Raw genomic sequence first — 57,231 nt, forward strand, 5'->3', positions numbered from 1 at the left:
GCAGGGTGCTGCCGACGTGCACGGCGAACAGGTTTTCGCCGAGGGTGTGCTTGGCGTCGCGTCCGGTGCGCCGCCGGTAGCGGGCGCGGGCCCGTTCGGCGCCGAGGTAGTGCCAGGGCGCCCACTCGTGACCGCCCCACGGGGACAGCCAGTTGGTGAACGACACGTAGAGCAGCCCGCCCGGACGGGTCACCCGGGCCAGCTCGCTCAGGAAGGTCCCCGGGTCGGCGACGTGCTCCAGCACGTTGGAGGAGAAGGTGACGTCGGCGGCCCCGTCACGCAGGGGCAGCAGATAGCCGTCGGCGACCACGGTCCCCTCGGGCGGCCGCGAGCCCAGCTCGCGCGGGTCCGGTTCGAAGAGGTACGCGTCGGCGCCCCGCCGCCGGAACTCCTCGACGAAGTACCCGCTCCCGCCGCCCACGTCGACCACGGTCCGCCCGTCCAGGGGCCCGCCGTACGCCTCGACCTGGTCGGCGGCGTCCCGCGCGAGCAGCGTGTAGCAGGACGCGGGGTCGTCCTGCTCGTGGCGGAACGCGCGGAACAGGGCGAGGGACCGGCGCAGCGACGGGTCCCGGAGAGGCCGGGGCGCCGGTGAGCCGCGCGGCCGGCCGCCGCCGCCCCGCGCCCCGGCCGGCCCGCTACGGCGTACGGCCGCCACGGCTCACCGCCTCCGCGGCCACCGCGCGGAACTGCCGTACCGTCCGCTCCCAGCGGTAGCGGGCCGCCCGGTCCCGCGCGGCCTTGCCCATCAGCTCCCGCCGGTGCCCGGACAGCGCGAGCGTGCACCAGGCGGCCGCGAAGGAGGACTCGCCGCGCGCCAGCACCCCGGTCTCCCCGTCCACGACGGAGTCCCGCAGCCCGGGCACGTCGAAGGCGACGGCCGGTGTCTCGCGGGCGGCGGCCTCGGTGACGACGAGCCCCCACCCCTCCACGGCCGACGGATGCAGCAGCAGCCAGGCCGCGCACAGCAGCCGGTGCTTCTCCGCCTCGGAGACGTGGCCGGTGAACTCCACACTCCGACCCGCGAGTTCGGTCAGCCGACGCCGTTCGGGCCCGTCGCCGACGATCACGAGCCGTCCGCCGGTCACCGGCCGTACCCGCTCCCACAGCCGCAGCAGCAGGTCGATCCGCTTGTACTCGACGAGCCGTCCGACGGCGACGAACAGCGGCTCGGGCGACCGTTCGCCGAGCGGTCCGGGCTCCTCCACGCCGTTGTGCACGACGCGGATGCGCTCCCGCTCGACGCCGATGGCCCGCAGGGCGTGGGCCGTGGACGGGGAGACGGCGACCAGCAGGCCCTCCTGCCGGGCTCCGGCGAGCGCCCAGTGCTCCAGGCGCCGGCCGAGCCGGGCGGCGGGCGCGAGGGGGCCGCCGAACCGCATCGGCCACAGGTCGGTGTGCACGTGGTTGACCAGCCGCAGCGTCGGCCCGCGGTGCCACAGCGGGGCGAGGTAGGGCATGCCGTTGCAGACCTCGACCAGCAGGTCGCAGTCGCCGACCTGGCGGGCGAAGGCGGATCTCGCCCGCAGATAGTGGTCGAGGGAGCCGCCCGCGGAGACGACCCGGTAGTCGCGGTAGGCCGCCGGGCCCCCGCACAGCAGGGTGACCTGGTGGCCGAGCCGGGTGAGGCCGTCGGCGAGCCGGTCGACCAGCAGCTCGGAGCCGCCCGCGGAGCGGTTGCCGAGGTCGCGATGGGCGAGAAAAACGATTCGGCGCGGTTGTGGGGGGAGCGTCGAAGGGTGCTGCCGCGACGCGCAGGGGAGCGTGGCGCGCGGCGGCGAGGGCACGTGCTGGGGCATCGGTGCTCCAACTCGTCAGGGTGCGGAACTCGGTGTGGGGAGCGAGGTCGGGTTCCTGTGGGGGAGTGGAGGGTCCTGGGCGGCGTGCGGAGGTGGCGCGGGAAATGCGGGAAACGCGACAAGCGGGGACAGGCTGTGTCCGGGTGGGAGGGGACAGTTTTCGCCCAGCCGTCGCCCGCGGCTACTCACCGAGGTGACAATTTCGGCCCTGAACGGAGCTGACGTTATGTCACATCGTGAGAGAAGGGTGGGGCGTCTCCGGCGTACCGGTCGATTCCGGGCGCTTTCGCCCCCGGACCACCAGAACGGCACCGGCCACCGCCAGCACACCGCCCGCCACCGCCGCGCCGATCGGCAGCGTCACGCCCACCGTGCGCAGCATCCCGCTGTCCCGCTCGGCCTGCCGTACGGCCTCCTTCTGCGTGGCCGTGGTGAACGCGATCTTCCGGCTGTCCAGCAGCACCGCCGCGTCCCGGTCGCCGCCCGGCGCCCGCAGCGTGCGGCGCGGACCGGTCTGCGCGTAGATCACCCGGCCCGTGCGCTGGTCCACGACCAGCTCGAACCCGTGGTTGGCGTACCACTCCTCGGCCAGCACCTGCGGCCGCCCGGGCTCGCCGACGAGGCTGCCGGGGACGAGCCGGGTGCCGACCTTGCGGGGCGCGACCTCGGCGGTGAACCGGTACCCGGTGTACCCCTGCACCTTCTCGGTGCCCGCGTACCGCATGGTCACCGTCGTCCCGCCCGTGTTGTCCCACCACTGGTAGGAGCGTTTCCGCACGTCGAACGGGAACTTCAGATAGGCCTCGCCCTCGATGTACGGGCTCTCCTGGCAGCAGTGCACCGGCCGGCTCGTCCTGCGGTCCATCACCCAGCGGTGCGGCGCGAAGTCCAGCGCGTCGTGCGGGTCGGCGGCCGGCAGCGTGTCGTCGGTGTCGACGGTGGTGATCACGTCCCAGACGGCGTTGCCGCTGCGCTCGCTCGCCGCCACGTCGCCCCGGACGCGCTGCGTGACGGTGATCGTCCGGTCCGGCACCGTCTCGATCCGCTCGGTGTCGAAGACGCTCCCGGTGCCCTTGTAGACGGCTGTGGTGTCGATGTCGACGGGGTTCACGGCGGCCCGCGGCGTCACGTACCAGGCCAGCATCGGCGCCAGGACCAGCAGAAACGTGCCGAGGCCCAGCAGGATCAACGAGACAGGTGAGGCTGTACGGCGCATCCGGCACTCCTGGGGGTCGACACGTGGACGATGCCTGGCCGTGCTCTGGGCGGGGAACCGTAGGCGGACCGGACCGGGGTGTCAACGGTCTTGACGGACCGTCACGGGGTGTCGACACTGGCCGGACAGGCAGAGGTCGGGACCGGACGGGCGACACCCGGGTGGGGACAACTCCGGGATCTCGGACAGAGAGGCTGACCCTGCGATGTCCAGACTGCTCGCCGCCGCGCTGACCGTCGTGCTCGCCGCCCTCCTCGCGGTGGGCGCCGCGCTCGGCGTCGTCGCGCTGCTGGAGGCCACCCCCGACCAGCCGAACACCCCCCTGATCACCTACGAGCGGGCCGGGCAGGGGAGTTGACGGTGGCCGTCACCCGCCCCTCCGCCGGACCGGCCGCCCTGCGCCGCTCGGCCTGGCACGACGTCCCCCGCTTCCAGGTCCGCCGCTTCGCCCAGCTCGTCCTCGCCGACGCGCCCGGACTCGCCGAGGAGATCCTGAAGGAGATCCGGCGCGAGTACCCCCACCTCCCGGTCGTGCTGGACGACTCGGGCGAGCCCATGGCCCTCATCGGCATCCGGCGCGCGATCGAGGTCTTCATCGGGCACCTGGAGACCTCGGAGGGCCGCCCGACCGTCCCGCCCGGCGTCTTCCAGGACTTCGGGCGCGGCGAGGGCTACAACGGGCGCTCCCTGGACTCCCTCCAGGCCATCTACCGGCTCGGCGTACGCCTGGCCTGGCGCCGGTTCGCCGAGATCGGCCAGCGCGTCGACATCCCGCCGCCCGCGATGTACGAGCTGGTCGACGCCGGGTACGAGTACCTGGACGGCCTGGTCGACCAGTCGGTGCGCGGCTACGCCGAGGCCGCGGCCCGCCAGGCCGGTGAACGGCTGCGCCTGCAACGGCGCCTGATGGAACTGCTGCTCGCCGAGCGCCACCGCGGCGACCCGGCCGACGCCCTCGCGGAACGCGCCGCCCGGATCGGCTGGTCGCTGCCGGAGAAGGTCGCGGTGGGCGTGCTGCTGCGCCCGGCGCGGGAGGCGCTGGCCCCGGCCGTCGGGGAGGGCGTCCTGCTCGACCTGGAGTACGAGCGGCCGCGGATGGTCGTCCCCGAACCGGACGCCGCCGGCCGCCCCGAACTGCTCGGCCGCGCGCTCAGCGGCTGGTCCGGGGCGATCGGGCCGCCCGTGCCGCTGGCCGAGGCCGCGAAGTCGCTGCGCTGGGCCGAGGCGGCCGTGGGACTGATGGAACGGCGGCTGCTGCCGGCCGGGGAGGTCCTGCACTGCACCGAGCACACCGAGGCGCTGGTGCTGCTCCAGCCCGAGGAGCTGATCGACGACCTGGCGGTGCGCTGCCTGGCGCCGCTGGAGCAGTGCGGGCCCTCGCACGGGCGGCGGCTCGCGGAGACGCTGCTGGCCTGGCTGGAGACCAGGGGCGGCGCCCCGGAGGTGGCCGCCCGGCTCGGGGTGCATCCGCAGACCGTGCGCTACCGGCTGCGGCAGATCCGCGAACTCTGGGGCGCCGAGATCGACGACCCGGACCGGCGCTTCGAACTCGAACTGGTGCTGCGCGCCCAGCGGTTGAGGGGCGTCCTGGGTGAGACCCCTCGGTAGGCCGGGCGTCGTGGGCGAGGCGTCCCGGCAGCGGCCCCGTCAGACGTCCTGGCGGACCCGCCGCCCCCTGCCGGACCGGGCGCGGGCGGCCTCCTCGCGCAGCCTGCGTCCGCGCCGGGTGAGGCCCCAGGGCTTCAGCACCGAGATCACCGTCATGAAGACGTACGCCGACAGGGACACCACCGGGCCCATCAGGACGTCCCCGGTGTCCGGCAGCGGCCCGCCCGCGGCGACCTCCGCGACGGCGGCGTCCACGGCGGGCCGCAGGACGAAGGCGGTGGCCGCCGTGGTGGCCAGGGTCAGCCAGAACTTGGTGTACACCCAGCGGTGCCGGGCCAGCCCCCAGTGCGTGCCCAGCGACAGCACGAGCCCGCTGACCAGGGTGAGCAGGGCGAGCGGCAGCAGCAGCCAGTCGGCGAACAGCTTCATGGCCCGCACGGACGCCTCCACGGCCGCCGCGGACCGGGTGGTCGCCGCGGTGGTCCCGAGCGCCAGCAGTCCGAGCGTGAGTCCGAGCCAGCCGGCGGAGGCGATGACATGGACGACGAGGAGGCCCCGGCGGGCCGGGCGGCTCAGCCTCGTGGCGGTGGGGGAAGCGGTGGACGACATGGGCACCACGGTGCCGTGGACAGGCCCCGGAGGCGTCTGACGGCGGGAGTAACCCGGCGTACTGGCGAGGGAGTAGGCGCGCGGCCATTGCCGGGGTGAGGGGCGCCGACTAGCCTGTGTTCGTCATTCCGATCGGCTGTTGAAATATCGAACGCAGCCTCTTCGACACCAAGGAGGAGGCCGGACGTGGGACGCCTCGTACCTGCCGTGACCCGGGCTCTCGACATCCTCGAGCTCTTCCTCGACGGGGACGGCACGCTCTCCGCCCCCGACATCGTGCGCCGGCTCCAGCTGCCGCGCACCACCGTGCACGAGCTCGTCACCACCCTCGCCGCCCGGTCGTACATCGTGCAGGTGCCGGGCCAGCCGGGACGGTACCGGCTGGGCGTACGGCCGTACCAGCTCGGCAGCCGGTACGCCGAGCAGCTCGACCTCGCCGCCGAGGGGCAGCAGGTCGCCCGGTCCGTCGCCGAGACCTGCGACGAGACCGTGCACGTGGCCATCCTGGAGGGCACCGACGTCATCTACATCGCCAAGGTCGACTCGACGCACGCCGTGCGGATGGTGTCCGCCGCCGGGCGCCGCCTGCCCGCCCACTGCACGTCGGTCGGCAAGATGCTGCTCGCCTCCCTCCCGGAGACGGAGCTCGCCTCCCGCCTCCCCGACGGCGCCGAACTCGCCGCGATGACACCGAACAGCATCACCGACCCGGCCGTGCTGCGCGAGGCCCTCGCCGGCATCCGCGAGCGGCAGCTCGCCGTCGAGAACCGCGAGTCCAACCCGGACGTCTCCTGCGTGGCGGCTCCCGTACGGGACCGCACCGGGCAGGTCGTCGCCGCGCTGTCCATCTCCGTCCCCATGATCCGCTGGAGCGACGAGCGCCGCGCCGAGCTGGAGCAGCTCGCCGTCAAGGGCGCCGCCCAGCTGTCGGAGCGCCTCGGCCACCGGGGTGCGGCATGAGCGCGCCCTACGAGGTGGCGGTGCGGGCCGAGGCCCAGCTGGGCGAGGGCCCGACCTGGGACCCCGCGAGCGGCCGCCTGCTCTGGATCGACATCCTGAACTCCCGCGTCCACACCTACGACCCCGTCTCCGGCCACCGCTCCGTGCGGACCACCCCGCAGCACGTCGGCGCCGTCGAGCCCCGCGCGGGCGGCGGGCTCGTGCTGAACCTGCGGGACGGCGTGGGACTGCTGGACCCGGACGGCGGCTTCCGCTGGCTGCGCCACGAACCGGTGCCCGGCCGCCGGGCCAACGACGCCGCCGTCGCCCCCGACGGCTCGCTGTGGGCCGGCACCATGCGCTACGACGAGGCGCCCGGCGGCGGCACGCTCTCCCGGATCACCGGGGACGGCACGGCGGAGACCGTCCTCGACGACGTGACGGTGAGCAACGGCACCGGCTGGAGCCCCGACGGCCGGCTCCTCTACTACATCGACACGCCGACCCGCCGGGTGGACGTCTTCGACCACGAAGGCGGCCGCGCGACGAACCGGCGCCCCTTCGCCGTGATCGAGGACGGCGCCGGCTTCCCCGACGGGCTGACCGTCGACGCCGAGGGCGCCGTCTGGGTGGCCCTGTGGGACGGCTCCGCCGTACGCCGCTACACCCCCGACGGCGAGCTCGACCGGGTGATCACCTTCCCGGTGCCCCGCGTGACGGCGTGCGCGTTCGGCGGGCCCGACCTGACCGACCTGTACGTCACCACGGCCCGGGTCGGCCTGGACACGCCCCCGCCCCTGGCCGGCTCGCTGTTCGTGGTGCCGGGGGCGGGCAGGGGGCAGGCGCAGCCCGCCTTCGCCGGATAGGTCAGGACAGTCCCGCGTTCTTCATCTCCTCCGCGGTCAGCGGCGGCCCGGTGAGCCGGGGCTTCAACGGGCCCACCGCCGCCGCCAGCAGCACCGACGGGCTCAGCAGCACCTCCGCCCGCCGCTCCAGCGACGTCACGTCGGTGACGCGGCGGGCGATGCGCCCGTTGCCCGTGGCCGTGTGCATCAGCCGGTCCACGTACCCCGCCACCAGCCGGTCCCGCAGGGTCGGCCCGGTCTCGGTGGCGCCCGGGTAGAACACGTCCTGGCCGATCGCCAGGTCCCAGGCCGCCCCGACCGGCCGCGCCACGGCCTTCTGGATCCGCCGGGCCAGCCCCGCCGCGCCCCAGCGGTGCCGCCGGACCGTCTCGCGCAGGATCAGCGCGCTCTGGGCCCCGACCGCCAGCCCGTGCCCGTACACCGGGTTGTACGCGGCCAGCGCGTCACCGAGGACGGTGAAGTTCTCCGGCCAGGACGGCATCCGCTCGTAGTAGTGGCGGCGGTTGGCCGTGGTGCGGGTGAAGGACACGCCGGACAGCGGCTCGGCCCGCGCGAGCAGCTCGCCGATGACCGGGTGGCGCAGCTCCTCGTGGGCGAACCGCTCGAAGTCGTCGTCGGAGGAGCCCGGTTCGCCGCCGCGGGTGCCGCTGAGCGTGACGAGCCAGCGGCCGTTCTCGATCGGCAGCAGCACCCCCGCCCGGCCGGGGCCGTCCGCGCGCGGGTCGGCCTGCACGTTGACGACCGGGAAGCCGTCCCGGGCCGGCTCGGGCGCCAGGTGCAGCCGGCTGGCGTACGCGAGCCCGGAGTCGACCTCGCGGCGCACCGGCGCGGGAAGCCCGAGCGCGGCCAGCCAGCGGGGCGCCGCCGAGCCCCGGCCGGTGGCGTCCACGACCAGCCCGGCCTCCAGGGTGCTCTCGTGCCCGTCGCGCCCGCGCAGCCGTACGCCGGTGACCGCCCCCGCGTCGCCCAGCAGGCCCAGGACCTCCGTGCCGTCGCGGAGTTCGATCCGCTCGTCGGCCAGGACGCTCGAGCGGACCGTCGCGTCGAGCAGGTCCCGCCCGGCCAGGACGATGTGGTGCGACTCGGGCCAGCGCCGGAACCAGCCGCGCGGCGACAGGGCGACCATGTCCGTGGTGACCGGCGCCCGGCGGGCCCCGGCCGCGCGCAGCGCCTCGCCGATGCCCGGCAGCAGCTCCTCCATCGCCAGCACCCCGCCCGACCACAGCAGATGCACATGGCGGGACTGCGGCAGGCCCTTGCGCGGTTCGGGCCCGGCGGGCAGCACGTCGCGCTCCACCACGACCACCCGGTCGGCGAGCCCGGCCAGCGCCCGGGCGGCGAGCATGCCGGTATGCGATCCCCCGAGGACCACGGCGACTTCGGCGGGGGAGGGACGTTCACTCATGCGCGGACATGCTCTCTGCCGGGACGGCCGCGCGGGCGCGGACCGCCTTGATCTCGTCGGGCCTGCGCAGGACGCCGGAGACGGCGTGGATCTCGCGCAGCAGATAGGTGGTGTCGGGCTCGGCGGCGTCGTCGTCGCCGTCGGGGACGCGCCGGCCGCTCTCGACGGCGTCGAGGATCGTCACGGCGACGGCGAGCGCCCGGGCCCGGTCCGGGGCGGCGCCGAGTGCGAGGGCGGCGGCGTGGGCGCGCCGGCGCAGATCGTCGTCGAGGTGGCGGGAGAGCTGGAGCAGCGCGTCGCGGATGTAGGTCTCCCGGCGGATCAGCCGGATCTCCGGCGCGGCCCGCGGCACGAACGGCTCGTGCCGGCCGGCGACCGGCCGCAGCAGCCGGGCCAGCGGCCGCAGACCACGGCGCCGGCGCCGGACCAGCAGCCGCTCCTGGAGGTACTGGCCGGCGTGCGGGACGATCACGCCGACGGCGACCATGGTGGCGCCGATGCAGGCGGCGGACGGGGCGACGTTGGTGTTCAGCCAGTCCAGGTCGTGCCCGGTCCAGCGGGCGACGATGGCGGTGAACTTGGCCGCGCTGAACGCCAGGTTGGTGACATAGCCGACGCTCAGGAACCGCAGCCCCCAGCGCAGCCAGCCGTCCAGGCCCTCGGTGCGGATCCAGGTCCAGATCAGCCGGGCGGTGATGAGACAGGCCACCGTGTGCACGATCAGGTAGAGGAGGATCTCCTCGCGCATGAACGGGGTGGACGCGTAGTAGGTGTCCAGGTCCTCGATCTGCTCCACGGGGACGTCGGCGAGCGCGAACAGCACCCACAGCGCCACCACCACGGTCGCGTAGACGGAGACCACCCAGCGGGTCGCGCGCCGGGTCCGCTCCCGGCGGTCGGTGTGGCCGCCGCCGCGCCAGTGCACCACCAGCAGCAGCCAGGACGCGGACAGCGCGGTGATCAGGGAGTACACCCAGGGCGCGGCGATGTTGGGGACGCCGACGACCCGGTTCGTCCAGGCGATGGTGCCGGGGGCCGCGAAGACGAACACCATGCAGGCGAGCAGCAGCAGACCGCCCACGGCACGCAGCAGCGGGTCGCGCCACAGCTTCACGATGCTGGGCAGCTTGATCGCCAGGGCCGCGCCGAGGACGAGGCCCGGGAGCCAGAAGGAGATGTACAGGCCGGAGAGGAACTCGACCGGTCCTTCCGCCAGTTGCGGGTCGTTCACCGCGTCCTGCCTCCGCGTCCGCGATAGCCGAGCGAGCGGTGCACCGGGTCGGCCGAGGCGCCCCGGCCCTCGCCGGACACCAGGGTCCGCACGGCGGCGGCCAGCCGGTGCCCGAAGTCGTCCGCCTCCGCCTCGTCGGTCTGCCGTGAGCCGTCGCGCGCGGCCACGGTGAGGGCGACGTCGTCCCAGCCGGGCCGGCCGGCGAGCGCGTGCGCGGCGGCGGTGCCGACGCCGTGGTGGTGATGCCGGTGCCCGGCGTGCAGGTGCCACAGCTCGTGGCCCAGTATCACCAGTTGCTGGATCGATTCGGCTCTCTCCTCGACGATGACGAGGTCGAAGTCCTGGAACTCCACCCAGAGTCCGGTCACCTCGATCTCGTCGGGGAACCGCTCGAAGCGCAGTTCGACGGGCCGGCCGCCGCGCCGGGCGCTCATCCGCGCGCACAACGCCTGGCCCACCTCGCGCACGCCGGCCGGGGCGTGGGGCCCGGACCGCACGGCGGTACTCAGGTCGCGGACCAGGTCCCGCATGGCGACGGTGGTGTGGGCACGCCGCAGCCGTAGCGCCGAAGCGACCCGGGCCGCCGTCGTGCGCGCGCCCGCGATGTCCATCGCACCCCCTGTTCCCCCCGCCGCCTCGACGGGCTGTTCGAGCCTACGCGGCCCCCGGTGTCCCCGTCATGCGGTCCGGCGACCGTCGTTCAACGGCGAACGACCGCCGCGCCGGGATCATCCCTCGGGCATTGACGGGCAAACGCTTGCACCCTACGGTCCCGTCCGAAGTCACGCACACAGTCCGGTATTTCGTACAGACGGCAGCCCGTCCGCGCGCGAGAGGTGCCCATGCCGTCCCGCATCCGAAAGGCGCCCATGCCCACCGCCCGCTTCACCCTCGACCCCGCCTTCACCGTCGGCGACGTCGACCCCCGGCTCTTCGGGTCCTTCGTCGAGCACCTCGGCCGCTGTGTGTACACCGGCGTCTTCGAGCCGGACCACCCCGCCGCCGACGAGCGGGGGCTGCGCCGGGACGTCCTCGATCTCGTCCGGGAACTCGGCGTCACCGTGGTCCGCTACCCCGGCGGCAACTTCGTCTCCGGCTACCGCTGGGAGGACTCCGTGGGCCCGGCGCACGAGCGCCCCCGCCGCCTCGACCTGGCCTGGCACTCCACCGAGACGAACCGTTTCGGCCTCTCCGAGTACCTGGACTTCCTGCGCAAGACGGACGCCGCGCCCATGATGGCCGTCAACCTCGGCACGCGCGGCGTCACCGAGGCGCTTCAGCTCCAGGAGTACGCCAACCATCCCGCGGGCACGGCCCTGTCCGACCTGCGGGTCGCGCACGGCGACAAGAACCCCTTCGGCATCCGGCTGTGGTGCCTCGGCAACGAGATGGACGGCCCCTGGCAGACCGGGCACAAGACGGCCCGCGAGTACGGCCGGATCGCGGCGGAGACGGCCCGCGCCATGCGCCAGTTCGACCCCGGCACCGAACTCGTCGTCTGCGGCTCCTCCAGCCGCTCCATGCCGACCTTCGCCGCGTGGGAGGCGACCGTCCTGGAGGAGACGTACGAACTGGTCGACCACATCTCGCTGCACGCCTACTACTGGCCCGAGGACGGCGACGTCGACTCCTTCCTCGCCTCCGCCGTCGACATGGAGTCCTTCATCGAGGACGTCGTCGCCACCGCCGACCACGTGGGCGCGCGGCTGAAGTCGACGAAGCGGATCACGCTGTCCTTCGACGAGTGGAACGTCTGGTACCTGCCCGAGTGGGAGGCCCGCGCGAAGACCCTCCAGCAGGCGGACTGGCCCGAGGCCCCGCGCCTGCTGGAGGACTGCTACAGCGTCACGGACGCGGTGGTCTTCGGCTCGCTGCTCATCGCCCTGCTGCGGCACGCCGACCGGGTCGCCGTCGCCTGCCTCGCGCAGCTCGTGAACGTGATCGCGCCGATCATGACCGAGCCCGGCGGCCCGGCGTGGCGCCAGACGACGTTCTTCCCCTTCGCGCAGGCCGCGCGGTACGGCCGCGGCCGGGTCCTGGACGTCCGTGTGGACGGGCCGACGTACGCGACCCGCAAGTACGGCGAGGCCGATCTGCTGCACGCCACCGCGGTCCGCGCGGAGGACGGCTCGGTCACCGTCTTCGCGGTCAACCGGGGCCGGACCGAGCCGCTTCCGCTGGAGGTGGCCCTGTACGGCCTCGACGTGACCCGGGTGGTGGAGCACAGCGCCCTCGCGGACGCGGACCCGGACGCCCGCAACACCCTGGACGACCCCGAGCGGGTCCTGCCGCATCCCGTCGAGGGAGCGGCGGTGCGGGACGGCCGGCTCACGGCGGTGCTGGAACCGCTCTCCTGGAACGTGATCCGGCTGGCCTGAGCCGGGCCGGTGGCGACGGCTGCACACTACAGTCGATTTACCTTCAACTACCATGTAAATGGCCGGAGTTGGCCCCTGCGGAGGGCGCTTTCCGCCCCCTACGATGCGAACGCCCTCCGCCTTCACAGAAACCCCACCCTTTCTTCAAAGGTTCAACCAGGGTGGGCCGGGCCGGGGGCGCAGCCACCCCCCATCCCGAGGAGAGATCCATGGCACGTGGACTCCTGAGACTGCTGCTGAGCGGAGGCGCGCTGACCGCCCTGCTCACGGCGGCCCTCCCCGCCCACGCGGACCCGGCGTTCGAGGACCCGCCGCCGGACAAGATCGTCATCAAGGTCGCCACCGTGAACGGCTCCGGCTGTCCCCAGGGCACCACGGCGGTCGCCGTGTCCGAGGACAACACGGCCTTCACCGTGACCTACAGCGACTACCTCGCCCAGGTCGGCGGCAACTCCGACCCGACGGCGTTCCGCAAGAACTGCCAGCTCAGCCTGGTCGTGCACGTCCCCGGCGGGTTCACGTACGCCATCGCCAGCGCCGACTACCGGGGCTTCGCCGCCCTCCAGCCCGGCGCCAACGCCATGCAGCGGGCCTCGTACTACTTCCAGGGCTCCCCGAGCACCCAGTTCCGCAACCACCCCTTCAACGGCCCGCTCAACGACAACTGGCAGGCCACCGACGAGACCGACTGGGCCCAACTGGTCTGGGCGCCCTGCGGAGTCCAGCGCAACTTCAACATCAACACCGAGCTGCGCGTCAACCTCGGCTCGTCCTCCCCGAGCAAGGTCAGCTTCATGACCATGGACTCGACCGACGGCGACATCAGCACGGTCTACCACCTGGCCTGGAAGGAGTGCCCGGAGAAATAGCCCTCGCCCCGCGGTGACACGGCCGGCCCCGGGACCTCCCGCCGGGGCCGGCCCTCACGCGGACGGCCGCTTCCCCGCGCCACCGCCGGCGGGCCGCCGGACGTCCAGCTCCCAGTCGATCTCCCACAGCCGCACGACCCGGTCGGCACCCCCGGAGAAGGCGAAACGCCCGTCGGCGCTCAGGACAGCCGCGGCGACCTCTCCCGTGTGTCCTCGGAGGGTGTGCAGGCAGGTGCCGTCGGTCACGTCCCACAACCGCACGGTGCCGTCCCAGCTCCCCGAGAGCGCGAAACGGCCGTCGGTGCTCCAGCACACCGCGTAGACCGCCCCCGTGTGGCCGGCGAAGGAACGTACCCGGTGGCCCGAGGGCAGAGCCCACAGCCGCATGACGTGATCCGCGCTGCCGGTGAGCACGAACCCGCCGTCCGCGCTGAGCGCCGCCGTCCCCAGCGAGGAGGGTGTCTCCAGCATGTGCACGGGGTGACCCGTCTCCACGTCCCAGACCCGCACGGTGTTGCCCCGGCCCAGGGTCAGTGCGAGCCGTCCGTCGGCGCTCAGCCCGCCGGGACCGCCGCTCACCTTCCCCTCGAGGACGTGCAGGACGCGCCCGGTCTCCAGCTCCCACACGGCCGTCGTCGCGGCGTCCCCGCCTCCCCGGCCGACGAGGGCCAGCCGGTCCCCCGCCCCCATCGCCACCGCGCCGACGACGCCCCGGGGTGTCTCCAGACGGCGCACGATCCGGCCGCTCCGCGCCTCGCGCAGGTGCACGGCGCCGTCGTCGGTCCGGATGAGCGCCAGCCGGCCGTCGGCGCTGAGACAACTCGAGTCGAGCCCGTTGGGGCCCTCGAACACCCGCAGACAGCGGCCGGTCGACGCCTCCCAGAGCCGGACGGTGCCGTCCCAGCCGCCCGACAGCACCAGCCGCCCGTCGGCGCTCGGCGACACGGAGTGCACGCGGTCGGTGTGCCCCTCCAGCGCCCTCGACTGCCAGACCGCCCGGACTCCCACCCGCACCGAGGACAGCGCGAGGGCGTGCCAGGCGTCCAGCGCCCGCGGGTGGCGCTCGTGACGCGGGGAGGACCTGGCCTTCTCCACCCGCCGGCGCGCCGCGGCCCAGCGCCCCTCGGCGAGGTGCCGCTCGGCGGAGTCGAGCAGCCGCTCCACGCGCAGGTCCAGCTGGGCCAGTTCGGCGTGCGAGCGGGGCCGGCTCGGCCGGAGCGGGGCGACATGGCGGTCTTCCCCCCGTACCCGCCACACCCACACGTCGCCGTTCTCGCCGGCGGACAGCACCCGGCGGCCGTCCGCGCTGACGGCGACCGCGTGCACGGCACCGGTGTGCCGGCCGAACGTGCGCAGACACCGGCCGGTCGCCAGGTCCCACAGCCGTACGGTGGTGTCCCGCCCCCCGGAGACGACCGTACGGCCGTCGGCGCTCAGCCGGACCGCGTACACCGAGTCCGTGTGCCCGGTCAGGACGCGATGGCAGCGGCCCGTGGAGACGTCCCACACCCGGATGGTGCCGTCGTCGGAACCCGAGACGGCCACAGTGCCGTCGTCGCTCATGCACACCGCACCGACGGACCGGCCGTGGCCTTCGAAGGTGCGCAGGCAGCCGCCGCTCGCCACGTCCCAGAGCCCCAGCACACCGTCCAGTCTCGCGGACAGCACCGCCCGCCCGTCAGCGCTCGGCCAGACGGGATGGACGTCGAGCGTGAACGGCTCGAGGGGCTCGCCGAGAACGCACCAGCGGCCTTCCGAGTCCTCCAGGCGCACCATCGGGCCGCCGGTCCCGAACACGATCATCCGGTCCTCGGCGCTCAGCCGTACGGCGTGCACATACGTGTCGCTCACGTGCTCCCGGACGCATGCGCCCGTCTCGGTGTCCCACAGGCGCACCGTGTGATGCCGGCCGTCGTACACCTGCTCCATCCCCGCCGTGAGGATCAGCGTTCCGTCGTCGCCGAGGCAGAGCGAGAACACGTGGCTGCGGTGCGCGGGGAACATCTGGAGGGGCTCGCCGCTCTCCACGTCCCACAGCCGGACCAGTCCCTCCTCGTCCCCGGTCGCCGCCAGGCGCCCGTCCGCACTCAGATCACCGGTGGCCGTCCCGGAGTGACCGAACCTGTGCAGCGGGCCGGCTGCCGCCAGGCCGTCGGAGCGGGCGTGCTCCAGTGCCGCCCGCACCTCCGCGTTCTCCGGCTCGTCCCGTGCCGCCGCCTCCAGCAGGGGCAGCGCCTCCTCCAGGGAGCCGCGTTCCAGGTGCACCTCGCCGAGCAGGTGCCGCTTCGCCCGGGCGACGGCCTCCGAGGGGGCGGGCACGCTCTCGACGGCGTGCACGAGCGCGTCGTCGGTCAGCCGTCCCGCCCGCCACTGCAGCAGACCGAAGTCGTACAAGGCCTCCAGGTGCCGCGGGTCCGTCGCGAGGGCCTCGGTGAACGCCGCCTCGGCCTCCTCGAACCGGCCGAGGTCGACCAGCGACAGCCCGCGGTTGTTCAGCTCGTCGGCCCGCGGCCGCACGGCTCCGGGAGCCGGACGCGGATGGGAACGGCCCACCTGCGAGGCGTGGACGGCGAGGAGCCGTGCGGTGATCTCGGCCATGTCGCGCGGCCGTTCGGCGGGATCCTCGCGCAGACAGTCCGCCAGCACCTCGGCCAGCGGCTCCGGCATCGCGAGCGGACCACCGGACGCACGGCCCCGGCGGCGGAGATCCGCGAGCGCCGCCGCGGCCGACGGGCCCGCGAACCAGGTGACCTCGCCGAGGAACATCTCCAGCACCGTGACCGCGAAGCTCCACACGTCGCTGCGCCGGTCCAGCTGCCGGCCCGCCAGCTGCTCGGGGGAGGCGTACGCGGGGGTCATGCCGCCCACGGTGACCAGGACGGTGGTGTCGGGCGGCGCTCCCGGCCCGGTCGCGCCGCTGCGCCCCCGCGCCGTCCGCGCCAGGCCGAAGTCGGTGACGCGTGCCGTGCCCCCGGAGTCCAGGACGATGTTCGCCGGTTTGACGTCCTGGTGGACCACGCCGCGTTCGTGCGCGTGCCGCAGGCCCCAGGCCGTCTGGATCGCGATGTCGAGCACCCGTCCCAGCACCCTGCGCGAGCCGCCGCGGTACAGCCTGCCGCCGTCGATCCAGTCGCGCAGGCTGCCGCCGTCCAGGTACTCGGCGAAGACACGGGGGACGCCGCCCAGGGTGCGCACGTAGTGGCAGGTGCAGACGTGCGGGTGCAGCCCCAGGGAGACCCAGGTCTCGGCCTCCCGGACGAAGCTCTCGCGGTCGTCCGGGTGCGCGAGCACGTCCGCGAGGGGCGTCTTGACGGCGAGGTCGGTGTTCCAGGCCAGATGCCGGACCCGGTGGACCACCCCCGTCATCCCCTGCCCGAGGACGTCCCCCACCCGGTACAGACCGGCGACGGTGTCGCCCGGGGACCACACGGCGCCGGTGGTGTCCGCCGATCCGCCGGGTGATCCGCCCGCCCCTTCGGCCGGGAGGGACGCCGGCACCGTCGCACGGGGGTCGGGACGCCCGCCCGGGGCGCGCCCCGCCGCGTCACTCGTCCGTCTGCGCCACATAGAGCGGTGTGCCCACGACGACGTTCAGCTCCTGTCCCTGATCATCGGTGATCACCCCCGACAGCAGCCGGCGTGCGAGGAACTCGGAGGGCTCGCCCGGCCCGCGCAGGGCCCGGTCGAGCCGTGCGACCTCGCGCAGCGTCCCCTCCTTGCTCCGGGCCGACTCGCCACGAGGAGGGCCCGCGGGGGCCGTCACCGGCCGGTCGGCGGCGCCCTCCTGCAGCAGCCGGAACAGGGACGGGAGCATCGAGTGACCCATGAGGCCGGACTCCGGAGGCACGCGCCGCCCGAAGAGGTGGTGCGCCGAGCCGATGAGGGCGACGACCGTCCCGGCCTCCCGGCCCATCATGAGGAGCGGCCCGTCGGGAGCCGGGCCGAACCCGGACATCCGCAGCTCGCACTCCCCGCGGAACCAGGCGGAGGGCTCGGACATCCAGGAGATGTCGTGGTCGCGGTCGAGGTACGCCTCGACGATGTCGAGCCGGCCGTACAGGCCCGTATCGGCGGGGCCCTTCTGGACCGTCAGGCCGACGACCTGCAGATCGACCTTCAGCTCGGTCGCGAGACCGGACAGCAGCCTGGGCGGGATCTGCCCGAACAGCATGTCCACCTTCGCCTCGGACACGTAGTTGTAGTAGCGCACGATCCCCCCGGTCGTCGTCCTGTCCCACTCGGTCTCACGGCATGACCGCCGTGAGCAGGGTAACCAGGGATCGCGGGCGAACGTGCACCATCGTGCGGGGAGTTGAAGCGGGCGGCCGCTACCCCGTCTGCCCCATCCCCGCCGCGTTCGGCCAGCTCTGGGCCTGGGGCCAGCCGGTGGCCGGGGCCGGGGCGAGGCCCGGGACCGGGCCCGTGGTGCCGCGGACCTGGGCCGCGGTGAGGCCGCCGCGGGCCGGGACGCCCGGCGGAGTGGGGCCGGGCGGCACCATCGTCGCGGCCGGTGCCACCGGCGAGGGGAACGGCATGGGTGTCGGGGTGGGCTGGGGAGCCGGGGCGGGGGCGGGCGCGGGGGCCGCGGCCGCCGCGGCCGGTACCGGGGCGGGGGCCGGCATCGGGGTGGGTGCGGGGGCCACCGGGACGGGCGCGGGCGCCGGGGCCACCGGCATCGGGGCCGGCATGGGGGTGCCGCCGCCCACGGGCACCTGTTGCGGTACCGGCTGCGGCTGGGGCACCGCCGTGAAGCCCGCCCCGTTGGTGGAGCCCACCAGGCGGTCCACGGCCGCCGTACCCGAGCTGTAGCTGGTCCCGTTGCTCAGCTCGGGTACGGCGGCTCCCCTCCTGGACCCGTAGAGCACCTGCTCCAGGCCGGACACCAGGCGACGCACGTCCACCTGGGGGCGCACCACGAGTCTCAGGAAGCGGCTGGACGAACCGATCTTGTTGCCGCACTCGCGGACCAGGATCCGGTGCTCGGTGAGCAGCCGGTCGCGGACCACGGTGCCCTCGGCGCCGACGGGGAGGCGCACGAAGAGGAAGTTGCCCTGGGACGGGTAGACCGTCAGACCGGGCAGCGCCGAGAGGGCCCCCGCCATCTCCAGCCGGTCCTGGCGCACCTGCTGAAGGCTCTGCGCGTACTCGGCGCCATGGTCCTTCAGCATGAACACCACGTGCTCGGCGAAGGAGTTGAGGTTCCACTTCGGCAGCATCGAGCGGACCATCCGGGCGAGCGCCGGGTTGGCCACCAGGTAGCCGAAGCGGATGCCGTGCAGGCCGAAGTTCTTGCCGAGGCTGCGCAGCACGATCACGTTGGGCCGCAGCATGGCCTCCTGGACGACCGACGGCTCCTGCTCGGCGTCCGCGAACTCCAGGAAGCTCTCGTCCACGACGATCAGGTCCAGGTCGGCCATGGCGTCCATGAACTGCACGATGGCGTGCTTGTGCAGGAAGCCGCCGTCGGGGTTGTTCGGGTTGCAGATCACCGCGACCCGGGTGCCCCTGGCCCGGATGAACTCGGCGTACTGCGCGAGGTCCAGGGCGAACCCGCTGGACTCCTGGAGCGGGAACATGTCGACCCGCTTGCCGGTCTCCATCGGCTGGTCGGTCCAGCGGCCGAACGTGGGGACGGGGACGGCGAGGGACTCCCGGACCATCAGATGGTCGATCCAGGTGATCAGCTCGGTGGAGCCGTTGCCCATCGCCACGCACTGCGGCGGAAGCTGGAGCAGGCTGCACAGTTCGGCCGTGATGGTGTCGGCGCTGCTCGGGTAGTACGTGATGATGTCCCGCAGCTTCCCCGCCATGTCCTCGAACATCTCGGGCGTCGGGAAGTACGGGTTGCAGGGGATGCAGAAGTCGACCGGGCCGGCCCCGTCGCCGCCCTCGCGTGTCAGCGCCGCCATCGACGGGCTGTGTGCCGCGGTGCTGCGGAACAGCGAGGTGACGTTGTCGGCCATGGAACCTCCGTATGGGGCGGGCCCGGCGGGGAGGACCGGGCCCGTCGTCATTGGGTGGCCCGCGCGGGGGAGCACGGGCCGCCGTTACATACGGAGGCTCGGGTGACGCCGTTCAATCACCGGTGAATCAGCGGGTGAACGAGTGCACCGTCGTGGATCGGTAGGTCTGGCCCGGCCGCAGCACCGTCGACGGGAACGACGGACGGTTCGGCGAGTCGGGGAAGTGCTGGGTCTCCAGGCACAGTGCGTCGCCCTGCCGGTAGACGCGGCCGCCGGTTCCGACGAGCGTGCCGTCGAGGAAGTTCCCCGAGTAGAACTGGAGCCCCGGCTCGGTCGTCGCGATGCGCAGGGTGCGCCCCGACGACGGGTCCTTGAGGGTGGCGACCCATTCCGGGCGTGCCGAGATCCCCTTGTCGAGCACCCAGTTGTGGTCGATGCCCTGGCCGTACAGGAGCTGCTGGTGCGCCTCGCGAAGGTCCTCGCCGATGGCCTTGGAGCGGCGGAAGTCGAAGGGGGTGCCCGCGACACGCGCCAGTTCGCCGGTGGGGATGAGTCCCGCGTCGACGGGGGTGTAGCGGGAGCCGTCGATCTTCAGCTCGTGGTTCTCGATCGTTCCGCTGCCCTCGCCCGCGAGGTTCCAGTAGACGTGGCTGGTCAGGTTGACGACGGTCGCCTTGTCGGTGGTGGCCGCGTAGTCGATGCGCCAGTCGCCGTACTTGGTGAGGGTGTACGTCACCTTCACGCGCAGGGTGCCCGGGTAGCCCATCTCGCCGTCGAGGGACGTGTAGTACAGGTGCAGGCCGACGTCGGTGCCCTTGGTGAACGGCTCGACGTCCCACACCCGCTTGTCGAACCCCTTGGCGCCGCCGTGCAGGCTGTTCTCGCCGTCGTTGACGTCGACCTGGTACGTCTTGCCGTCGAGGGTGAAGCGCCCCTTGCCGATCCGGTTTCCGTACCGGCCGATCAGCGCCCCGAAGTACGGGCTCGACGCGACGTAGTCGTCGAGGGAGCGGAAGCCGAGGGAGACGTTGGCGTACCGGCCCCGGCGGTCGGGGACCTCCAGGGACTGCACCACGCCGCCGTAGGAGAGGACCTTCATCCGTGTGCCGCCGTTGGCCAGCGACCAGCTGTGGACCTTGGTGCCGTCGGCGAGGGTGCCGAAGACGGACCTGACCGGGGCCCCGCCTCCCGTGCCGTGCGCGTGCGCGCTGCCGAGGCTCGCGGCGGTGATGCCCGCCGCCGCGGCACCGGCGATGACCGTGCGTCTGCTCATGTCCATGTGCGGCTCCTGTTCAGGAAGGCGGGCCCCGCCGGAGCGGCGGGGCCCGTTGCGTGGACCTACGAACCGACCTTGCGCTTGTTCCACACGTCGAAGCCGACCGCCGCCAGCAGCACCAGGCCCTTGATGACCTGCTGCCAGTCGGTGCCGATGCCGACGAGGTTCATGCCGTTGTTCAGCACACCCAGGACCAGACCGCCGATGATCGCGCCGAGGACGGTGCCGACACCGCCGCTCATCGACGCGCCGCCGATGAACGAGGCCGCGATCGCCTCCAGCTCGAAGTTGAGGCCGGCCTTGGGCGAGGCCGCGTTGAAGCGGGCGGCGAAGACCAGACCCGCCAGGGCCGCGAGCATGCCCATGTTCAGGAAGACCAGGAAGGTGACCTTCTTGTCCTTCACGCCCGACAGCTTGGCCGCCGGCAGGTTGCCGCCGATCGCGTAGATGTGGCGGCCGATGATCGCGTTGCGCATGACATAGCCGAACCCGACGAGCAGCACCCCGAGGATGAGCAGCACGATGGGGGCGCCCTTGTAGCTCGCCAGCAGCATCGTCAGCGTCAGGACGGCGGCGGCCAGCGCCACCAGCTTCAGCAGGAACAGGTTGAACGGCGGGACGTCCAGCGAGAACTCCTGCTGCCGGCGGCGGTCCCGGAACTCCTGGAAGACCACGACCGCGATCATCGCGAAGCCGAGCAGCAGCGTGAGGTTGTGGTAGTTGGTGTCCGGGCCGACCTCGGGCAGGAAGCCGTTGGCGACCTTCTGCAGCCCCTCCGGGAACGGGCCGAGCGTCTGGCCCTCCAGGAAGATCTCCGTCAGACCGCGGAAGATCAGCATGCCCGCCAGGGTCACGATGAACGACGGTATGCCGCCGTAGGCGATGAAGAAGCCCTGCGCCGCGCCCGCGAGCGCGCCGATCGCCAGGCACAGCAGCACCGCGAGCGGCCACGGCATGTCGTGCTTGACCATGAACACGGCGGCCATGGAGCCGACGAACGCCGTCAGCGAACCCACCGACAGGTCGATGTGGCCCGCGATGATGACCAGCATCATGCCGATCGCGAGGATCAGGATGTAGCTGTTCTGCAGCACCAGGTTGGAGACGTTGCGCGGCAGCAGCAGGTCGCCGTCGGTCCACACGGCGAACAGCACGACGATCAGGCCGAGCGCGATCAGCATGCCGTACTGGCGCATGTTGCGGCGCAGGCCCTCCAGCACCAGCTGGAGCAGTCCGTCACCCCCGCCCCGCGCGCTCTTCCCCGGCGGCGCGGGGGCCGGGCTCTTGGCGGTCACATCCGTGCTCATCGGGTTACCTCTTTGTCCTTCGTCATCTGACGCATCAGCGATTCCTGCGAGGCCTCTTCGCGGGAGAACTCGCCGGTCAGCCGGCCCGCGGCCATCGTGTAGATGCGGTCGCACATGCCGAGCAGCTCGGGCAGCTCGGAGGAGATGAAGACGACCGCCTTGCCCTGGGCGGCCAGCTGGTCGATGACCGTGTAGATCTCGTACTTGGCGCCGACGTCGATCCCGCGCGTCGGCTCGTCCAGGATCAGCACATCGGGACCCGCGAAGATCCACTTGCTGAGGACGACCTTCTGCTGGTTGCCGCCGGACAGCTTGCCCACCGGCTCGAAGACGGTCGGCGCCTTGATGTTCATGGACTTGCGGAAGCCCTCGGCGACCTGCCGCTCGCCGTGCTCGTCGACCACGCCCCGCTTGGCGACCTTGCCCAGCGCGCTGAGCGAGATGTTGCGGTTGATGGTGTCGATGAGGTTCAGGCCGTAGTGCTTGCGGTCCTCGGTGACGTACGCGATGCCGTGCTTCACCGCCTCGGGGACGGTCTTGGTGCGGATCTCCTTGCCGTCCTTGAGGACCGTGCCGCCGTGGTAGCGGCCGTATGTGCGTCCGAAGACGCTCATCGCCAGCTCGGTGCGCCCGGCGCCCATGAGCCCCGCGATGCCCACGATCTCGCCGCGCCGCACCTGGACCGACACGTCGTCGACGACCTTGCGCTGCTGGTCGATCGGGTGGTGCACGGTCCAGTTGCGGATCTCCAGGGCGGGGGCGGCGCCCTCCTCCGGCTCGTGCGGGGTGCGCTCGGGGAAGCGGTGCTCCAGGTCCCGGCCGACCATCCCGCTGATGATGCGGTCCTCGGTGGTCTCCGGGGCCTTCACGTCGAGCGTCTCGATGGTCCGCCCGTCCCGCAGGATCGTCACCGAGTCGGCGACCCTGCGGATCTCGTTGAGCTTGTGGGAGATGATGATCGAGGTGATGCCCTGATTCTTCAGCTCCAGGATGAGGTCCAGGAGCTTGCCGCTGTCCTCGTCGTTGAGAGCGGCGGTCGGCTCGTCGAGGATGAGCAGCTTCACCTTCTTCGACAGCGCCTTGGCGATCTCCACGAGCTGCTGCTTGCCCACGCCGATGTCGGCGACGCGGGTGTCGGGGTGGTCGGAGAGCCCCACCCGGCGCAGCAGTTCGGTGCCGTGCCGCAGCGTCTCCCGCCAGTCGACGAAGCCGCCCCGGGCGTGCTCGTTGCCGAGGAAGATGTTCTCCGCGAGGGAGAGGAACGGCGACAGCGCCAGCTCCTGGTGGATGATGACGATGCCGCGCTGCTCGCTCGCCCGGATGTCCTTGAACTCGCAGACCTCGCCCTCGAAGAGGATGTCCCCCTCGTAGGTGCCGTGCGGGTGGACGCCGGAGAGGACCTTCATCAGCGTGGACTTGCCGGCGCCGTTCTCCCCGCAGATGGCGTGGACCTCGCCCTGCCGGACGGTCAGCGTGACGTCCGACAGCGCCTTGACGCCGGGAAAGGTCTTGACGATCGAGCGCATTTCCAGGACGGGTCCCGCCATGGTCGTGCCTTCCAATCAGAGTGGGCCGGCGGTTAGTTGAGGTCGCTCGCCTTGATGTAGCCGGAGTCCACGACTTCCTTCTGGTAGTTGGTCTTGTCCACGGCGACCGGCTCCAGCAGGTAGGCCGGGACGACCTTCGAGCCGTTGTCGTAGGTCTTGGTGTCGTTGACCTCGGGCTTCTTCTTGTTGAGCAGGGCGTCGACCATGTTCGAGGCCACCTTGGCGAGTTCGCGGGTGTCCTTGTAGACGGTCATCGACTGCTCGTCGGCGATGATCGACTTCACCGAGGCGACCTCGGCGTCCTGGCCGGTGACGACCGGCAGCGGCTTGCTCTTGGAGCCGTAGTCGTCCGACTTCAGGGCCGAGAGGATGCCGATCGAGATGCCGTCGTACGGCGAGAGCACCGCGTCGACGCGCTCGCTCTTGTACGCCGAGGTCAGGATGTCGTCCATGCGCTTCTGGGCGGTGCCGCCGTCCCAGCGCAGGGTGGTGACCTGGTTGAGCGCGGTCTGCTTGGAGCGGACGACGAGCTGCTTCTTGTCGATGTAGGGCTGGAGCACCTTCATCGCGCCGCCGAAGAAGTAGCGGGTGTTGTTGTCGTCGTTGGAGCCGGCGAACAGCTCGATGTTGAACGGGCCCTTCTTGCCGTCCTTCAGGCCGAGCTTGTCGACGATGTAGCTGGCCTGGAGCTCGCCGACCTTCTCGTTGTCGAAGGAGGCGTAGTAGTCGACGTTCGGGGTGCCGAGGATCAGGCGGTCGTAGGAGATGACCGGGATGTCCGCGTCCTTGGCCTGCTGGAGGACGTTGTTCATCGACTTGTTGTCGATGGCCGCCACGATCAGCGCCTTGACGCCCTGGGTGATCAGGTTCTCGATCTGCGAGACCTGCTGGTCGGGGTCGTCCTCGCCGTAGACCAGCTTGGTCTTGTAGCCCTTGGACTGCAGGTCCTTGACGACGTTGTTGCCGTCGGCGATCCAGCGCTCGGAGGACTTGGTGGGCATCGCGATGCCGATCGTCGCCCCCTTCGTGCTGCCGTTGTCGTCCTTGCTGCCGCCGTCGCTGTCCTGGCCGCAGGCGGTCAGGGTCAGGGCGAGGGAGGCGACGGAGGCCGTGGCGGCGAGTGCGGCTCTGCGACTACGCATGATCATCATCCTTGATGTGAGTGGAGCGGGGCTCGGTCGTGCTCGGTCCGGTCAGGTCCGGGCGCTGCGTGGGCGATGCGAGGACGTGTCCGGGGCTGTTCGGGTCGGCTGGTCGGTCGACCGAGGGTGTGTGGGATTGTGTTCGACTGCGTCTGCTTCTGTGAAGGGGGTTTCGCCGGAACGTTATGCGCGCGTTTCGAAACGCGTCAGCGTGCCGGGCAGCCGGGAACCGAGGGGAGCCATCTCCCCGTCGGCCCCGTGCCGCGCCAGCAGGTCAAGGGCCAGCCGTCCACGCCGGACGCGTTCGCGGGCGGTGGCCAGCGTCAGCTCTCTGAGTTGATGGCCGTAGGGGTAGATGCCGGGGGCCTTGGAGAGCCCGAACTTCAGGTACAGCGGGGCGCCGCGCCGGATCAGCTCGGCGACCTCGTACATGCGCACATAGCCGCCGAGGTCGTCGGGGGCCTCGATGTACATGTCCATGGGGGCGGCGGAGACCCGCCGGATCTCCGTGAGGTGGTCCAGCGTCAGATCGCTCGGCACGTTCACCGAGTCGGCGCCCAGCCGCTCGTACACCGCGTACGCCGCCGGGTTGACCGGACCGATCAGGGCGCTGACCTTCAGGGTGGTGTCGGCCGGGATGATGCCCGTGGCGCGCGCCCGGTGCAGCGTCCACAGCACGCCCTCGTCGGCGACCAGGAGGCACTTCACGCCCAGTTCGGTGGCGCGCACGGCGTCCTCGACGCAGCCGGCCACCGCGTCGTGGCCGCGGGCGCGCAGCCCGGCCCCGCGGGAGTCGGTGCGGGTGGAGCCGCCGATGTCCCAGGTGCCGCGCGGGCCGGTGAACAGGCAGAGCTCGATGTCCCGTTCGGCCGTCGCCTCGACCATCTCGGTGATCTCGGCGTCGGTCAGCATCCACACGCCGCTGCCCTGGCTGATCCGGTGGATCGGCACGTCCAGCCGGGAGGCTTCCTTCAGGACGACGGCCAGCGCCTCGGGCCCCTCGCACGAGGGGATCTCGGTGCGCCAGCGGCCCCCGCCGGGGAAGGTGTGGGGCGAGGCGTCGGCGGGGGAGAGGTCGGGCGCGCCCAGGCCGAGGGCGGCGAGTGCCTGCTCGCCGGGTCGCCGGGTTGCGGAGGCGTCGGTCACGGGATGTCCTTAGTGTTCGGTATTTCGGACGAGGTTCGCGTCTCTGGGTGTGCGGGACCTCGGGAGTACGCCGGCACGGGGACCGTCAGGGAGCCCCCGTCCCGGCGTACGGCGACGGGCCGCTCACGGGCGGAGGAGAACCTTGCCCACCTTCGGGTCGCCGGAGCCCACGAGCTCGATCGCCTGCGGGAACTCCGTCAGCGGCAGTTCGTGCGTGACCAGCGGGAGCGGGTCGAGGAGGCCGGCGGAGAACACCCGCACCGCGTGCGCCCAGGCGTCCGGCGGGGCCCCGAAGACGGTGTGCACCTCCAGTTGGCGCACGACGAGATCGGTCGGGTCGAGCCCTCGCGCGCCCGGCGCCGGGATGCCGGTGAGCACCAGGCGCCCGCCCCGCCGCAGCAGCGCGGCCGAGGTGTGCGCGGCGTCGGCCGACCCGGCGGTCTCCACGACGACGTCGAAGTCGCCCGGCAGTTCCTCGTCCTTGGTGCGGAAGGCGGTGGCCCCGTACGCGCGCGCCAGCTGTTCCCGGTCGCGGCGCGTGCCCACCACCAGCAGCTCGCCGGGCGAGCCCGCCGCCAGGAACTGCACGGCGAACATCCCGAGCGTCCCGGTGCCGACCACCGCGACCCGCTCGCCCGGCCGGGCGCCCGCCTTCAGCGCGGCCGCCGCGATGCAGGCGGCCGGCTCCAGCAGGGCGGCGGCGGTGAGGTCGCAGTCGTCCGGCAGGACGTGCAGCAGCCGGGCCGGCAGCGTGAGCGTGGCCGCCATGGCGCCGGGCTGGGTGAACCCGGTCTCCTCGTACCCCGCCTCGCACAGCGTCGTCTCACCGGCGTGACAGCGGTCGCACACCTGGCAGTTGCGGAACCCCTCGCCGACGACCTTCCGGCCGACGAGCCGCTCCGGCACCCCGGCGCCGACGGCGGCGACCGTCCCGGACCACTCGTGGCCCGGCGTCAGCGGGTAACGGACGTACCCCTCGGGCCGGTTGCCCTGGTACAGCTCGCGGTCGCTGCCGCAGATGCCGGCGGCGTGCACCCGGACCAGCGCCTCGCCCGGACCGGGGTCACGGGGCGTGTGCGCGGCGAGCCGGTGCCGGCCGGGCGCCTCGACGACGACGGCGGTGCTCACCGCGTCCCCTTCGGCTTGCGCTGCTCCCAGCCCTCGGCCCACAGGTCGAACCGGGCCTGCTGCTGCGGGAACTCGGCGGCCGCGTCGGCGTCGAACTCCACGCCGAGCCCCGGGGCGTCGGAGAGGTGGAAGTAGCCGTCGACGACCTGCGGCGCGCCCTTGACCACCTTCTTGATCTCCGCGTCGGCGAAGTCGTTGAAGTGCTCCAGGATCTTGAAGTTCGGGGAGGTGAACCCGACCTGGAGGGAGGCGGCGGTGAGCACGGAACCGCCGACGTTGTGCGGGGCGACGAGCGTGTAGTGGGTCTCGGCGGTCGCCGCGAGCTTGCGGGTCTCCCAGATGCCGCCGATGTGGCCGACGTCGGGCTGGATGATGTCGGCGGCCTGGCTCTCGAACAGCTCCCGGAACTCGATCCGGTCGTGGATGCGCTCGCCGGTGGCGACCGGGATGTCGACCTTGGCGGCGACCTTCTCCAGCGCCTTCAGGTTCTCCGGCGGGCAGGGCTCCTCCAGCCAGGCGGGCTTGAACGGCGCCAGCTCGTGCGCCAGACGGACGGCGGTGGCGGGGGAGAAGCGGCCGTGCATCTCCAGCATCAGCTCGGCGTCGGGGCCGATGGCGTCCCGTACGGCCTCGATGAGGGAGACGGCGTAGAGGCTCTGCTCGTGGTCGAGCTCGAAGTGCCCGGTGCCGAAGGGGTCGATCTTCAGCGCCTTGTACCCGCGCTCCATCACCGCGCGGGCGGCCTTGTGGTACGCCTCGGGCGTGCGCTCGGTCGTGTACCAGCCGTTCGCGTACGCCTTCACCCTGTCGGTGACCTTGCCGCCGAGGAGCTGCCACACCGGCACCCCGAGCGCCTTGCCCTTGATGTCCCAGCAGGCCATCTCGATCACCGCGATGCCGGACATCACGATCTCGCCCGCGCGGCCGTAGTCGCCGTACTTCATACGGCGCACGAGGTCCTCGACGGCGAACGGGTCGGAGCCGAGGATGTGGTTGGCCTCGGCCTCCCGCAGATAGCCGATCAGCGCGTCGGTGTGGCCCAGCATCCGGGTCTCGCCGACTCCGGTCAGCCCTTCGTCGGTGTGCACCTGGACGTAGGTCAGATTGCGCCACGGCGTCCCGACCACATGTGTGCTGATTCCGGTGATACGCACGGCAGTTGCCCCTTGCTGCGTCGTCGGCCCATTCGGTTGTGCACCCGGCGATGTTCGATATTTCGTCACACGTTCGAAATGCTGACGTGACAGTAGGGAGGGGGCGACGGGGGTGTCAATGGGTCGCGCGCATAACGGTTTCGACACCACTCGCGGTCCCTGATCCGGCCGCTTCGTCGCGGAGCGTGCGGGGCGTGTCTGGCGTGTCGTGCCATATCCGCCAACTGGTCATGCCTCTGCGCATTGTTGTCCACAAAACTTTCACAGCGGTGACTAGGAACGGTAGGCGTCCGGAACCTAGTCTTCCCGCGTCATGGACTACTGCCACCCGTGCCGACGGCACCTGAACGGCGCACTCGCCTGTCCGGGGTGCGGCGCCACGACCGAACAGCCGCATGTGTACGCGGACGCCATGGCCGGCGCCGGGTACCCCCCGCCGGCCGGGCGGTCCCCGGGCGCGCCCGCGGCGTACGCGGGGCAGTACACCGGCGCGGAACCGGACGCCGCCGGGGACGCGCATCCCCTTGAGGACGCGCACGCCCCCGCGGACGACGGCGGGCCGGCCGAGGAGGCACCGACGGGCGGCCGGGCCGCGCGGCGGGCGGCGCAGCGCCGCGGCCGGGGCCGCCGGCGCGGCGGCGACGAGCGGGACGTCCACACCGTCCCCGAGGACGAGCAGGACGGCTACGACGACTCCGCGGAGTACGACGACCCGGAGGCGTACGACGACGAGGACGGCGACGCGGACGAGGCCGGGGCCGGTACGAGCCGCCGGGACCGCAAGGCCGCCGCACACCGCCGCAGACGGCGCCGGACCCTGCTCGTCGCCGCGGGCTTCGTCCTGGCCGCCGGCGGTCTGAGCCTCGCCGAACTCGGCATGGACGCCCCGGGCGACAACCCCCCGGCGGCCGCCGCCGGCGACTCCTCGGCGGAGGGTGCCGCCGAGGACGAGGTGCGGGCGTCGCCCGGCGCCACCGGCGCCGCCGCCCGCGCCGGGGCGGACACGGCCTCGGGGAACCCGTCCGCCTCCCCCTCGGCCTCCGCGTCCGGCAAGGACGAGGACAAGGGCAAGGACGACGAGGACGGGAAGAAGGGCGAGGACGCGGACGGGGACGGAACCCCGGACCCGGAGTCGCAGTCGGCGGGTACCGGCGCGGACACGCCGCCCCCGGCCCCCGACCCCACGCCGACGTCGGGCGGCGGGGGCGACCCCACGCCGACGCAGGACCCGGCCACCTCGGAGCCGACGCCCGACCCCAAGCCGACGGAGTGCAAGCGCTTCCTGTGGTGGTGCACGTAGGGAGTGGCCTCCCTCCGTGCGTGTCCCGCGCGGCGGGCGTCAGTCCGCCAGCATCCGGCGCAGAAGATCGCGCAGCGCCAGCCGCTCGTCCTCCGACAGGCCCGCCAGCGGCTCCCGGGCGAAGCGCAGGGACTCCCGCAGGCTCCGGGCCACCTGACGGCCCTCCCCGGTCGCGGCGGCCAGCTTCACCCGCCGGTCCGCCGGGTCCGGCCGCCGCTCCACCAGGCCCCGTGATTCCAGCCGGTCCACGATGCCGGTCACGTTCGAGGGCTCGCAGCGCAGCCGCTGCGCCAGCTTGCGCATCGGCAGCGGCTCCAGCGAGAGCAGGCTCAGCAGCCGTGCCTGGGCGCCGGTGAGCGCGTGCTCCGCGGCCGCCTCCTCGTACTCCGCGTGATAGCGGGCCACGACCGCTCCGATGAGATCGACGACCTCGAAGGTCAGCTCGTCCGGACGGTTCGTCTTGGGTGGGGTGGTCACTCGTCCAGGGTAACGGGTTACTTGACATCCTGAAATATTCAGGCGCATGGTTGTTTCAGGTACTGAAGTATTTTGATGGAAGGGCACCCCGTGATCAACCGCGAATGGCACCTCGTCTCCCGTCCCGTCGGCTGACCCAAGGCCGAGGACTTCGCCCTGGTCGAGACCGAGGTGCCGACTCCCGGCGACGGCCAGGTACTCGTCCGGAACACGTACCTCTCGGTGGACCCGTACATGCGGGGCCGCATGTCGGCCGCGAAGTCGTACGCCGCCCCCTACGAGCTCGGCAAGGTCATGCAGGGCGGCGCGGTCGGCGAGGTCGTGGCGTCGAACGCCGAGGGCATCGCGGTCGGCGACCACGTCCTGCACTTCTTCGGCTGGCGCGAGTACGCGGCCCTCGACGGCCGGCACGCCGTCAAGGTCGACCCCGGGGCCGCGCCCCTGTCCACGTACCTCGGCGTCCTCGGCATGACCGGCCTCACCGCCTACGCCGGGCTCCTGCGCACCGCCGCCTTCAAGGAGGGCGACGCGGTGTTCGTCTCCGGCGCGGCCGGTGCCGTCGGCAGCCAGGTCGGGCAGCTCGCGCGGCTCAAGGGCGCCTCGCGCGTCATCGGCTCCGCCGGCTCCGACGACAAGGTCAAGCTCCTGCTCGAGGAGTACGGCTTCGACGCCGCCTTCAACTACAAGAACGGCCCGGTGCGCGAGCAGCTGCGCGCCGCCGCCCCGGACGGCATCGACGTGTACTTCGACAACGTCGGCGGCGACCACCTGGAGGCGGCCATCGGCTCCCTCAACCGGGACGGCCGTATCGCCGTCTGCGGCATGATCTCCGTCTACAACGACACCGAGCCCGCCCCCGGCCCGCGCAACCTCGCCCGGCTGATCCAGACCCGCGGCCGGATCGAGGGCTTCCTGGTCGGCGACCACTACGACCTGCAGCCGCAGTTCGTCCAGGAGGTGGGCCCCTGGGTCGCCTCGGGCGAGCTGAAGTACCGCGAGACCGTGGTCGAGGGCATCGAGAACAACCTGGAGGCGTTCTTCGGCGTCCTGCGCGGCGACAACACCGGGAAGATGATCGTCAAGCTCTGACGGTGGTCCCGGAACGCGACGAGGCCGCACCCCCGTGCGTGGGGGCGCGGCCTCGCGTGGTCCCCGGCCGGACGGTCCTCGGCCCGGTGGCCGGCGGGTCAGACGGCCAGCGCCGCGGTGTGCACCGCCCGCACCAGCCGCACGTTCTCCGGGGCCGCCCCGCCCGGGAAGGCGAAGCGGCGCCGCGTGTAGCCGTACGCGAGACCGCTGCGCGGGTCGGCGAACGCCTGGGAGCCGCTCGCGCCGGCGTGCCCGAAGGAGCCGGCGCCCAGGAACGGGTACCACGGGTCCGAGACCGCCTGGAAGCCGAGCCCGAACGACTTGTACGTCCGGGACACCAGGTCCTGGCCGGTGGAGTGGATCTGGCCGACCTCGGCGACCGTGTCCGGCTTCAGCAGCGGCGGGCGCCCGCCCAGCCCGCTCACGGCGGCCGCGTACATGCCCGCCAGACCCCGCGCGGAGGCGACGCCGCCCGCCGAGGCGGGCCCGTTCGCCCGCACCGCACGGGAGTTGGGGTAGTCCGCCAGCTCACCCGGCATCGGCACATGCGTGTTGAACGCGATCGAGGCCAGCGTGTGCGGGCCCGTGGGTACGGCGTCCAGCTCCGCCTGCTGCTCCGGCGTCGGTTCCATCGGCTGCACCGGCCGGTAGCGGGACTCCAGGGCCTCGGGCAGCCCGAGGAAGAAGCCCAGGTCGTGCGGGGCGCGGACGCGCTCCTCGTAGATTTCCTGGAGGGTGCGGCCGGTGGCGCGCCGCACGACCTCGCCGGTCAGCGCGGCGATGCTGAGCGCGTGGTAGCCGAACGCCGTGCCCGGCCGCCACAACGGCCGCTGCCCGGCGAGGCGTTCCGCGATCGTCCGGTCGTCGGCCAGCTCGTCCGCCGTGAACCCGGCGTCGAGGCCCACGACCCCGGCGCGGTGCGCGATCAGCTCCCGCAGGGTGATCCGGGCCTTGCCCTCGGCGGCGAACTCCGGCCAGTAGGACGCCACCGCGCGGTCGAGGTCCAGCACGCCGTCCTGGACGAGCAGCGCCACCACGAGATGGGCCGCCCCCTTGGAGGACGAGAACACCCCGTAGAGGGAGTCGGCCCCGGCACCGGGGCCCGCCCACAGGTCGACGACCCGTCTGCCGTGCACGTACGCGGCGACCTGGCCCTCGTAGTCCGGCCGTTCCGCGGCCACGAACGCCGCGAACTCCTCCCGTACCGCCTCGAAGCCGTCCGCGACCGTGCCGTGGATCTCCGGTGTCATCCGCTCTCCTCATCCTGGCCCGTGATGTCCGCCGTGATCACAACACCCGCTCCGTCCCGGCCCATTCCCCCCCGGTGGGGCCCGCCCGGCCGCCGTGACCGGGCATCGAAGCGGCCGTGACGGCGGCGTGACACACCCCGTCTACAGTGATCCGCATGCGCGATCTCGGTGCCGGTTTCAGGTTTCTCCTCCAGGGCCAGCGATGGGTGGCCCGCCATGGCAGGCAGTACGGCTTCGGGCTGATCCCGGGCCTGATCACCCTGGTGCTGTACGCGGCCACGCTCGTGGCCCTCGCGCTGTGGGGCCAGGACCTCGTGAGCTGGTCGACCCCGTTCGCCGACGGCTGGGCGAGCCCCTGGCGGGGCCTGTTCCGCGGGCTGCTCACCGCCGTCCTGTTCGCCCTGGCCCTGCTGCTGTCCGTGGTCACCTTCACCGCCGTCACCCTGCTGATCGGCCAGCCCTTCTACGAGAGCCTCTCGGAGCGGGTCGACCGGGACGTCTCGCCCGACGGCACCGCGCCCGAGTCCGGACTGCCGCTCTGGCGCGAGCTGTGGATCTCGGGCCGCGACAGCCTGCGGATCGTGGTGCGCGCCGCCGTCTGGGGCGTGCTGCTGTTCGCGGCGGGATTCGTCCCGGTCGTCGGCCAGACGGCCGTCCCGGTGCTCGGTGTCGTCGTCACCGGCTTCTTCCTCACCGAGGAGCTGACCGCGGTCGCCCTCCAGCGCCGCCGCGTCGAGCTGCGCGACCGCCTGACGCTCCTGCGCTCGCGCAAGATGCTCGTCTGGGGCTTCGGCACCCCGCTCGCCGCCGCCTTCCTGGTGCCGTTCGTCGCGGTGTTCCTGATGCCCGGCGCGGTCGCGGGCGCCACGCTGATGGCCCGGGAGCTGTCGGGGGAGGAGACGCGGGAGGACGAGCCGGCCGAGCCCGAGGGCGAGAAGGTCACCTGGTGACCGGACTGCCGGCCGCCACCGTCAGGATCGTGCGCACCTGGGCGATGATGTCCAGCCGGTTGCGGACGAACTCCGGGTCCGTCACCGCCCCCGACACCGGATCGGTGTTGCCCGCCCCGAACTGCAGCACCGGCGTGTGCACATGCCCGCCCGGCAGCACGTCGTGCAGCCCCAGCCGGTCGCGCAGCAGCGTCGCCCGGTAGGCGATCTCGTTGGAGAGGTAGTCCCCGCCGCCCCCGGCCCGGGCGCTGGACCCGGGCGTCGGCCCGTCCGGCCGGACGACGGCCTCGGTGCCTCCCGCCGGGATCTCGGTCACGCTCGTGTTGTCGTACACGGGGAACCGGCCGGTGGGGGCGGCGACGATCGCCGCGTGCGGCAGGGTGGTCGTCGTCCACTGCGGCTGCGAGCCGGGGTCGGCGACCGGGACCGGTCCGGTGCTGGAGGCGTTCTCGTTGTCCGGGAACCCGCCCCGCCAGGCCCCGTTGGTCCTCTCCACGTCGAACCGCCCCACCCGTCCCTGGCTCACGGTCGTGAAGAGGTCGGCCCGCCCCAGGTACGGCCGCAGCGCCCGCTCCACCGTCCCTTCCGCGAAGTCCCGCCAGCGCACCGGGAACACGGCGGTCTCCACCCGCGCCGGACCGGCCGCCGTCTCCACGACCGTGCCGTCCAGCGCCAGCGCGGCCGCCCCCGAGGGGTTGGAGATACGGATGTCGCGGTCGAGGGTGAACGGGTCGAAGCCGGTGACCAGGATGCGCCGGACGCCCTTCTCGCGCGGCGGCCGGAGGTCGTCCTGCCCGCGCGAGGACCGCTCCAGCGCGTCCAGCAGCGCGGCCCGCCGTCCCTCGCCGAGGGCGAAGCCCGGCTCCCAGGTCCGCAGTTCCCGTGTCATCGTCAACCGGGCCCAGTACAGCGGCCGGTCGTCGTCCCGGCTCAGGTCGCCGCCCGCCGGTCCCCGCCCCTGCGCCCGGTCGACGGCCCGCCGCCACAGCGCCGTCCCGTGGCGCTCGACGGCCCGGCGGGCCGCCGCGTAGCCGTGCGCGCCGTCCAGGGCGCGAGCGAAGGCGGTGGTGGCGGTGCCGAACCCGGAGCGGCGCAGGATCTCCTGGGGGACCGGCTGGGAGAGCCGCTGCTCCTCGACGGTGGGCGCGGCGGCCGTTTCGGCGGCGGCGGTGCCGGTGGCGGGCGCGGCGAGGCCGGTCAGCAGGGCCAGGGCGAGCACTCCGGTCCGAACACGGGGGGATATCACGGCAGTTCGGGTCCTTCCGTCACGGTGGGGGTCGTGCGGGACGCCGGAAGTATCGCGTGACGGGAGAGGTCCACGCCATGGTGCGTGCGGCCCGTCCGTCCACCGCCGTCAGTCCGGCCGCTCGCCCAGCAGCCGCAGGAAGTCCCGGAACGCGCCCGGCATGTCCACCGACGCGGGGTCCAGCAGCCACTGGTACTGCAGCCCGTCCATGACGGCGACCAGCAGCGGGGCGGTGCGCTCGGGCGTCAGACCGTTCGGCAGCCGGTCGCCGTACTCGGAGCGCAGCATCTCCGCCATGCTCGCCCGCACCCGGGTGTACCGCTCGGAGAAGAACGCCCGCGCCGGGTGGTCGTCCGTCACGCTCTCGCCGAGCAGCGCCGAGAAGGTCTGGACGATTCCGGGCCGCATCGCGTTGTACTCGACCAGCGCGGCGAGCAGATCGACCCGCCACCGGCTGTCCGGCACGGCGTCCCACCGGTCCCGCTCCTGGAGCACGGCGACGAGCAGCGCGTCCTTGGTCGGGAAGTGGTGCATCAGGCCCTGCTGGGTGAGCCCCACCCGTTCGGCGACCGCGGCCAGGCTCGCGCCCCGGTAGCCGCGCTCGGCGATCACCTCCAGCGCCGCCCGGACGATCTCGGCGCGGCGCTCCTCGCCCCTGACCCTCGCGTTCATGGCGTCACCGTACGGGATGCGCCCACCCCTTATGTAACACGCGGATAACGAAACCTACCAGTCGACAGGTGACCGATGCAGGATGGTGCCACAGCCCGGACTCGACGAGGAGGCACCGCGATGGCGGGAACGCGCACCCAGGCCGACGCAGCACGGGAGACGGTCGTGGAGGCGGCCCTCGCCCGGCTCGACCTCGACGCGAAGACACGGCTGCTCTCCGGCCAGGACATGTGGACCCTGCCCGCCCTGCCCGGGATCGGCCTGCCCTCCCTCGTGATGTCCGACGGCCCGATCGGCGTCCGCGGGGTGCGCTGGACCGCCGACGACCCCTCCGTCGCCCTGCCGTCCCCGACCGCTCTCGCCGCCGCCTGGGACCCGGACCTCGCCCGCCGCGCCGGTGTCCTCCTCGCCCAGGAGGCCCGCCGCAAGGGCGTCCACGTCCTGCTCGCCCCTACCGTCAACCTGCACCGCTCGCCGCTCGGCGGACGCCACTTCGAGGCGTACAGCGAGGACCCGTACCTCACCGGGGTCATCGGCGCGGGCTATGTGGCGGGTGTCCAGTCCGGCGGCGTCGGCACCACCGTGAAGCACTTCGTCGCCAACGACGCCGAGACCGAGCGCTTCACGGTGAACAACGTCGTCGGCGAACGCGCCCTGCGCGAGCTGTATCTGGCGCCCTTCGAGCACATCGTGGAACACGCCCGCCCCTGGGGCGTGATGACGGCGTACAACACGGTCAACGGCACGACCATGACCGAGCACCGCCGCCTCGTCGAGGAGGTGCTGCGCGGCGAGTGGGGCTTCGACGGCGTCAACGTCTCCGACTGGGCCGCCGCCCGCGACACCGCCGCCGCCCTCGACGGCGGCCTCGACATCGCCATGCCCGGCCCCCGCACCGTCTACGGCGAAGCCCTCGCCCGGGCCGTCCGCGCCGGCGAGGTCCCCGAGACCCGGGTCGACGACGCGGTACGCAACGTCCTGCGGCTGGCCGCCCGCGTCGGCATCCTCCCCGGCGCCGAACCGGCCGTCACCGAGCTCCCGCCGGAGACCGACGGCCCCGCCCTCGCCCGCGAGATCGCCCGCCGCTCCTTCGTCCTGGTCCGCAACCAGGACGCCCTTCCGCTGCCGCCCGGCGGCACGGTCGCCCTGATCGGCGGCGCCGCCCGCGACGCCCGGGCCCTCGGCGGCGGCTCCGCGACCGTCTTCCCGGACCACACCGTCTCCCCGCTCGACGGCCTCACCGCCGCCCTCCCGGAGGGCGCCCTGACCTACGCCGTCGGCGCCGACCCCAGCACCGAACTCGGCGTCGCCGACCGCGGCTTCACCCTGCGGGCCGTGTGCCGGGACGCCGACGGGAACGTCCTCGGCACCGGCTCGGCGCCCAGCGGGCACATCCAGTGGATGGGCTCCGACCTCCCCGACGGCGTCACCCACGAGACCCTGCACAGCGTCGAGCTGACCGGCACGTTCACCCCGCGCGTCAGCGGCGCCCACACCTTCGGCATCAAGGGCATCGGCGCCTTCGCGCTCGTCATCGACGGCACGACGTACTACGACGACGTCCAGCGCCCCACCAAGGACGACCCCTTCATCAGCTTCTTCGGCGCTCCCGTCCCGCGTGCCCAGCCCGAACTCACCGCCGGCACCCCCGTCGAGGTCTCCCTCACCTATGTCGTAGAGCACCCCGAGGGCGCCCCGCTGAGGGTCGTCGGCTTCACGCTCGCGCACCAGGAGCCGCTGCGCGACCCCGGCGAGCTCATCGCCGAGGCCGCCGAGGCCGCGCGCGCCGCCGACACCGCCGTCGTCGTTGTCGCCACCACCGAACGCGTCGAGTCGGAGGGCTTCGACCGCACCGACCTGCGGCTGCCCGGCCGCCAGGACGACCTGGTCAGCGCCGTCGCCGCCGCCAACCCGCGCACGGTCGTCGTCGTGAACTCCGGCTCCCCGGTGGAGCTGCCGTGGCGTGAGGAGGTCGCCGCCGTGCTGCTCGGCTGGTTCCCGGGGCAGGAGGGCGGCGCGGCCCTCGCCGACGTGCTCACCGGCGCCGAGGAGCCCGGCGGCCGGCTGCCCACCACCTGGGGACCGCTTGCCGACGCCCCGGTCACCGAGGTCGTCCCCACCGACGGCGAACTCGTCTACTCCGAGGGCGTCTTCATCGGCTACCGCGCCTGGGAGCAGGCGGGCCGTGCCCCGGCGTACCCGTTCGGGCACGGCCTCGGCTACACCACGTGGACGTACGAGTCCGCCGAGGTCAAGGGCAGCACGGTCCGGGTGCGGGTACGCAACACCGGAGAGCGGCCGGGCCGCGAGGTCGTCCAGGTCTACCTGGCGCCCGCGGAGCCGGACGCCGAGCGGCCGGCGCGGTGGCTCGCCGGGTTCGCCGGGGTGCAGGCCGGGCCGGGCGAGAGCGGCGAGGCCGTGATCGAGTTGCCCCGCCGGGCTTTCGAGGTGTGGGACGAGACGACCGGGGCGTGGACCTTTGTGAAGGGTTCGTACGAGATTCAGCTCGGACGCTCGATCTCCGACCGCAGGCTGACCGCGACGATTAACGTCTGACCCGGGAGAAGTACCCAGGAACAGCCCCGGTCCGGGCCCTGACACCGGGACCGGGGCTCGGGCCTTCCTCCGCCCGTCAGCGCGCCGAGAAGGCGTACACCGTCTCCGACCGGTACGTCTCGCCGGGCCGCAGCACCGTGCTCGGGAACTCCGGCCGGTTCGGGGAGTCCGGGAAGTGCTGGGTCTCCAGCGCGATGCCGTCGCCGGGGGAGAAGGGCTCGTCCAGCTTGTCGGCCGTGTACAGCTGCAGGCCCGGTTCGGTCGTGGCCACCGTCAGCGCCCGCCCGGTCGAGGGGTCGTACAGCTCGGCGACCTCCCGCGCGTCCTGGGTCACGCCCTTGTCCAGCACGAAGTTGTGGTCGTACCCGGAGCCGACCTTGCGGAGCCGGCGGAAGTCGAAACGGGTGCCCGTGACGTCCTCCAGCGCGCCGGTCGGGATCAGGTCCGTGTCGACCGGGGTGAACCGGGAGGCCGCCAGGCGCAGTTCATGGCCGCCCGCGTCACCGGAGGCCGCCCCCGCGAGGTTGAAGTAGCTGTGGTTGGTCAGACTGACCACGGTCGGCGCGTCCGTCACCGCCTCGTACACGAACCGCAGCGCCCCGCCGGCCTCCAGGGTGTACGTCGCCGTCACCTCCAGGCGCCCCGGGAAGCCCTCCTCGCCGTGCGGACTGACCCGGGTCAGGCGCAGCCCGTGCTCCACGGGCGTCACGTCCCACACACGCTTGTCGAAGCCCCGGGCGCCGCCGTGCAGCGAGTTGGGCGGGGTGTTCGGGTCGAGCGCGTAGGTCACTCCGTCCAGCGGGAAACGGCCGCCCGCGATCCGGTTGGCGTACCGCCCGATCAGAGCGCCGAGGTACGGCCCGGGATGCGTCACGTACCCGTCGAGATCGGCGAAACCGAGGACCACGTCGGCCGTCCGGCCGTCACGGTCGGGCACCTCCAGTGACTGCACGATCCCGCCGTACGACAGGACTCGCACCCGAACGCCCGCGCGCTCCAGGGTCCAGCGATGGACCTTCGTGCCGTCGGAAAGTGTGCCGAAGTGTTCGCTCATGAGCGGAACACTAGTTCGTGACCGTCCGGTAGGCGATCTCCGCCAGCCGCGCCTGACCGTCGACGCTCGGATGGAAGAAGTCCCACTGGCTCAACTGCGCCCGGCCGAACCGGAAGTCGTACACCGCCCCGCCGTCGAACCGGCAGCGGCGGTCCTTCGCGCACACGTCCTTCAGCGCCTTGTTGTACGCCTCGACCCGGCCCTGCACGGTCGCCCGGCGCTCGTTCGCCGCCGCCGTCAAGGACTCCGCGTCCCCCAGCATCGACGGGCAGATCCCCAGCTTCCACACCTGCCGGCCCATCGGGCTCGAGCGGCCCTGCTCCCACAGCCGCATCAGATTCGGCACGCTCGCCACGTACACCTGGGACTTCGGCAGCGACCGGCGCAGCGTGCGCAGCGCCTCCTCGAAGCTCGCGCGGAACTCGGCCACCGGCGTCATCGAGCCGACCGACCTGCGGCAGGCGTCGTTGGCGCCCGCCATCACCGCGACCAGCTGCGGCCGGTGCGTCACGGCCCGGGCCATCTGGCCGGGGACGTCCTCCATCCGGGCCCCGGTCACCGCGTGGTTCCAGCTGTGCTCCGCCGCCCTCGCCCGGCCGAGCAGCCGTACCGCCAGGCTGTCGACCGCCGGACGGGTGCCGGTCGCCCAGGACACCTCCGGGCAGTCCGACAGGACCGCACAGGCGTCGAAGCCGGTGGTGATCGAGTCGCCGACCGCCGCGACCGAGGCGGGACTTCGGTCCCACACCGGCGTCGGCTTCGGCGTGGGCCGCCCGCCGCGCGCCTCCGTGCCCGACGGGGCGGGGGACGCGCCGCCCACCGCGTCACAGCCGGACACGCCCAGCACGGCCGCGGTCACGGCGGCGAGGACAGCGCGTGTGACACCACGTCGCTTCCGCATACCCGTCCATCCCCTCGTCGGAGCCGTCAGTGTGTCCAACCCATGACACCGCACCCGGGTTCCCGGCCCGCGCATGCAACGGCTCACACCCGTACAGGCGTCCTGCCGGGTGAATGGCGGGCGTTTCACGGCCCCGGGACCGACGGTACGTCACACTCCTTGCCCCGCCGCACGGTAGCCTCGCCATCAAACGTGGCTCCCCGGCCACGCTCGTCCGCCAGTTCGCACAATGTCCGCTCAGCCCGGAGGTCCCGGTGACGACACGTGGAGTTCTGTACGTGCACTCCGCGCCGCGCGCGATGTGCCCGCACGTCGAGTGGGCCGTCGCCGGGGTGCTCGGCACGCGCGTCAACCTCGACTGGATCCGGCAGCCCGCCGCGCCCGGCACCTGGCGCTCGGAGTTCTCCTGGCAGGGCGAGGCCGGCACGGCGTCCAAGCTGGCGTCCGCCCTGCGCGGCTGGCAGCTGCTGCGCTTCGAGGTGACCGCCGAGCCCTGCCCCACCGCCGAGGGCGAGCGCTACAGCTGCACCCCCGACCTGGGCATCTTCCACGCCGTCACGGGCATGCACGGCGACATCCTGATCCCCGAGGACCGGCTGCGCGCCGCCCTGACGCGCGCCCAGCGCGAGGAGGCGGACCTGGAGGCGGAGATCGCCAAGCTCCTCGGCAAGCCGTGGGACGACGAACTGGAACCCTTCCGGTACGCGGGCGAGGGCGCGCCGGTGCGCTGGCTGCACCAAGTGGTCTGACGGACGGTCCGACAGCGGTCCGACACCCGCTCACCCCCGGGCACACGAAAGGGCCCCCGCCTCGAAGGCGGGGGCCCTTCCCGTGCGTACGGGGGTCGCTCAGACCGTCCGGAACGCCAGGACCACGTTGTGCCCGCCGAAGCCGAACGAGTCGTTCAGCGCGGCGATACGGCCCTCCACGGGCAGCTTGCGGGCCTCGCCGCGGACCACGTCGGCGTTCGCCTCGGCCTCCGGGTCGAGGTTCTCCACGTTGATGGTCGGCGGGGCCACCCGGTGGTAGAGCGCCAGCACGGCCGCCACGCTCTCGACACCGCCGGCACCGCCCAGCAGGTGACCGGTCATCGACTTGGTGGCGGAGACGGCCATGTGGTCGGCGTCGTCGCCGAAGACCTTGCGCAGCGCCTTCAGTTCGGCGATGTCACCGGCCGGCGTCGACGTGGCGTGCGCGTTCACGTGCACGATCTCCGCCGGGTCCAGGTCGGTGCGGTCCAGCAGGTTCTGCAGGGCGTGCGAGATGCCGCGGCCCTCCGGCTCCGGCTGCACGATGTCGTGCGCGTCGGCCGAGATGCCCTGCCCGACCGCCTCCGCGTACACGCGGGCACCGCGCTTCGCGGCGTGCTCGGCGGACTCCAGGACGATCACACCGGCGCCCTCGCCGAGGACGAAGCCGTCGCGGGCGACGTCGTAGGGACGCGACGCGCCCTGCGGGTCGTCGTTGTTCTTGGACATCGCCATCATGTTGCCGAACGCGGCGATCGGCAGCGGGTGGATGGCCGCCTCCGTGCCGCCCGCGATCACGACGTCGGCACGGCCGGTGCGGATCATCTCGATGGCGTAGCCGATGGCCTCGGCGCCCGAGGCGCACGCCGACACCGGCGTGTGCACGCCCGCGCGGGCGCCCACGGCCAGACCGACGTTGGCGGAGGGGCCGTTCGGCATCAGCATGGGGACGGTGTGCGGGGAGACGCGGCGGACGCCCTTCTCCTTCAGCACGTCGTACTGGTCGAGCAGCGTCGTCACGCCGCCGATGCCGGAGGCGATGACCGCGCCCAGCCGGTCGGGGTCGACGTTCGGGTCCTCACCGGCCTTGGCCTCGAACCCGGCGTCCTTCCAGGCCTCCTGGGCGGCGATCAGCGCGAACTGCGCCGAACGGTCCAGACGGCGGGCCTGCGGCCGCGGGATGACCTCGGTGGGCTCCACGGCGATCGTCGCGGCGATACGGACCGCCTGGTCGGCGGCCCAGTCCTGCTCCAGGGGCTTGACGCCGGAACGTCCGGCGACGAGGCCCTCCCAGGTAGAGGCTGCGTCGCCACCCAGCGGTGTGGTTGCGCCGATACCGGTGACGACCACGGTGCGATTGGTCGGGCTCACGGGAATTCTTTCTCCAACGGATACGAGGATTCAGCGGCGCCACCGCCGGGTGGCGGGGCAGTCGGCCCAAGGGCCTGATCGGCGGATCAGCCCTGGTGCTTGAGGATGTAGTCGGTCGCGTCGCCGACGGTCTTGAGGTTCTTGACGTCCTCGTCGGGGATCTTCACGTCGAAGCGCTCCTCGGCGGCGACGACGACCTCGACCATGGACAGCGAGTCGACGTCCAGGTCGTCGGTGAAGGACTTGTCCAGCTGGACGTCCTCGACCGGGATGCCGGCGATCTCGTTGACGATGTCGGCGAGACCGGCGACGATCTCTTCCTGAGTGGCGGCCATGGTGGCGCTCCTTCGTTGTTGTTCAGGTTCTTCAGAGGGTTGGGCGCCCGCCGCACGAGCGGCAGGTGGTGCGCGTCCCGTGCCGGTTCACATGATCCGGCACGGAGTGCCTAGGGGAGAGTAACGACCGTGGCGGCGTAGACGAGACCCGCCCCGAATCCGATGACGAGCGCGGTGTCGCCGCTCTTCGCCTCACCGGTCGCCAGGAGCCGCTCCATCGCGAGCGGGATCGAGGCGGCCGAGGTGTTGCCGGTGGTGCGCACGTCACGGGCGACCGTCACGTGCTCCGGCAGCTTGAGAGTCTTCACCATCGAGTCGATGATCCGCTCGTTGGCCTGGTGCGGGATGAAGACGTCCAGGTCGTCCGGGGTGATCCCGGCCGCGTCCAGCGCCTGCTGGGCGACCTTCGCCATCTCGAACACGGCCCAGCGGAAGACCGCCTGGCCCTCCTGCGTGATCGCGGGGAACTTGTCCGTGGAGCTGTCGTACTCGTTCCACGGCACGGTCTGCTTGATCGTCTCGGACTTGTCGCCCTCGGAACCCCAGACCGTGGGGCCGATCGCCGGCTCCTGGGAGGGGCCCACGACGACCGCGCCGGCGCCGTCGCCGAACAGGAAGGCCGTGGCGCGGTCCTCCAGGTCGGTCAGGTCGCTCAGCCGCTCCACGCCGATGACGAGGACGTACTCCGCCGAACCCTCGACGATCATGCCCTTGGCGAGGGTGAGGCCGTAGCCGAAGCCCGCGCAGCCGGCCGAGATGTCGAAGGCGGCGGCCTTGTTCGTGCCGAGCTTGTCGGCGATCTCGGTCGCGACGGCCGGGGTCTGCTTGAAGTGCGAGACGGTCGAGACGATCACGCCGCCGATCTGCTCGGCCGCGATGCCGGCGTCGGCGATCGCCTTGCCGGACGCCTCGATCGACATCGCGGCGACCGTCTCCTCGTCGTTCGCCCAGTGCCGCGTCTGGATGCCGGAGCGCGAACGGATCCACTCGTCGGACGAGTCGATCTTCTCCAGGATCACCTCGTTGGGCACCACCCGCGTGGGCCGGTACCCGCCCACACCGAGGATGCGTGCGTACGGGGCGCCCTTGCTGGGCTTCAGCTTCGCCATGCTCCGGGGCTCCTTGTCAGGCGTGCTCTGCGACGAGCTCGCGAGCAGCGTCGAGATCGTCGGGGGTCTTCAGCGCCAGGGTCTTCACACCCGGCAGCGCGCGCTTGGCCAGACCGGTCAGCGTGCCGCCGGGGCACGCCTCGATCAGGGCCGTCACGCCGAGCTCCTTGAAGGTCTCCATGCACAGATCCCAGCGGACCGGGTTGGCGACCTGGCCGACGAGGCGCTCCAGCACCTCGGCGCCGGTGGTGACCGCGTGGCCGTCCTTGTTGGAGACGTAGGCGACCTTCGGGTCGGCGGGGACGAGCTCCTTGGCGGCCTCGGCCAGCTTGTCCACGGCCGGGCCCATGTGGTGCGTGTGGAACGCGCCGGCGACCTTCAGCGGGACGACCTTGCGCACGCCCTCGGGCTTGTCCTCGCCCAGCGCGGCCAGCTGCTCCATGGTGCCGGCGGCCACGATCTGCCCGGCGCCGTTCATGTTCGCCGGGGTCAGGCCCAGCTTCTCCAGGTGCGCGACGCTGACCTCGGGGTCGCCGCCGAGCAGCGCCGACATGCCGGTCTCGGTGATCGCGGCGGCCTCGGCCATCGCCAGGCCCCGCTTGCGCACGAGGGTCAGCGCGGCGGTGTCGTCGAGGACGCCCGCGTAGGCGGCCGCGGTGATCTCACCGACGCTGTGGCCGGCGACGGCGCCGGGGACGATGTCACCCAGTGCCGCGGCGGACAGCAGGCCGGCCGCGACCAGCAGCGGCTGGGCCACCGCGGTGTCCCGGATGGCGTCCGCGTCGGCCTGCGTCCCGTAGTGGGCGAGGTCCAGTCCGATGGCGTCCGACCAGGCGCCGAGGCGGTCGGCGGCACCGGGCAGTTCGAGCCAGGGGGTCAGGAAGCCGGGCGTCTGGGCGCCCTGGCCGGGAGCGACGAGTACGAGCACTCTCACACTCTCTCTTGGGGACGGCCGACGCCGCCCGTGGGGACAAGGACGAAGAACACGAGGGGGTTTTGTGGGCCCCCGACAAAAGCCTAGAGCTGGAGATCGCCGTCGGCCAGACGCCCCAGGATCAGCGCGATCCGCAGCGTGAACGCGGAGCGTACATCGGAGGGTGACCAGCCGGTGACGTCAGTCACACGTCGGAGCCGGTAGCGCACGGTGTTGGGATGCACGAACAGCATGCGGGCCGCGCCCTCCAGACTGCTCGCCTGTTCGAGATAGACGGCGAGCGTCTCCAGCAGCGCCGACCCCGCCTCCTCCAGCGGTCTGTAGATCTCCTCCACCAACTGCTCGCGCGCGCTCGGATCTCCGGCTATGGCGCGCTCCGGGAGGAGGTCGTCCGCGAGCACCGGACGCGGCGCGTCCTGCCAGGCCGTGCACGCCTTCAGCCCGGCGGCCGCCGCCTGCGCGGACCGTGTGGCGGCCAGCAGGTCGGGTACGACGGGCCCGGCCACCACCGGCCCGGCGGCGTACGGCCCGATCAGCGACTTGGCCACGGCCAGCGGGTTGTCGCTGCCGCCCGCGATCACCACCAGCCGGTCCCCGAGCACCCCCGTCAGCACCTGGAGCTTGGCGTGCCGGGCGGCCCTGCGGATCGCCTCCACCGTCAGCTCGCTGTCGCCGTCGGGCGCGGTCCCGAGCACCACGCACACGTTGTCCGGGGAGTTCCAGCCGAGCGCGGCCGCCCGCGAGACGGCCCCCTCGTCGGCCTCCCCGCTGAGCACGGCGTTCACCACGAGGGACTCCAGCCGGGCGTCCCAGGCACCGCGTGCCTCGGCGGCCTGGGCGTAGACCTGCGCGGTGGCGAAGGCGATCTCCCGGGCGTACACCAGCAGCGCCTCGCGCAGGACGCTCTCGTCGCCGGGCGCCGCGACCTCGTCGATCGCCGACTCCATGACCTCGATGGTGGTGCGCACCATCTCCACGGTCTGCCGCAGCGTGATGGCCCGGGTCAGCTCGCGCGGCGCGGTGCCGAAGACATCGGTGGAGATCGCCTGCGGCGCGTCGGGATGCCGGAACCACTCCGTGAACGCGGCGATGCCGGCCTGGGCGACGAGGCCGATCCAGGAACGGTTCTCCGGGGGCATGGCCCGGTACCACGGCAGCGTCTCGTCCATGCGCGCGATGGCCTGCGCGGCGAGCGAGCCGGAGGACTTCTCCAGGCGCTTCAGGGTCGCGGCGTGGGCGTGGACGTCGTGCGCGGCGGCTTCGGACTTTCGGGTTACGGGTTCGGGCACGGGGACAAGACTGCCTTATCGGGACGCCCGAGCGTGCCGGAGGGTCGCCCGCGGGCTCCCCGGTGGGTCTACGGTGGTCCCCGTGATGGACGTACGGCGCGCCGCGGAGCGCTATCCGGGAGGGGATCCGGCCGCGGGCATCACCTCCCGCCACGCCTTCTCCTTCGGCCCGCACTACGACCCGGACAACCTCCGCTTCGGCGCGGTCATCGCCTGCAACGAGGAGCGGCTCGCGCCCGGCGCCGGCTTCGACGAGCATCCGCACAGCCACACCGAGATCGTGACCTGGGTGGTCGAGGGAGAGCTGACCCACCGCGACTCCGCCGGCCACGCCACCGTGGTGCGGCCCGGCGACGTCCAGCGGCTCAGCTCGGCGGGCGGCGTCCGGCACGTCGAACGCAACGACGCCGACGTGCCCCTCACCTTCGTGCAGACCTGGCTGGCGCCCCTGACCCCGGGCGGCGACCCGGCGTACGAGATCGTCCACGGCATCGCGGACTCCACCCCGTACGCCGTCCCCGAGGCCGGCGCGATGCTCCACGTACGGCGGCTCGCGCCGGGGGAGCGGACGGCCGTACCGGACGCGGCGTACCTGTACGTGCACGTGGCGCGCGGCGAGGTGCGGCTGGCCGGGGAGGAGCTGGGCCCGGGCGACGCGGCCCGCGTCACCGGGGCCGCGGACCTGGAGGCGGTCGCGCTCACCCCCGCCGAGCTGCTCGTCTGGGAGATGAGCGGCTGACCGGCGTCAGCCGAACGGCCCACGGCGACCGCGTCAGCGGGTGCCGGGATGATCCACCCGGCATCCAATGAGGGGGTCAGTGACCGCTCGGCAGAGAAGAGCCGGGGCATGGCCCGACGCAAGACCGCTGAGGACCGGGGCGACGCTCCGGTGGGGGGACTGCGACGCCTCGGCCAGTGGTGCGCGCGCCACTTCGTGATCGTGATCGCCGCCTGGGTCGTGGCCCTCGGCGTGCTCCAGGCCCTCAACCACGTCCACGGCGGCGAGTACTCCGACAACTTCGCCCTGTCCGACGTGCAGTCCGAGAAGGGCCTGGACGTCCTCAAGGCGCACGACCCCCAGGCCGGCGGCTACAGCAGCCAGATCGTCCTGCACGACGCGGACAAGCCGCTCAGCTCCTTCGGTTCGCAGCTGTCGACCGCCGTCTCCGACCTCCAGAAACTGCCGCACGTCCTGAGCGTGCAGAACCCGCTGGAGGCCACCTCCACCAAGGTCGGGCCGCTGTCCTCGGACGGGAGGACGGGCGATATCACCATCCGCTTCGACGAGCAGCCCTCCCTCCTCGGCGACAGCTATCTGGACGGTGTCGACAGCGCGGTGCAGCCGCTCCGACAGGCCGGCGTCGAGGTCGAGTACGGCGGCTCGCTCGGCGAGCTGGAGCGGCCCGCGGGCAACGACCGGATCAGCGAGGCGATCGGGTTCGGCGTCGCCGTCGTCGTCCTGCTGATCGGCTTCGGCAGCGTCGCCGGCGCCGTGCTGCCGCTGGTCTCCGCGCTGATCGCGGTGGTCGGCGGACTGGCCTGCCTCGGGCTGCTCGCCCTCGCGTTCACGTTCGCCACCGTCTCGCCCACGCTGGCCACGATGATCGGTCTCGGCGTCGGCATCGACTACGCGCTCTTCCTGCTCACCCGGCACCGGCAGAACCTCATGGACGGCGCCGACCCGGTGCGCGCCGCCGGGCACGCCGCCGCCACCAGCGGACGCGCGGTCCTGGTCTCCGGCACCACGGTGATCGTCGCCCTGATGGGCCTGTGGGTGTCCGGCGTGACCTTCATCGGCCTGCTCGGCGTCGCCGCAGCCGTCACGGTCGTCTCCGCCGTCCTCGGCGCGCTGACCCTGGTCCCGGCCCTGCTCGGGCTGGTCGGCCGCGGCATCGACCGCTGGCACGTGCGCCGGCCCGTGGCCGAGACCGAGGCGGGCGGCGACACGGCGCAGGGCACCTGGCACCGGTACGCGAAGCGGGTGGAGCACCATCCGTGGCGGTACCTGGCCGCCGGCGTGGTCACCGTCGCGGTGCTCGCGATCCCCGTCTTCTCGATCCAGCTCGGGCACATCGGCGACGGCGCCGACCCCACGTCCTTCACCGACCGGCGCGCCTTCGACCTGATGACGGACGCCTTCGGCGCGGGCTCGAACGGACCGCTCACCGTCGTCGTCGACCAGAGCGACGTACCGGACTCCCAGCGCTCCGACCTGGCCTCGAAGACCCAGCAGGCCCTGGACGAGGCGTCCGGCACCTCCTTCGTCAGCCCGCTCCAGCCGACGCAGGACGGCGACGTCCTGGTCGGCACGGTCTACTCGTCGGTGTCGCCGCAGAACAAGGACACCACGAACCTCGTCAACCGCCTCTACGACCACACGCTCCCCGACGCGGCGTCCGGCACCGCCGCCAAGGGCTATGTCACCGGGACCACCGCCGCCCAGGTCGACTTCCGGAACATCGTCGCGGAGCGCCTGCCCTGGATCATCCTCGTGGTGGTCGGCCTGGCCTTCCTGATCGTTCTCGCGGTCTTCCGCGGCCTGCTGGTCGCCGTGAAGGCGGCCGTCCTCAACGTCCTGTCGATCGCGGCCTCGTACGGTGTCGTCGTCGCCGTCTTCCAGTGGGGGTGGGGCGGGCCCGCGCTGGGCGTGCACGGCAAGGTGCCCATCGAGAGCTATGTGCCGATGATGATGTTCGCGATCATCTTCGGCCTGAGCATGGACTACGAGATCTTCCTGCTGTCCCGGGTGCACGAGGCGTGGAGGCGCACCGGGGACGCCAAGGACTCCGTCGCCCACGCGCTGGAGATCACGGCACGGGTGATCACCTGCGCGGCGCTGATCATGGTGAGCGTGTTCGCCGCCTTCATCATCAGCGACAACATCGTCGTGAAGATGCTGGGCCTGGGACTCGCCGTCAGCGTGCTCATCGACGCCACCGTGGTCCGCCTGCTGATGGTGCCGGCCGTGATGACGCTGCTCGGCGAGCACGCCTGGTGGACGCCCCGGTGGCTGGACCGGATCCTGCCGCACATCGACACCGAGGGCACCGGCGAGAGGCTCGGGGCCCTGCCCGCGCCCGGCGCTCCGGACGACCGCTGACCCGGGCTACACCTCGGCCAGCACCGCGTCCGTGAAAGGCGGCCACACCTCGGCCGCCCACGGCCCGAACGCCCGGTCCGCCAGCGCCGCACAGGCCACGCCCGCGTCCGGGTCGATCCACAGGAACGTCCCCGACTGACCGAAGTGCCCGAAGGTGCGCGGCGAGGACGAGGCGCCCGTCCAGTGCGGCGCCTTGCCGTCCCGGATCTCGAAGCCCAGCCCCCAGTCGTTGGGGTTCTGATGCCCGTACCCCGGCAGGACGCCCTTGGTGCCCGGGTACTGCACGGTCATCGCCTCCGCGACCGTCCGCGGGTCCAGCAGCCGGGGCGCCTGCACCTCCGCCGCGAACCGCAGCAGATCCGCGACAGTCGACACGCCGTCCTTCGCCGGGGAGCCGTCCAGGGACGTGGCCGTCATGCCCAGCGGCTCCAGCACCGCCTGGCGCAGATACTCCGCGAACGGGATGTCGGTCGCCTTGGCGATGTGGTCCCCGAGCTGCTCGAACCCCGCGTTGGAGTACAGCCGCCGCTCCCCGGGCGGGGCCGTCACCCGGTGCTCGTCGAACGCCAGGCCGGAGGTGTGCGCGAGCAGATGCCGCACCGTCGAGCCCTCGGGTCCGGCCGGTTCGTCGAGCTCGACCGCGCCCTCCTCGTAGGCGACCAGCGCCGCGTAGGCGGCCAGCGGCTTGGTCACCGAGGCCAGGGGGAACCGGTGTCCGACGGGGCCGTGGGTACCGAGGACCGTGCCGTCGGCGCGGACGACCCCGGCGGCGGCGGTGGGAACAGGCCAGTTCTCGATCAGTGCGAGGCTGCTCAGCGACATGGCTCGAGCCTAAGCCTCGCCGCCGGAGGCCGTGACACGGCGTCCGCCCTCCCTTCCGTACGCGGCGGCCAGGAGAATCAGGCCATGTCCCACGCGTTTCTCACTGTTTCCGCTTGCTTGGAGCGCACTCGAAGGCCATAGCGTGGACGGTATGACGGTGATGGAGACCACGAGCACCGACAGCTGCGCCGCCCCTCCGCGCCCCGGCCGGCGCCCCCAGGGCCAGGACAGCTACACGATCAGCGAGGTCGTCGCGTTCACCGGCCTGACGGCCCACACCCTGCGCTGGTACGAGCGCATCGGCCTCATGCCGCACATCGACCGCTCGCACACCGGGCAGCGCCGCTACAGCAACCGGGACCTGGACTGGCTCGACCTCGTCGGGAAGCTGCGGCTCACCGGCATGCCGGTCGCCGACATGGTCCGCTACGCCGAGCTGGTGCGGGCGGGCGACCACACCTTCGGCGAGCGCTTCGACCTGCTGGAGGCGACCCGCCGCGACGTCCTCGCCCGGATCGCCGAACTGCAGGACACCCTGGCGGTGCTCGACCGGAAGATCGACTTCTACTCCGGCGCCGGCCGCCGGTTCGAACAGGAGAGGTACATGGACGACACGACGGAGCAGGCCGGATGAACGACGGCAGGATAGCGACCGCGCGCCTCGGCGCCGACGGCCCCGAGGTGGGCGTCCAGGGCCTCGGCTGCATGGGCATGAGCTTCGCGTACGGCCCCTCCGACGCGGACGCCTCCCGGGCCACCCTGGAGCGGGCGCTGGAGCTCGGCGTCACGCTGTACGACACGGCGGACGCGTACGGCAGCGGCGAGAACGAGCGGTTCCTGGCTCCCTTCTTCAAGGCGCACCGCGACGAGGTGGTGATCGCCACCAAGTTCGGTCTGGCGATCCACCCCGACGACCCCACGAAGCGGATCATCCGCAACGACGAGCCCTACATCCGCCAGTGCGTCGAGGCGAGCCTGAAGCGGCTCGACGTCGACGTCATCGACCTCTACTACATGCACCGCCGCCAGGTGGAGGTGACGTTCGAGGAGACCGTCGGCGTGATGGCCGAGCTGGTCCGCGAGGGCAAGGTGCGGCAGCTGGGCCTGAGCGAGGTCACGGCCGGCGAGCTGCGCCGGGCGCAGGCGGTGCACCCCATCGCGGCCGTCCAGTCCGAGTGGTCCCTGTTCAGCCGGGACATCGAGTCCGGTGTCGTGCCGGCCGCCCGCGAGCTGGGCGTGACGCTGGTGCCGTACTCGCCGCTGGGCCGGGGTTTCCTCACCGGGTCCTTCGCCCGCGCCGAGGAGCTGAGCGCCGACGACTTCCGCCGCCAGCAGCCCCGGTACACGGGTGAGAACGCCTCGGCCAACGCGGCCCTGCTCGAGCCGATCCGCGCCCTCGCCGAGGCCCGGGGTGCGACGCCCGGTCAGATCGCGCTGGCCTGGGTGCAGCAGCGCGCGGCGGTGCACGGGCTGCCCGTGGTCCCGATCCCCGGCACCCGCAGGCCCTCCCGGGTGGAGGAGAACACGGCGGCGACCCGCGTCGAGCTGGACGCGGCGGAGCTGGCCCTGCTGGAGCCGCTGGCGCAGAGGGTGGCCGGCACCCGCTACGCGGACATGTCCTTCACCTCCGCCGGCCGGGAGTAGCAGCCCTCGTACCGGGAGCCGTCACAGCTCGGCGAGCAGTTCCGCCTTCTTGCCGGCGAACTCCTCGTCCGTCACCAGCCCCGCCTGGTGCAGCTCGCCGAGATGACGGATCCGCTCGGCGATGTCGGCCGGGTCGCGCCGCGGCGTCCCGGCCGGCGTCGCGGCCACCGGTTCGGCCCGGCGGACCGCCGCGAGCACGGCCGCGGCGAACGGCAGCGACTCGTGCACCGGCCCGTACCCGAGCCCGAAGACGACGGCCGCCGGGTCCTGGTCGGCCTGCGCCGGCTGCTGCGAGGAGTCCCGCCGCAGCAGCCGCAGATGCCCCTCGAAGACCTCGGGCGAGCGCCATTCGACACCGCTCAGCTCGGTCACCGGGAAACTCTGGTCGCCCGCCTTCCACTTCGCCGAGGAGGCACCCGTCCAGAACCATCGGAAATGGGCGATTTTCCCATCGAACGAGGCTTTCCCGTCATATGCCTTGAACTGCAACGGCACCTCGGGGGCGCCCACGAGGAACTCCTCGGCCGCCTCGGAGTCGGTCAGCCGGTCCCGCACCTCGTCGCGGTAGTACTCGGCGAGCGTCTCCCGCTCGGCCGGCAGCACCAGCCGGTACGGGTCGCTGCCCTCCTTCAGCTGCCCGGCGGCCGCCGCCAGCAACGGATCGGCGCCCGAGCGCAGTTCGAGACGCAGCACCACGGTCCCGCGTCTGCCCGGCGTCAGCGTCACGTCGGCGATCGCCCGGTAGGGGACGCGGCGCTCCCCGAGGGCCTGGAACAGCTTGGGTGTCCGAAGGCCCCGTTCGTAACGGATGAGCACGGAGTCGGACTCGAACTCCCAGGCGGCATGAAATCCGGCCAGTACGTCACCCATGCGGCTCATCGTATGCGGCACGTGTTCCTCCGTCCCCACCCCGCGCACACCGCAGTTCCTCTCGTCTCTACGCGCGTCCGGCCGGCACGGCGTCGGACAGGCCCGCACGGCACCCGACGGTGCCGTCGGCGCACCGCACCGACTCGTAGGCGCCGACCCCGATCTCCGCGAAGTTCGTCACACTCTCCGTGCCGGGCTCGAAATAGCCGCTGTGCCCCTTCGCGTCCCGCGCCGACAGCACCCGCGCGCCGAACACCGAGGACACCGGGTCCTCGCCGTGCCCGAGGCCGCCGAGCTCCAGATACGGCACGTCCTGGACCCAGTCGTCGGCGTCCCGCATCGCCCATACATGCGCGGACGTGCGCAGCTGCGAGGCCCGCTCCACCCGCATACCGGGGCTCCCCGCCACCGCTATGTCGGTGACCCGGCCCGGCAGTTCACGCGCGGCCAGACCGCACAGCACCGAGCCGTAGCTGTGGCAGAACAGCGAGACGGGCGAGCGGCCCGGCAGCGCCCGCACCAGCGCGTTCAGCCGTACGGCCCCGTCTGCGGCGCGCGTCGCCGTCGCCGAGTCCAGTCCGAGACCGCCCGGCGTGGTGTAGTCGGCCCAGGCGATCACGGCCGTCCGCGTCGAGGGCGAGGCCGCGCGCTCGGCGTCGTACAGCGACCGGGCCATGCCGACCGGCGCCGAGTACTTGCGGTGCGTGCGCTGGAAGGTGAGCACGTCGGTGTCGACGCCGGGGACGACGACCGAGACCCGCTCGGCCCGGTCCAGGTCGCCGAAGACCTCCGCGGCCCGTCCGCCGCCGGCCGGGTCGAAGGCGAGGATCTGGCGGTCCGAGCGCAGCAGAGACCCGAAGCGCTCCTCGCGCTGGGCCGCGGCACGCTGCCCGTCCGGCGTGAGACCGCTGTCGTGCACGCGCTTGTGCTCGACCTCACGCGCCTCGCGGAGCGCGACACGGTTGGCGCGGTAGCGCAGTTCGGCCGGGGCGCCGTTCATGTTGCCGACCGCGAGCGGATAGCGGCGCACGAGATGCGAACGCTGGTGCTCGGTGAGGGAGGCGAAGAACGAGGTGAGCCGGGCGGGGGAGGAGTCCGCCGCCGGAAGCCGGTGGCCGGCGAGACTGCCGTGCTCCCAGGCACTGAGCGAGGCCTCGAGCGGGGCGGTGCCGCGGTGGTGCCGCAGTGCGGTCCAGCCCGTGGTCGCCAGCATCACGAACACGACGGCCAGAGCGAGCAGAGCGCGCCAGACGTTCAGTTGCGGGGTGGTGTCGAAGGAAGTCACTGGGAGGACACACTAGGAGAACGAGAGGGTCTCGCGTTAACCAAGTGACACGGATCACGTTTTGATCAAGGTTGTGTGAACAGGCCACCTTTCTCAGTCCGTTCGCCAGCTCCCGGTGAGGGCCGGCCCGACCTGTTCCAGGTACTGCACCGTCAACGCCCGTATGGCGTCCAGGCTCGTGTCGCCGCCCGTGGACCAGCTGCGTTCCGTCAGCCGCATCACCCCGCCGAACACGGCCACCGCCAGCCGCGGCCGGGGGTCGGCGTCGATGTCGACACCCTCGCGCTCGGCCAGCACCCGCGCGATCGCCTCCTCGGTCTCCAGCGAGCGCCGCAGATGGGCGGCGAGCAGGACCGGCGTCGACTCGATGACCTGGTACATGCGCAGGAACACCTCGACCGGCGCCACGGACTCGACCACCTCGCTGAGGGTGTCCCAGCTGTCCAGGACGGCCAGCCGCAGCGCGTCCATCGGCGCCTCCTGCGGCGGCCGGTCGCGCACCGCCCGCAGGAAGTGCGTCTCCGTCATCTCCTGCAGCGCGAGGGCGGCCTCCTCCTTGCCCGCGAAGTACCGGAAGAACGTGCGCTGCGACACATCGACGGCATCGGCGATGTCGTCGACCGTGGTGTCCTCGTACCCCCGTGTCGTGAAGAGCTCCAGCGCGGTACGCAGCAGCGCTTCCCGGGTGCGCTGCTTCTTGCGTTCGCGCAACGTGTCCATAGGTGTCAGTTACCGACTTGTGAATTGGTTTGTCAATTGTCAGTGACTGTCACTAGCCTCGAACACATGACTAGTCAGACCACCATCGACACGACGGGGTCGGGGGGCGACGCGCCGGCGGTCCCCTCGGACGCGACGTCGGCCAAGGGGATGCGCGGACACCCCTGGCTCACGCTGATCACCGTCGCAGTGGGGGTCATGATGGTGGCCCTCGACGGCACCATCGTGGCCATCGCGAACCCGGCCATCCAGAAGGACCTCAAGGCGAGCTTCGCCGACGTCCAGTGGATCACCAACGGCTACTTCCTGGCCCTCGCGGTCTCCCTGATCACCGCGGGCAAGCTGGGCGACCGGTTCGGGCACCGCCAGACCTTCCTCATCGGCGTCGTCGGCTTCGCCGCCGCCTCCGGCGCGATCGGCCTGTCCGACAGCATCGCGCTGGTCGTCACCTTCCGCGTGCTCCAGGGCCTCTTCGGCGCTCTGCTGATGCCGGCCGCGCTCGGCCTGCTGCGCGCGACCTTCCCGGCCGAGAAGCTCAACATGGCCATCGGTATCTGGGGCATGGTCATCGGCGCCTCCACCGCCGGCGGCCCGATCCTCGGCGGTGTCCTCGTCGAGCACGTGAACTGGCAGTCGGTGTTCTTCATCAACGTGCCGGTCGGTGTCCTGGCTGTCGTCCTCGGCGCCCTGATCCTGCTGGACCACCGCGCCAAGAACGCCCCGCGCTCCTTCGACCTGCTGGGCATCGCCCTGCTGTCGGCCGCCATGTTCTGCCTGGTCTGGGCCCTCATCAAGGCCCCGGAGTGGGGCTGGGGCGACGGCAAGACCTGGCTGTTCATCGTGGCCTCGGTGGCCGGCTTCGGCCTCTTCGCCCTCTGGGAGACGAAGGTCCGCGAGCCGCTCATCCCGCTCGGTCTCTTCCGCTCGGTCCCGCTGTCCGCGGGTGTCGTGCTGATGGTCCTCATGGCCATCGCCTTCATGGGCGGCCTGTTCTTCGTGACGTTCTATCTGCAGAACGTCCACGGCATGACCCCGATCGACGCCGGTCTGCACCTGCTGCCCCTGACCGGCATGATGATCGTCGGCTCCCCGCTCGCGGGCGCCATGATCACCAAGGTCGGCCCCCGTATCCCGCTGGCGGGCGGCATGGCGCTCACCGCGCTCGCCATGTACGGCATGTCCACCTTGGACACGAACACCGGCAGCGGCGTCATGTCCCTCTGGTTCGCCTGCCTCGGTCTGGGTCTCGCCCCGGTCATGGTCGGCGCCACCGAGGTCATCGTCGGCAACGCACCCATGGAGCTGTCCGGTGTGGCCGGCGGTCTCCAGCAGGCCGCGATGCAGATCGGCGGGAGCCTCGGTACGGCCGTCCTGGGCGCCGTGATGGCCTCCAAGGTGGACAGCGACCTGGCAGGCAACTGGAAGGACGCAGGACTTCCCCCGCTGTCCGGGGCGAACGAGGCCGCGGCCTCCGAGGCGGTCCAGGTCGGTGTGGCACCGGTACCCCCGGGCACGCCGGCGGCCATCGCCACCAAGATCACGGACGTCACGCACGACACCTTCATCTCCGGCATGAGCGCGGCCTCCCTGGTCGCAGCCGGTGTGGCCGCCGTCGCCGTCCTCGTCGCCTTCCTCACCAAGAAGGGCGAGAACGCGGGCGCCGGAGCGGGTGCCGCGCACATCTGACGCGTACGCGTGCGAACGGAGGGGTTCGCGGCGGGAGTTCCCCCATCAGGGTGACAACGCCGCGGATCCCTCCCGTCGCCCGTCCCCTCAGGTGACAGTGAGTCAAGCGGGGGCCAGCGGCGCGCTGCCGGAGGGGGACGGCGCGCCGACGGCCCGGCCCGCGCGGGCATGAAGTCCGCCATGGCGGTTACTCGTCAAGTCCAACGCCGAACCAGGGAGTTGACGATGGCGGGCTTCGGACATGGCACGCGCAGGCACCCCCGCTCACGTGGCCGGACGTGGTCACGGACCGGGCCGGATCGCGCGACGCTGGGAATCATCGGAGCCATCTGCGCGATCGCCGGATTCTTCGTACTGGGCATCATCCTCGGCCCGGTGGCGATCGTCTGCGGCTGGCTGGCCATGGGCCGCTCATGGTCGGGAGCCCGCCCGGCCCCCGCCCTGGTGGCGCTGGTCCTGGGCGTGATCGACACCCTGCTGGCGATCATCTGGCTGGCGGGTGCGGCCACCCCGGGCATCGGCCTGGCCTGACCCGCACCGGCCCCACGGCGGCCACCGCCGTGAACGGCCGCGCCGGCAGGTCACCCGGCGCCCTGATGTTCCCTTCAGCACGTACGCCCTTCAGCACATGACGTACGTACGCCCTTCAGTGCATGACGACGGGGTGGGGTGCTCCGCGGATCTCCCGCGGCGCGCCCCACCCCGTCGTCGTGCACTCCCTACGCGTCGCCCCCGGCCGCCCCCGGGTCCGCCGCCGCCACGTCGAGCAGCTGGTACCGGTCGATGGCCTGCTTCAGGACCGAACGGTCCACCTTGCCCTCCTTGGCCAGCTCGGTGAGCACCGCCAGCACGATCGAGTGCGCGTCGATGTGGAAGAACCGCCGCGCCGCGCCCCGCGTGTCCGCGAAGCCGAAGCCGTCGGCGCCCAGCGACTGGTACGTGCCGGGCACCCAGCGGGCGATCTGGTCCGGCACCGACCGCATCCAGTCGGAGACGGCCACGAACGGCCCCTCGGCACCGCTCAGCTTGCGCGTCACATACGGCACGCGCTGCTCCTCCTCCGGGTGCAGCAGGTTGTGCTCCTCGCAGGCCACCGCCTCGCGCCGCAGCTCGTTCCAGGAGGTCGCCGACCAGACGTCCGCCTTGACGTTCCACTCCTCGGCGAGGATCTTCTGCGCCTCCAGGGCCCACGGCACGGCCACACCGGACGCCATGATCTGCGCCGGCACCGAGCCGGACGTGCCCTCGCTCAGCCGGTACACGCCCTTGAGGATGCCCTCGACGTCGACGTTCTCGGGCTCGGCCGGGTGCTGGATGGGCTCGTTGTAGACGGTGAGGTAGTAGAAGACGTCCTCCCCGTGCGGGTGCTCGGCGTCGCCGCCGTACATCCGGCGCAGACCGTCCTGGACGATGTGCGCGATCTCGAAGCCGTACGCCGGGTCGTAGGCGACACAGCCCGGGTTGGTCGAGGCGAGCAGCTGCGAGTGCCCGTCGGCGTGCTGCAGTCCCTCACCGGTCAGGGTCGTGCGCCCGGCGGTGGCGCCCAGGACGAAACCGCGCGCGAGCTGGTCCGCCATCTGCCAGAACTGGTCGCCGGTGCGCTGGAAACCGAACATCGAGTAGAAGACGTACACCGGGATCAGCGGTTCGCCGTGCGTGGCGTAGGCCGATCCGGCCGCGATCAGCGAGGCGGTGCAGCCGGCCTCCGAGATGCCGTCGTGCAGCATCTGGCCCTGCGGGGACTCCTTGTACGCGAGCAGCAGGTCCCGGTCGACCGCCTCGTACTGCTGCCCGAGCGGGTTGTAGATCTTCGCGCTCGGGAAGAAGGAGTCCATGCCGAACGTGCGGTACTCGTCGGGCGCGATCAGCACGAACCGCCGGCCGAGCTCCTTGTCCCGCATGAGGTCCTTCAGGAGCCGCACGAACGCCATGGTGGTGGCGATCGACTGCTGGCCCGAGCCCTTCTTCACGGTCGCGTACGTCTTGTCGTCGGGCAGGGCCAGCGGCTTCGACCGCACGACACGGGTGGGCACATAACCGCCGAGGCCCTTGCGGCGGTCGTGCATGTACTGGATCTCCTCGGAGTCCCGCCCCGGGTGGTAGTACGGCGGGAGGCCGCTCTCCAGCTCCTTGTCGGCGATCGGCAGGTGCAGCCGGTCGCGGAAGCGCTTGAGGTCGTCGACCGTCAGCTTCTTCATCTGGTGCGTGGCGTTGCGGCCCTCGAAGTTCGGGCCGAGGG

49 protein-coding genes and 1 pseudogene (1 of these 50 only partly in view) are annotated in these 57,231 nt (G+C 72.4%); 17 read left to right on the plus strand and 33 right to left on the minus strand.

Translation table 11 applies throughout. The annotated features are described in order from the left end of the window. The 3 genes from ADL34_RS16140 to ADL34_RS16150 form a co-directional block, all read right to left on the minus strand. A partial coding sequence (locus tag ADL34_RS16140) for a class I SAM-dependent methyltransferase (RefSeq protein ID WP_062739793.1) occupies positions 1-562 on the minus strand: 562 nt, incomplete at its 3' end. 76 nt (positions 563-638) lie between these two features. Further along, positions 639-1,799: a glycosyltransferase family 4 protein gene (locus ADL34_RS16145; protein ID WP_062667190.1), complete on the minus strand. Its 1,161-nt coding sequence runs from the start codon at positions 1,797-1,799 to the stop codon at positions 639-641. Between the two features lie 229 nt (positions 1,800-2,028). Beyond that, positions 2,029-3,015: a DUF3068 domain-containing protein gene (locus ADL34_RS16150; protein WP_062667192.1), complete on the minus strand. Its 987-nt coding sequence runs from the start codon at positions 3,013-3,015 to the stop codon at positions 2,029-2,031. A 205-nt stretch (positions 3,016-3,220) separates the two neighbouring features. Here ADL34_RS16150 and ADL34_RS36380 point away from each other — a divergent pair, with 205 nt between their 5' ends. Together ADL34_RS36380 and ADL34_RS16155 are read left to right on the plus strand one after the other, a co-directional pair. After that, entirely contained in the window at positions 3,221-3,373 is a 153-nt protein-coding gene (locus ADL34_RS36380; RefSeq protein WP_179199445.1) for a hypothetical protein, read from the plus strand. A 2-nt stretch (positions 3,374-3,375) separates the two neighbouring features. After that, positions 3,376-4,623, plus strand: a complete 1,248-nt coding sequence (locus ADL34_RS16155) for a PucR family transcriptional regulator (RefSeq protein WP_062667194.1) — start codon at positions 3,376-3,378, stop codon at positions 4,621-4,623. A gap of 39 nt (positions 4,624-4,662) precedes the next feature. On the opposite strand, the gene ADL34_RS16160 is transcribed toward ADL34_RS16155, so the two are convergent. Next, positions 4,663-5,232, minus strand: coding sequence for a DUF2269 family protein (locus tag ADL34_RS16160; RefSeq protein WP_062667197.1), 570 nt, complete (start codon positions 5,230-5,232; stop codon positions 4,663-4,665). Between the two features lie 186 nt (positions 5,233-5,418). Here ADL34_RS16160 and ADL34_RS16165 point away from each other — a divergent pair, with 186 nt between their 5' ends. Further along, positions 5,419-6,192, plus strand: a complete 774-nt coding sequence (locus tag ADL34_RS16165) for an IclR family transcriptional regulator (protein ID WP_062667200.1) — start codon at positions 5,419-5,421, stop codon at positions 6,190-6,192. Continuing rightward, positions 6,189-7,037, plus strand: a complete 849-nt coding sequence (locus tag ADL34_RS16170) for an SMP-30/gluconolactonase/LRE family protein (protein ID WP_062667202.1) — start codon at positions 6,189-6,191, stop codon at positions 7,035-7,037. The genes ADL34_RS16165 and ADL34_RS16170 overlap by 4 nt, the downstream gene beginning before the upstream one ends. Before the next feature lies 1 nt (position 7,038). Here the strand turns inward: ADL34_RS16170 and ADL34_RS16175 are convergent, their stop codons facing one another. Genes ADL34_RS16175 through ADL34_RS16185 form a run of 3 tightly spaced genes read right to left on the minus strand, consistent with a single transcriptional unit; the run spans position 7,039 to position 10,284 of the window. Next, positions 7,039-8,442: an FAD-dependent monooxygenase gene (locus ADL34_RS16175; protein WP_107115604.1), complete on the minus strand. Its 1,404-nt coding sequence runs from the start codon at positions 8,440-8,442 to the stop codon at positions 7,039-7,041. Further along, entirely contained in the window at positions 8,435-9,673 is a 1,239-nt protein-coding gene (locus tag ADL34_RS16180) for an MAB_1171c family putative transporter (protein ID WP_062667206.1), read from the minus strand. The genes ADL34_RS16175 and ADL34_RS16180 overlap by 8 nt, the downstream gene beginning before the upstream one ends. Next, positions 9,670-10,284, minus strand: coding sequence for a toxin-antitoxin system, toxin component family protein (locus ADL34_RS16185; protein WP_079034106.1), 615 nt, complete (start codon positions 10,282-10,284; stop codon positions 9,670-9,672). Before ADL34_RS16185 ends, ADL34_RS16180 begins: the two co-directional genes overlap by 4 nt. Positions 10,285-10,542: 258 nt before the next feature. On the opposite strand from ADL34_RS16185, the gene ADL34_RS16190 reads away from it, so the two are divergent. Further along, positions 10,543-12,051, plus strand: coding sequence for an alpha-N-arabinofuranosidase (locus tag ADL34_RS16190; RefSeq protein WP_062667208.1), 1,509 nt, complete (start codon positions 10,543-10,545; stop codon positions 12,049-12,051). A gap of 209 nt (positions 12,052-12,260) precedes the next feature. Beyond that, entirely contained in the window at positions 12,261-12,920 is a 660-nt protein-coding gene (locus ADL34_RS16195; protein ID WP_062667210.1) for a DUF4360 domain-containing protein, read from the plus strand. Positions 12,921-12,974: 54 nt separating this feature from the next. Here ADL34_RS16195 and ADL34_RS16200 read toward each other — a convergent pair whose 3' ends face one another. The 10 genes from ADL34_RS16200 to ADL34_RS16245 all read right to left on the minus strand — a co-directional run bounded on the left by ADL34_RS16200 (position 12,975) and on the right by ADL34_RS16245 (position 27,583). After that, positions 12,975-16,418, minus strand: coding sequence for a serine/threonine-protein kinase (locus ADL34_RS16200; protein WP_063892302.1), 3,444 nt, complete (start codon positions 16,416-16,418; stop codon positions 12,975-12,977). Positions 16,419-16,464: 46 nt separating this feature from the next. Then, entirely contained in the window at positions 16,465-17,130 is a 666-nt protein-coding gene (locus ADL34_RS16205) for a DUF7019 family protein (protein WP_062667214.1), read from the minus strand. A 118-nt stretch (positions 17,131-17,248) separates the two neighbouring features. After that, positions 17,249-18,883, minus strand: coding sequence for a pyridoxal phosphate-dependent aminotransferase (locus ADL34_RS16210; protein WP_062667216.1), 1,635 nt, complete (start codon positions 18,881-18,883; stop codon positions 17,249-17,251). A gap of 127 nt (positions 18,884-19,010) precedes the next feature. Further along, a complete protein-coding gene (locus ADL34_RS16215; RefSeq protein WP_062667225.1) occupies positions 19,011-20,162 on the minus strand; it encodes an aldose epimerase family protein in 1,152 nt (383 codons plus the stop codon). A 59-nt stretch (positions 20,163-20,221) separates the two neighbouring features. Continuing rightward, a complete protein-coding gene (gene mmsB, locus ADL34_RS16220; protein WP_062667227.1) occupies positions 20,222-21,466 on the minus strand; it encodes a multiple monosaccharide ABC transporter permease in 1,245 nt (414 codons plus the stop codon). After that, positions 21,463-23,013, minus strand: coding sequence for a multiple monosaccharide ABC transporter ATP-binding protein (gene mmsA / locus ADL34_RS16225; RefSeq protein ID WP_062667229.1), 1,551 nt, complete (start codon positions 23,011-23,013; stop codon positions 21,463-21,465). The genes mmsB and mmsA overlap by 4 nt, the downstream gene beginning before the upstream one ends. A gap of 32 nt (positions 23,014-23,045) precedes the next feature. Next, positions 23,046-24,155 carry a multiple monosaccharide ABC transporter substrate-binding protein gene (chvE, locus tag ADL34_RS16230; protein ID WP_360558623.1) on the minus strand — a complete coding sequence of 370 codons (1,110 nt, stop codon included), beginning with the start codon at positions 24,153-24,155 and terminating at the stop codon, positions 23,046-23,048. A gap of 183 nt (positions 24,156-24,338) precedes the next feature. Continuing rightward, positions 24,339-25,301, minus strand: a complete 963-nt coding sequence (locus ADL34_RS16235) for a hypothetical protein (RefSeq protein ID WP_062667233.1) — start codon at positions 25,299-25,301, stop codon at positions 24,339-24,341. Between the two features lie 123 nt (positions 25,302-25,424). Beyond that, positions 25,425-26,429 carry a zinc-dependent alcohol dehydrogenase gene (locus ADL34_RS16240; protein ID WP_062667235.1) on the minus strand — a complete coding sequence of 335 codons (1,005 nt, stop codon included), beginning with the start codon at positions 26,427-26,429 and terminating at the stop codon, positions 25,425-25,427. Next, entirely contained in the window at positions 26,426-27,583 is a 1,158-nt protein-coding gene (locus ADL34_RS16245; RefSeq protein WP_062667237.1) for a mandelate racemase/muconate lactonizing enzyme family protein, read from the minus strand. Before ADL34_RS16245 ends, ADL34_RS16240 begins: the two co-directional genes overlap by 4 nt. 313 nt (positions 27,584-27,896) lie before the next feature. Here ADL34_RS16245 and ADL34_RS34855 point away from each other — a divergent pair, with 313 nt between their 5' ends. Beyond that, the gene (locus ADL34_RS34855) at positions 27,897-28,883 is read left to right on the plus strand and encodes an SCO2400 family protein (protein WP_062667239.1); all 987 of its coding nucleotides are present in this window, start codon (positions 27,897-27,899) and stop codon (positions 28,881-28,883) included. 39 nt (positions 28,884-28,922) lie between these two features. Here the strand turns inward: ADL34_RS34855 and ADL34_RS16255 are convergent, their stop codons facing one another. After that, a complete protein-coding gene (locus tag ADL34_RS16255) occupies positions 28,923-29,360 on the minus strand; it encodes a MarR family winged helix-turn-helix transcriptional regulator (protein WP_062667246.1) in 438 nt (145 codons plus the stop codon). Between the two features lie 75 nt (positions 29,361-29,435). Between ADL34_RS16255 and ADL34_RS16260 the strand changes: the two are divergent. Continuing rightward, a pseudogene (locus ADL34_RS16260) lies at positions 29,436-30,449 on the plus strand (NADP-dependent oxidoreductase). 98 nt (positions 30,450-30,547) lie between these two features. Here ADL34_RS16260 and ADL34_RS16265 read toward each other — a convergent pair. Then, entirely contained in the window at positions 30,548-31,699 is a 1,152-nt protein-coding gene (locus ADL34_RS16265) for a serine hydrolase domain-containing protein (protein WP_062667248.1), read from the minus strand. A 155-nt stretch (positions 31,700-31,854) separates the two neighbouring features. Between ADL34_RS16265 and ADL34_RS16270 the strand changes: the two genes are divergently transcribed. Next, the gene (locus ADL34_RS16270; RefSeq protein ID WP_062667250.1) at positions 31,855-32,649 is read left to right on the plus strand and encodes an EI24 domain-containing protein; all 795 of its coding nucleotides are present in this window, start codon (positions 31,855-31,857) and stop codon (positions 32,647-32,649) included. On the opposite strand, the gene ADL34_RS16275 is transcribed toward ADL34_RS16270, so the two are convergent. Continuing rightward, on the minus strand, positions 32,639-33,895 hold the full coding sequence (locus tag ADL34_RS16275) for a pyroglutamyl peptidase (RefSeq protein ID WP_079034109.1): 1,257 nt from the start codon (positions 33,893-33,895) through the stop codon (positions 32,639-32,641). The genes ADL34_RS16270 and ADL34_RS16275 overlap by 11 nt on opposite strands. A gap of 108 nt (positions 33,896-34,003) precedes the next feature. Beyond that, positions 34,004-34,585 carry a TetR/AcrR family transcriptional regulator gene (locus tag ADL34_RS16280; protein ID WP_062667252.1) on the minus strand — a complete coding sequence of 194 codons (582 nt, stop codon included), beginning with the start codon at positions 34,583-34,585 and terminating at the stop codon, positions 34,004-34,006. A gap of 102 nt (positions 34,586-34,687) precedes the next feature. On the opposite strand from ADL34_RS16280, the gene ADL34_RS16285 reads away from it, so the two are divergent. Then, positions 34,688-37,123, plus strand: coding sequence for a glycoside hydrolase family 3 protein (locus ADL34_RS16285; RefSeq protein WP_062667255.1), 2,436 nt, complete (start codon positions 34,688-34,690; stop codon positions 37,121-37,123). A gap of 76 nt (positions 37,124-37,199) precedes the next feature. On the opposite strand, the gene ADL34_RS16290 is transcribed toward ADL34_RS16285, so the two are convergent. Next, the gene (locus ADL34_RS16290) at positions 37,200-38,177 is read right to left on the minus strand and encodes an aldose epimerase family protein (protein ID WP_062667257.1); all 978 of its coding nucleotides are present in this window, start codon (positions 38,175-38,177) and stop codon (positions 37,200-37,202) included. A 10-nt stretch (positions 38,178-38,187) separates the two neighbouring features. Next, entirely contained in the window at positions 38,188-39,078 is an 891-nt protein-coding gene (locus tag ADL34_RS16295) for an SGNH/GDSL hydrolase family protein (protein WP_062667259.1), read from the minus strand. A 254-nt stretch (positions 39,079-39,332) separates the two neighbouring features. Between ADL34_RS16295 and ADL34_RS16300 the strand changes: the two genes are divergently transcribed. Then, on the plus strand, positions 39,333-39,827 hold the full coding sequence (locus ADL34_RS16300) for a DUF3145 domain-containing protein (protein WP_062667262.1): 495 nt from the start codon (positions 39,333-39,335) through the stop codon (positions 39,825-39,827). A gap of 99 nt (positions 39,828-39,926) precedes the next feature. Here ADL34_RS16300 and fabF read toward each other — a convergent pair whose 3' ends face one another. From fabF to fasR, 5 genes are all read right to left on the minus strand, one after another. Next, the gene (gene fabF, locus ADL34_RS16305; RefSeq protein ID WP_062667264.1) at positions 39,927-41,198 is read right to left on the minus strand and encodes a beta-ketoacyl-ACP synthase II; all 1,272 of its coding nucleotides are present in this window, start codon (positions 41,196-41,198) and stop codon (positions 39,927-39,929) included. 86 nt (positions 41,199-41,284) lie between these two features. Then, positions 41,285-41,533 carry an acyl carrier protein gene (locus tag ADL34_RS16310; protein WP_004001566.1) on the minus strand — a complete coding sequence of 83 codons (249 nt, stop codon included), beginning with the start codon at positions 41,531-41,533 and terminating at the stop codon, positions 41,285-41,287. 110 nt (positions 41,534-41,643) lie between these two features. Next, entirely contained in the window at positions 41,644-42,642 is a 999-nt protein-coding gene (locus tag ADL34_RS16315; protein WP_062667266.1) for a ketoacyl-ACP synthase III, read from the minus strand. A gap of 16 nt (positions 42,643-42,658) precedes the next feature. After that, positions 42,659-43,570 (minus strand): ACP S-malonyltransferase, encoded by a 912-nt coding sequence (locus ADL34_RS16320; protein ID WP_062667268.1) that lies wholly within the window; start codon positions 43,568-43,570, stop codon positions 42,659-42,661. 89 nt (positions 43,571-43,659) lie between these two features. Next, positions 43,660-44,865 carry a fatty acid biosynthesis transcriptional regulator FasR gene (gene fasR, locus ADL34_RS16325; protein ID WP_062667271.1) on the minus strand — a complete coding sequence of 402 codons (1,206 nt, stop codon included), beginning with the start codon at positions 44,863-44,865 and terminating at the stop codon, positions 43,660-43,662. Between the two features lie 85 nt (positions 44,866-44,950). Here fasR and ADL34_RS16330 point away from each other — a divergent pair, with 85 nt between their 5' ends. Together ADL34_RS16330 and ADL34_RS16335 are read left to right on the plus strand one after the other, a co-directional pair. Then, positions 44,951-45,604: a pirin family protein gene (locus ADL34_RS16330; RefSeq protein ID WP_062667624.1), complete on the plus strand. Its 654-nt coding sequence runs from the start codon at positions 44,951-44,953 to the stop codon at positions 45,602-45,604. A 108-nt stretch (positions 45,605-45,712) separates the two neighbouring features. Beyond that, positions 45,713-47,965 carry an MMPL family transporter gene (locus ADL34_RS16335; RefSeq protein ID WP_062667273.1) on the plus strand — a complete coding sequence of 751 codons (2,253 nt, stop codon included), beginning with the start codon at positions 45,713-45,715 and terminating at the stop codon, positions 47,963-47,965. Positions 47,966-47,971: 6 nt separating this feature from the next. Here the strand turns inward: ADL34_RS16335 and ADL34_RS16340 are convergent, their stop codons facing one another. After that, positions 47,972-48,787 carry a serine hydrolase domain-containing protein gene (locus ADL34_RS16340; RefSeq protein WP_062667275.1) on the minus strand — a complete coding sequence of 272 codons (816 nt, stop codon included), beginning with the start codon at positions 48,785-48,787 and terminating at the stop codon, positions 47,972-47,974. 151 nt (positions 48,788-48,938) lie between these two features. Here ADL34_RS16340 and ADL34_RS16345 point away from each other — a divergent pair, with 151 nt between their 5' ends. Further along, positions 48,939-49,421, plus strand: a complete 483-nt coding sequence (locus ADL34_RS16345) for a MerR family transcriptional regulator (protein ID WP_062667277.1) — start codon at positions 48,939-48,941, stop codon at positions 49,419-49,421. Further along, positions 49,418-50,431, plus strand: coding sequence for an aldo/keto reductase (locus ADL34_RS16350; RefSeq protein ID WP_062667280.1), 1,014 nt, complete (start codon positions 49,418-49,420; stop codon positions 50,429-50,431). Before ADL34_RS16345 ends, ADL34_RS16350 begins: the two co-directional genes overlap by 4 nt. Before the next feature lie 21 nt (positions 50,432-50,452). On the opposite strand, the gene ADL34_RS16355 is transcribed toward ADL34_RS16350, so the two are convergent. The 3 genes from ADL34_RS16355 to ADL34_RS16365 all read right to left on the minus strand — a co-directional run bounded on the left by ADL34_RS16355 (position 50,453) and on the right by ADL34_RS16365 (position 53,306). Beyond that, a complete protein-coding gene (locus ADL34_RS16355) occupies positions 50,453-51,310 on the minus strand; it encodes a DUF4429 domain-containing protein (RefSeq protein WP_062667281.1) in 858 nt (285 codons plus the stop codon). Positions 51,311-51,368: 58 nt separating this feature from the next. Then, a complete protein-coding gene (locus tag ADL34_RS16360) occupies positions 51,369-52,586 on the minus strand; it encodes an alpha/beta hydrolase (RefSeq protein ID WP_062667284.1) in 1,218 nt (405 codons plus the stop codon). Positions 52,587-52,679: 93 nt separating this feature from the next. Next, a complete protein-coding gene (locus ADL34_RS16365) occupies positions 52,680-53,306 on the minus strand; it encodes a TetR/AcrR family transcriptional regulator (RefSeq protein ID WP_062667286.1) in 627 nt (208 codons plus the stop codon). Between the two features lie 150 nt (positions 53,307-53,456). Here ADL34_RS16365 and ADL34_RS16370 point away from each other — a divergent pair, with 150 nt between their 5' ends. Further along, entirely contained in the window at positions 53,457-54,992 is a 1,536-nt protein-coding gene (locus ADL34_RS16370) for an MFS transporter (protein ID WP_400090495.1), read from the plus strand. A gap of 225 nt (positions 54,993-55,217) precedes the next feature. Further along, on the plus strand, positions 55,218-55,523 hold the full coding sequence (locus ADL34_RS16375) for a hypothetical protein (RefSeq protein WP_062667291.1): 306 nt from the start codon (positions 55,218-55,220) through the stop codon (positions 55,521-55,523). 188 nt (positions 55,524-55,711) lie between these two features. Here ADL34_RS16375 and aceE read toward each other — a convergent pair whose 3' ends face one another. Further along, on the minus strand, positions 55,712-57,231 hold the 3' portion of the coding sequence (aceE, locus tag ADL34_RS16380; RefSeq protein WP_062667293.1) for a pyruvate dehydrogenase (acetyl-transferring), homodimeric type. The gene runs 1,228 nt beyond the window's last position; the window shows 1,520 of its 2,748 coding nt (coding positions 1,229-2,748); its start codon lies off the right edge, out of view; the stop codon is at positions 55,712-55,714.

The organism is Streptomyces sp. NRRL WC-3605, from assembly GCF_001509795.1.
Lineage (GTDB): Bacteria > Actinomycetota > Actinomycetes > Streptomycetales > Streptomycetaceae > Streptomyces > Streptomyces viridochromogenes.

What these genes read in the sequence shown, in the direction of transcription:
- ADL34_RS16145 (WP_062667190.1), bottom strand. Translation starts at nt 1,799, where the DNA reads ATGCCCCAGCACGTGCCCTCGCCGCCGCGCGCCACGCTCCCCTGCGCG.
- ADL34_RS16150 (WP_062667192.1), bottom strand. Translation starts at nt 3,015, where the DNA reads ATGCGCCGTACAGCCTCACCTGTCTCGTTGATCCTGCTGGGCCTCGGC.
- ADL34_RS36380 (WP_179199445.1), top strand. Translation starts at nt 3,221, where the DNA reads ATGTCCAGACTGCTCGCCGCCGCGCTGACCGTCGTGCTCGCCGCCCTC.
- ADL34_RS16160 (WP_062667197.1), bottom strand. Translation starts at nt 5,232, where the DNA reads ATGTCGTCCACCGCTTCCCCCACCGCCACGAGGCTGAGCCGCCCGGCC.
- ADL34_RS16170 (WP_062667202.1), top strand. Translation starts at nt 6,189, where the DNA reads ATGAGCGCGCCCTACGAGGTGGCGGTGCGGGCCGAGGCCCAGCTGGGC.
- ADL34_RS16175 (WP_107115604.1), bottom strand. Translation starts at nt 8,442, where the DNA reads ATGAGTGAACGTCCCTCCCCCGCCGAAGTCGCCGTGGTCCTCGGGGGA.
- ADL34_RS16185 (WP_079034106.1), bottom strand. Translation starts at nt 10,284, where the DNA reads ATGGACATCGCGGGCGCGCGCACGACGGCGGCCCGGGTCGCTTCGGCG.
- ADL34_RS16190 (WP_062667208.1), top strand. Translation starts at nt 10,543, where the DNA reads ATGCCCACCGCCCGCTTCACCCTCGACCCCGCCTTCACCGTCGGCGAC.
- ADL34_RS16195 (WP_062667210.1), top strand. Translation starts at nt 12,261, where the DNA reads ATGGCACGTGGACTCCTGAGACTGCTGCTGAGCGGAGGCGCGCTGACC.
- ADL34_RS16210 (WP_062667216.1), bottom strand. Translation starts at nt 18,883, where the DNA reads ATGGCCGACAACGTCACCTCGCTGTTCCGCAGCACCGCGGCACACAGC.
- ADL34_RS16215 (WP_062667225.1), bottom strand. Translation starts at nt 20,162, where the DNA reads ATGGACATGAGCAGACGCACGGTCATCGCCGGTGCCGCGGCGGCGGGC.
- mmsB (WP_062667227.1), bottom strand. Translation starts at nt 21,466, where the DNA reads ATGAGCACGGATGTGACCGCCAAGAGCCCGGCCCCCGCGCCGCCGGGG.
- mmsA (WP_062667229.1), bottom strand. Translation starts at nt 23,013, where the DNA reads ATGGCGGGACCCGTCCTGGAAATGCGCTCGATCGTCAAGACCTTTCCC.
- chvE (WP_360558623.1), bottom strand. Translation starts at nt 24,155, where the DNA reads ATGCGTAGTCGCAGAGCCGCACTCGCCGCCACGGCCTCCGTCGCCTCC.
- ADL34_RS34855 (WP_062667239.1), top strand. Translation starts at nt 27,897, where the DNA reads ATGGACTACTGCCACCCGTGCCGACGGCACCTGAACGGCGCACTCGCC.
- ADL34_RS16265 (WP_062667248.1), bottom strand. Translation starts at nt 31,699, where the DNA reads ATGACACCGGAGATCCACGGCACGGTCGCGGACGGCTTCGAGGCGGTA.
- ADL34_RS16270 (WP_062667250.1), top strand. Translation starts at nt 31,855, where the DNA reads ATGCGCGATCTCGGTGCCGGTTTCAGGTTTCTCCTCCAGGGCCAGCGA.
- ADL34_RS16285 (WP_062667255.1), top strand. Translation starts at nt 34,688, where the DNA reads ATGGCGGGAACGCGCACCCAGGCCGACGCAGCACGGGAGACGGTCGTG.
- ADL34_RS16290 (WP_062667257.1), bottom strand. Translation starts at nt 38,177, where the DNA reads ATGAGCGAACACTTCGGCACACTTTCCGACGGCACGAAGGTCCATCGC.
- ADL34_RS16295 (WP_062667259.1), bottom strand. Translation starts at nt 39,078, where the DNA reads ATGCGGAAGCGACGTGGTGTCACACGCGCTGTCCTCGCCGCCGTGACC.
- ADL34_RS16310 (WP_004001566.1), bottom strand. Translation starts at nt 41,533, where the DNA reads ATGGCCGCCACTCAGGAAGAGATCGTCGCCGGTCTCGCCGACATCGTC.
- ADL34_RS16315 (WP_062667266.1), bottom strand. Translation starts at nt 42,642, where the DNA reads ATGGCGAAGCTGAAGCCCAGCAAGGGCGCCCCGTACGCACGCATCCTC.
- ADL34_RS16330 (WP_062667624.1), top strand. Translation starts at nt 44,951, where the DNA reads ATGGACGTACGGCGCGCCGCGGAGCGCTATCCGGGAGGGGATCCGGCC.
- ADL34_RS16335 (WP_062667273.1), top strand. Translation starts at nt 45,713, where the DNA reads ATGGCCCGACGCAAGACCGCTGAGGACCGGGGCGACGCTCCGGTGGGG.
- ADL34_RS16340 (WP_062667275.1), bottom strand. Translation starts at nt 48,787, where the DNA reads ATGTCGCTGAGCAGCCTCGCACTGATCGAGAACTGGCCTGTTCCCACC.
- ADL34_RS16345 (WP_062667277.1), top strand. Translation starts at nt 48,939, where the DNA reads ATGACGGTGATGGAGACCACGAGCACCGACAGCTGCGCCGCCCCTCCG.
- ADL34_RS16350 (WP_062667280.1), top strand. Translation starts at nt 49,418, where the DNA reads ATGAACGACGGCAGGATAGCGACCGCGCGCCTCGGCGCCGACGGCCCC.
- ADL34_RS16355 (WP_062667281.1), bottom strand. Translation starts at nt 51,310, where the DNA reads ATGAGCCGCATGGGTGACGTACTGGCCGGATTTCATGCCGCCTGGGAG.
- ADL34_RS16365 (WP_062667286.1), bottom strand. Translation starts at nt 53,306, where the DNA reads ATGGACACGTTGCGCGAACGCAAGAAGCAGCGCACCCGGGAAGCGCTG.
- ADL34_RS16370 (WP_400090495.1), top strand. Translation starts at nt 53,457, where the DNA reads ATGCGCGGACACCCCTGGCTCACGCTGATCACCGTCGCAGTGGGGGTC.
- ADL34_RS16375 (WP_062667291.1), top strand. Translation starts at nt 55,218, where the DNA reads ATGGCGGGCTTCGGACATGGCACGCGCAGGCACCCCCGCTCACGTGGC.